The 55,467-nt window shown below is 69.0% G+C and carries 55 protein-coding genes (2 of these 55 running past the window's edge); 20 read left to right on the top strand and 35 right to left on the bottom strand.

From position 1 onward, the window contains the following. From leuB to accD, 8 genes are all read left to right on the top strand, one after another. A protein-coding gene (gene leuB, locus AC07PU_RS35955; RefSeq protein WP_093348729.1) for a 3-isopropylmalate dehydrogenase crosses the window boundary here: on the top strand, window positions 1–968 show its 3' portion. Its footprint begins 133 nt before the window's first position; the window shows 968 of its 1,101 coding nt (coding positions 134–1,101); its start codon lies beyond the left edge, outside the window; the stop codon is at window positions 966–968. A gap of 93 nt (window positions 969–1,061) precedes the next feature. Further along, on the top strand, window positions 1,062–2,204 hold the full coding sequence (gene asd, locus AC07PU_RS35950) for an aspartate-semialdehyde dehydrogenase (protein ID WP_057595813.1): 1,143 nt from the start codon (window positions 1,062–1,064) through the stop codon (window positions 2,202–2,204). Between the two features lie 274 nt (window positions 2,205–2,478). After that, the gene (locus AC07PU_RS35945; protein WP_495322889.1) at window positions 2,479–5,133 is read left to right on the top strand and encodes a FimV/HubP family polar landmark protein; all 2,655 of its coding nucleotides are present in this window, start codon (window positions 2,479–2,481) and stop codon (window positions 5,131–5,133) included. 33 nt (window positions 5,134–5,166) lie between these two features. Further along, a complete protein-coding gene (gene truA, locus AC07PU_RS35940) occupies window positions 5,167–5,979 on the top strand; it encodes a tRNA pseudouridine(38-40) synthase TruA (RefSeq protein ID WP_057592268.1) in 813 nt (270 codons plus the stop codon). After that, window positions 5,976–6,677, top strand: coding sequence for a phosphoribosylanthranilate isomerase (locus AC07PU_RS35935; protein WP_495322879.1), 702 nt, complete (start codon window positions 5,976–5,978; stop codon window positions 6,675–6,677). Before truA ends, AC07PU_RS35935 begins: the two co-directional genes overlap by 4 nt. 48 nt (window positions 6,678–6,725) lie before the next feature. Then, window positions 6,726–8,003 (top strand): tryptophan synthase subunit beta, encoded by a 1,278-nt coding sequence (trpB, locus tag AC07PU_RS35930; protein ID WP_495322878.1) that lies wholly within the window; start codon window positions 6,726–6,728, stop codon window positions 8,001–8,003. Beyond that, entirely contained in the window at window positions 8,003–8,848 is an 846-nt protein-coding gene (gene trpA, locus AC07PU_RS35925; RefSeq protein ID WP_495322877.1) for a tryptophan synthase subunit alpha, read from the top strand. Before trpB ends, trpA begins: the two co-directional genes overlap by 1 nt. A 104-nt stretch (window positions 8,849–8,952) precedes the next feature. Further along, the gene (gene accD, locus AC07PU_RS35920) at window positions 8,953–9,825 is read left to right on the top strand and encodes an acetyl-CoA carboxylase, carboxyltransferase subunit beta (RefSeq protein ID WP_057592272.1); all 873 of its coding nucleotides are present in this window, start codon (window positions 8,953–8,955) and stop codon (window positions 9,823–9,825) included. Window positions 9,826–9,900: 75 nt separating this feature from the next. On the opposite strand, the gene AC07PU_RS35915 is transcribed toward accD, so the two are convergent. Next, a complete protein-coding gene (locus AC07PU_RS35915) occupies window positions 9,901–10,455 on the bottom strand; it encodes a YggT family protein (protein WP_057592332.1) in 555 nt (184 codons plus the stop codon). Between the two features lie 49 nt (window positions 10,456–10,504). Between AC07PU_RS35915 and AC07PU_RS35910 the strand changes: the two genes are divergently transcribed. From AC07PU_RS35910 to AC07PU_RS35890, 5 genes are all read left to right on the top strand, one after another. Continuing rightward, window positions 10,505–11,158, top strand: a complete 654-nt coding sequence (locus AC07PU_RS35910; protein WP_256222764.1) for an LON peptidase substrate-binding domain-containing protein — start codon at window positions 10,505–10,507, stop codon at window positions 11,156–11,158. A gap of 174 nt (window positions 11,159–11,332) precedes the next feature. Then, window positions 11,333–12,883, top strand: coding sequence for a lysine--tRNA ligase (gene lysS, locus AC07PU_RS35905; RefSeq protein ID WP_495322876.1), 1,551 nt, complete (start codon window positions 11,333–11,335; stop codon window positions 12,881–12,883). Then, the gene (locus AC07PU_RS35900; protein WP_495322875.1) at window positions 12,880–14,139 is read left to right on the top strand and encodes an Hsp70 family protein; all 1,260 of its coding nucleotides are present in this window, start codon (window positions 12,880–12,882) and stop codon (window positions 14,137–14,139) included. The genes lysS and AC07PU_RS35900 overlap by 4 nt, the downstream gene beginning before the upstream one ends. A 36-nt stretch (window positions 14,140–14,175) precedes the next feature. Continuing rightward, window positions 14,176–14,706 (top strand): M48 metallopeptidase family protein, encoded by a 531-nt coding sequence (locus AC07PU_RS35895; RefSeq protein ID WP_495322873.1) that lies wholly within the window; start codon window positions 14,176–14,178, stop codon window positions 14,704–14,706. A 99-nt stretch (window positions 14,707–14,805) separates the two neighbouring features. Then, complete coding sequence (locus AC07PU_RS35890) at window positions 14,806–15,681, top strand: CgeB family protein (protein ID WP_495322872.1); 876 nt, start codon at window positions 14,806–14,808, stop codon at window positions 15,679–15,681. Between the two features lie 33 nt (window positions 15,682–15,714). Here AC07PU_RS35890 and AC07PU_RS35885 read toward each other — a convergent pair whose 3' ends face one another. From AC07PU_RS35885 to AC07PU_RS35820, 14 genes are all read right to left on the bottom strand, one after another. Next, window positions 15,715–16,524, bottom strand: coding sequence for a galactosyltransferase-related protein (locus tag AC07PU_RS35885; protein WP_490876858.1), 810 nt, complete (start codon window positions 16,522–16,524; stop codon window positions 15,715–15,717). A gap of 12 nt (window positions 16,525–16,536) precedes the next feature. Further along, window positions 16,537–17,211: a class I SAM-dependent methyltransferase gene (locus AC07PU_RS35880; RefSeq protein ID WP_495322871.1), complete on the bottom strand. Its 675-nt coding sequence runs from the start codon at window positions 17,209–17,211 to the stop codon at window positions 16,537–16,539. Window positions 17,212–17,336: 125 nt separating this feature from the next. Continuing rightward, entirely contained in the window at window positions 17,337–18,686 is a 1,350-nt protein-coding gene (locus AC07PU_RS35875) for a glycosyltransferase family protein (protein WP_495322870.1), read from the bottom strand. 46 nt (window positions 18,687–18,732) lie between these two features. After that, window positions 18,733–19,821: a beta-N-acetylhexosaminidase gene (gene nagZ, locus AC07PU_RS35870; RefSeq protein ID WP_495322869.1), complete on the bottom strand. Its 1,089-nt coding sequence runs from the start codon at window positions 19,819–19,821 to the stop codon at window positions 18,733–18,735. After that, a complete protein-coding gene (acpS, locus tag AC07PU_RS35865) occupies window positions 19,818–20,225 on the bottom strand; it encodes a holo-ACP synthase (protein ID WP_057592281.1) in 408 nt (135 codons plus the stop codon). Before acpS ends, nagZ begins: the two co-directional genes overlap by 4 nt. After that, the gene (locus AC07PU_RS35860) at window positions 20,222–20,998 is read right to left on the bottom strand and encodes a pyridoxine 5'-phosphate synthase (RefSeq protein ID WP_495322868.1); all 777 of its coding nucleotides are present in this window, start codon (window positions 20,996–20,998) and stop codon (window positions 20,222–20,224) included. Before AC07PU_RS35860 ends, acpS begins: the two co-directional genes overlap by 4 nt. Next, the gene (gene recO, locus AC07PU_RS35855; protein ID WP_495322867.1) at window positions 20,995–21,768 is read right to left on the bottom strand and encodes a DNA repair protein RecO; all 774 of its coding nucleotides are present in this window, start codon (window positions 21,766–21,768) and stop codon (window positions 20,995–20,997) included. Before recO ends, AC07PU_RS35860 begins: the two co-directional genes overlap by 4 nt. 1 nt (window position 21,769) lies before the next feature. After that, window positions 21,770–22,744 carry a GTPase Era gene (gene era, locus AC07PU_RS35850; RefSeq protein WP_490876548.1) on the bottom strand — a complete coding sequence of 325 codons (975 nt, stop codon included), beginning with the start codon at window positions 22,742–22,744 and terminating at the stop codon, window positions 21,770–21,772. 7 nt (window positions 22,745–22,751) lie between these two features. Beyond that, complete coding sequence (gene rnc, locus AC07PU_RS35845) at window positions 22,752–23,438, bottom strand: ribonuclease III (RefSeq protein ID WP_203204861.1); 687 nt, start codon at window positions 23,436–23,438, stop codon at window positions 22,752–22,754. A gap of 17 nt (window positions 23,439–23,455) precedes the next feature. Beyond that, window positions 23,456–23,824 carry a DUF4845 domain-containing protein gene (locus AC07PU_RS35840; RefSeq protein WP_495322866.1) on the bottom strand — a complete coding sequence of 123 codons (369 nt, stop codon included), beginning with the start codon at window positions 23,822–23,824 and terminating at the stop codon, window positions 23,456–23,458. A 33-nt stretch (window positions 23,825–23,857) separates the two neighbouring features. Next, window positions 23,858–24,823, bottom strand: a complete 966-nt coding sequence (lepB, locus tag AC07PU_RS35835; protein WP_208513649.1) for a signal peptidase I — start codon at window positions 24,821–24,823, stop codon at window positions 23,858–23,860. 5 nt (window positions 24,824–24,828) lie between these two features. After that, complete coding sequence (lepA, locus tag AC07PU_RS35830; protein ID WP_208513648.1) at window positions 24,829–26,640, bottom strand: translation elongation factor 4; 1,812 nt, start codon at window positions 26,638–26,640, stop codon at window positions 24,829–24,831. A gap of 523 nt (window positions 26,641–27,163) precedes the next feature. Continuing rightward, window positions 27,164–28,651 carry a DegQ family serine endoprotease gene (locus AC07PU_RS35825; RefSeq protein ID WP_495322865.1) on the bottom strand — a complete coding sequence of 496 codons (1,488 nt, stop codon included), beginning with the start codon at window positions 28,649–28,651 and terminating at the stop codon, window positions 27,164–27,166. A gap of 98 nt (window positions 28,652–28,749) precedes the next feature. Beyond that, window positions 28,750–29,676, bottom strand: a complete 927-nt coding sequence (locus tag AC07PU_RS35820; protein WP_495322864.1) for a MucB/RseB C-terminal domain-containing protein — start codon at window positions 29,674–29,676, stop codon at window positions 28,750–28,752. On the opposite strand from AC07PU_RS35820, the gene AC07PU_RS35815 reads away from it, so the two are divergent. Then, window positions 29,666–29,818 carry a hypothetical protein gene (locus tag AC07PU_RS35815; protein ID WP_256222762.1) on the top strand — a complete coding sequence of 51 codons (153 nt, stop codon included), beginning with the start codon at window positions 29,666–29,668 and terminating at the stop codon, window positions 29,816–29,818. The two genes, AC07PU_RS35820 and AC07PU_RS35815, sit on opposite strands and share 11 nt — an antisense overlap. Window positions 29,819–29,854: 36 nt before the next feature. Here AC07PU_RS35815 and AC07PU_RS35810 read toward each other — a convergent pair whose 3' ends face one another. The 11 genes from AC07PU_RS35810 to AC07PU_RS35760 form a co-directional block, all read right to left on the bottom strand. Then, on the bottom strand, window positions 29,855–30,508 hold the full coding sequence (locus AC07PU_RS35810) for a sigma-E factor negative regulatory protein (RefSeq protein WP_495322863.1): 654 nt from the start codon (window positions 30,506–30,508) through the stop codon (window positions 29,855–29,857). 19 nt (window positions 30,509–30,527) lie between these two features. After that, window positions 30,528–31,199: an RNA polymerase sigma factor RpoE gene (gene rpoE, locus AC07PU_RS35805; protein ID WP_093348670.1), complete on the bottom strand. Its 672-nt coding sequence runs from the start codon at window positions 31,197–31,199 to the stop codon at window positions 30,528–30,530. 13 nt (window positions 31,200–31,212) lie between these two features. Beyond that, window positions 31,213–31,644 (bottom strand): hypothetical protein, encoded by a 432-nt coding sequence (locus tag AC07PU_RS35800; RefSeq protein ID WP_495322862.1) that lies wholly within the window; start codon window positions 31,642–31,644, stop codon window positions 31,213–31,215. A gap of 79 nt (window positions 31,645–31,723) precedes the next feature. Then, window positions 31,724–32,968: a beta-ketoacyl-ACP synthase II gene (fabF, locus tag AC07PU_RS35795; RefSeq protein ID WP_495322861.1), complete on the bottom strand. Its 1,245-nt coding sequence runs from the start codon at window positions 32,966–32,968 to the stop codon at window positions 31,724–31,726. A 99-nt stretch (window positions 32,969–33,067) separates the two neighbouring features. Then, entirely contained in the window at window positions 33,068–33,307 is a 240-nt protein-coding gene (gene acpP, locus AC07PU_RS35790; protein WP_007830471.1) for an acyl carrier protein, read from the bottom strand. A 100-nt stretch (window positions 33,308–33,407) separates the two neighbouring features. Next, on the bottom strand, window positions 33,408–34,151 hold the full coding sequence (gene fabG / locus AC07PU_RS35785; RefSeq protein ID WP_057592295.1) for a 3-oxoacyl-ACP reductase FabG: 744 nt from the start codon (window positions 34,149–34,151) through the stop codon (window positions 33,408–33,410). A 32-nt stretch (window positions 34,152–34,183) separates the two neighbouring features. Continuing rightward, window positions 34,184–35,137: an ACP S-malonyltransferase gene (gene fabD, locus AC07PU_RS35780; protein WP_495322860.1), complete on the bottom strand. Its 954-nt coding sequence runs from the start codon at window positions 35,135–35,137 to the stop codon at window positions 34,184–34,186. Window positions 35,138–35,199: 62 nt separating this feature from the next. After that, entirely contained in the window at window positions 35,200–36,177 is a 978-nt protein-coding gene (locus tag AC07PU_RS35775; RefSeq protein ID WP_093348663.1) for a beta-ketoacyl-ACP synthase III, read from the bottom strand. A gap of 12 nt (window positions 36,178–36,189) precedes the next feature. Beyond that, window positions 36,190–37,278, bottom strand: a complete 1,089-nt coding sequence (gene plsX / locus AC07PU_RS35770; RefSeq protein WP_208513645.1) for a phosphate acyltransferase PlsX — start codon at window positions 37,276–37,278, stop codon at window positions 36,190–36,192. A gap of 61 nt (window positions 37,279–37,339) precedes the next feature. Next, on the bottom strand, window positions 37,340–37,522 hold the full coding sequence (rpmF, locus tag AC07PU_RS35765) for a 50S ribosomal protein L32 (RefSeq protein ID WP_057592299.1): 183 nt from the start codon (window positions 37,520–37,522) through the stop codon (window positions 37,340–37,342). 177 nt (window positions 37,523–37,699) lie between these two features. Then, complete coding sequence (locus AC07PU_RS35760; RefSeq protein WP_495322859.1) at window positions 37,700–38,260, bottom strand: YceD family protein; 561 nt, start codon at window positions 38,258–38,260, stop codon at window positions 37,700–37,702. An 83-nt stretch (window positions 38,261–38,343) separates the two neighbouring features. Between AC07PU_RS35760 and AC07PU_RS35755 the strand changes: the two genes are divergently transcribed. From AC07PU_RS35755 to AC07PU_RS35745, 3 genes are read left to right on the top strand one after another with little or no spacing between them, the layout of a single operon-like run. Then, on the top strand, window positions 38,344–38,925 hold the full coding sequence (locus AC07PU_RS35755; RefSeq protein WP_296798591.1) for a Maf family nucleotide pyrophosphatase: 582 nt from the start codon (window positions 38,344–38,346) through the stop codon (window positions 38,923–38,925). After that, window positions 38,922–39,686 carry an SAM-dependent methyltransferase gene (locus AC07PU_RS35750; RefSeq protein WP_208513643.1) on the top strand — a complete coding sequence of 255 codons (765 nt, stop codon included), beginning with the start codon at window positions 38,922–38,924 and terminating at the stop codon, window positions 39,684–39,686. Before AC07PU_RS35755 ends, AC07PU_RS35750 begins: the two co-directional genes overlap by 4 nt. A 2-nt stretch (window positions 39,687–39,688) precedes the next feature. Continuing rightward, a complete protein-coding gene (locus AC07PU_RS35745; protein WP_495322858.1) occupies window positions 39,689–40,843 on the top strand; it encodes an MFS transporter in 1,155 nt (384 codons plus the stop codon). Between the two features lie 7 nt (window positions 40,844–40,850). Here AC07PU_RS35745 and AC07PU_RS35740 read toward each other — a convergent pair whose 3' ends face one another. From AC07PU_RS35740 to AC07PU_RS35725, 4 genes are read right to left on the bottom strand one after another with little or no spacing between them, the layout of a single operon-like run. Beyond that, the gene (locus AC07PU_RS35740) at window positions 40,851–41,894 is read right to left on the bottom strand and encodes a S49 family peptidase (protein ID WP_093348650.1); all 1,044 of its coding nucleotides are present in this window, start codon (window positions 41,892–41,894) and stop codon (window positions 40,851–40,853) included. Between the two features lie 42 nt (window positions 41,895–41,936). After that, on the bottom strand, window positions 41,937–42,305 hold the full coding sequence (locus AC07PU_RS35735; protein WP_093348647.1) for a Rieske (2Fe-2S) protein: 369 nt from the start codon (window positions 42,303–42,305) through the stop codon (window positions 41,937–41,939). A gap of 17 nt (window positions 42,306–42,322) precedes the next feature. Then, window positions 42,323–43,003, bottom strand: coding sequence for an HAD family hydrolase (locus AC07PU_RS35730; RefSeq protein ID WP_495322856.1), 681 nt, complete (start codon window positions 43,001–43,003; stop codon window positions 42,323–42,325). Then, complete coding sequence (locus tag AC07PU_RS35725) at window positions 42,996–44,060, bottom strand: RluA family pseudouridine synthase (RefSeq protein ID WP_495322855.1); 1,065 nt, start codon at window positions 44,058–44,060, stop codon at window positions 42,996–42,998. Before AC07PU_RS35725 ends, AC07PU_RS35730 begins: the two co-directional genes overlap by 8 nt. A 559-nt stretch (window positions 44,061–44,619) precedes the next feature. Between AC07PU_RS35725 and AC07PU_RS35720 the strand changes: the two genes are divergently transcribed. Further along, window positions 44,620–47,874 (top strand): Rne/Rng family ribonuclease, encoded by a 3,255-nt coding sequence (locus AC07PU_RS35720; protein ID WP_495322854.1) that lies wholly within the window; start codon window positions 44,620–44,622, stop codon window positions 47,872–47,874. 46 nt (window positions 47,875–47,920) lie between these two features. Here the strand turns inward: AC07PU_RS35720 and AC07PU_RS35715 are convergent, their stop codons facing one another. Beyond that, a complete protein-coding gene (locus AC07PU_RS35715; RefSeq protein WP_490879733.1) occupies window positions 47,921–48,784 on the bottom strand; it encodes a LysR family transcriptional regulator in 864 nt (287 codons plus the stop codon). Window positions 48,785–48,927: 143 nt separating this feature from the next. On the opposite strand from AC07PU_RS35715, the gene AC07PU_RS35710 reads away from it, so the two are divergent. Further along, window positions 48,928–50,472, top strand: coding sequence for an MFS transporter (locus AC07PU_RS35710; protein ID WP_495322853.1), 1,545 nt, complete (start codon window positions 48,928–48,930; stop codon window positions 50,470–50,472). Between the two features lies 1 nt (window position 50,473). On the opposite strand, the gene AC07PU_RS35705 is transcribed toward AC07PU_RS35710, so the two are convergent. The 4 genes from AC07PU_RS35705 to hemC are packed head-to-tail and all read right to left on the bottom strand — an operon-like array spanning window position 50,474 to window position 54,603. Further along, a complete protein-coding gene (locus AC07PU_RS35705) occupies window positions 50,474–51,772 on the bottom strand; it encodes a heme biosynthesis protein HemY (protein ID WP_208513639.1) in 1,299 nt (432 codons plus the stop codon). 16 nt (window positions 51,773–51,788) lie between these two features. Next, the gene (locus AC07PU_RS35700) at window positions 51,789–52,889 is read right to left on the bottom strand and encodes a uroporphyrinogen-III C-methyltransferase (protein WP_093348629.1); all 1,101 of its coding nucleotides are present in this window, start codon (window positions 52,887–52,889) and stop codon (window positions 51,789–51,791) included. After that, entirely contained in the window at window positions 52,886–53,662 is a 777-nt protein-coding gene (locus tag AC07PU_RS35695; protein WP_495322852.1) for a uroporphyrinogen-III synthase, read from the bottom strand. The genes AC07PU_RS35700 and AC07PU_RS35695 overlap by 4 nt, the downstream gene beginning before the upstream one ends. Before the next feature lie 14 nt (window positions 53,663–53,676). Further along, window positions 53,677–54,603: a hydroxymethylbilane synthase gene (hemC, locus tag AC07PU_RS35690; RefSeq protein ID WP_495322851.1), complete on the bottom strand. Its 927-nt coding sequence runs from the start codon at window positions 54,601–54,603 to the stop codon at window positions 53,677–53,679. Window positions 54,604–54,698: 95 nt separating this feature from the next. On the opposite strand from hemC, the gene ppc reads away from it, so the two are divergent. Next, on the top strand, window positions 54,699–55,467 hold the beginning of the coding sequence (gene ppc, locus AC07PU_RS35685; protein WP_093348623.1) for a phosphoenolpyruvate carboxylase. The gene runs 2,078 nt beyond the window's last position; only the first 769 of its 2,847 coding nucleotides appear in the window; its start codon is at window positions 54,699–54,701; its stop codon lies off the right edge, out of view.

Genomic DNA, 55,467 nt, shown 5'->3' with positions numbered 1-55,467 from the left:
ATGGCCACCCGCTGCCCGATTCGACGCTCAAGCTCGCCAAGGAGGCCGACGCGGTGCTGTTCGGCGCGGTGGGCGACTGGAAGTACGACAAGCTCGACCGGCCGCTGCGCCCCGAGCAGGCCATCCTGGGCCTGCGCAAGAACCTCGGCCTGTTCGCCAACTTCCGCCCAGCCATCTGCTACGAGCAGCTGGTGGGCGCCTCGAGCCTCAAGCCCGAGCTGATCGCGGGCCTGGACATCCTCATCATCCGCGAGCTGACCGGCGACATCTACTTCGGCCAGCCGCGCGGCCGCCGCACCGCGGTCGACGGCCACTTCCCGGGCGCCGAGGAAGCCTTCGACACGATGCGCTACTCGCGCCCCGAGATCGAGCGCATCGCGCGCGTGGCCTTCGAGGCCGCCCGCAAGCGCAGCAAGCGCGTGACCAGCGTCGACAAGGCCAACGTGCTCGAAACCTTCCAGTTCTGGAAGGACGTCGTGACCGAGGTCGGCAAGGACTATCCGGACGTCGAGCTCGACCACATGTACGTCGACAACGCCGCCATGCAGCTCGTGAAGGCGCCCAAGAAGTTCGACGTGGTGGTCACCGGCAACATGTTCGGCGACATCCTCTCGGACGAGGCCGCGATGCTCACGGGCTCGATCGGCATGCTGCCCTCGGCCTCGCTCAATGCCAGCAACCAGGGCCTGTACGAGCCCAGCCACGGCAGCGCGCCCGACATTGCCGGCAAAGGGGTCGCCAATCCCCTGGCTACAATACTGTCCGCTGCCATGATGCTCCGTTTCTCCCTCAACCAAGCCGAAGCTGCCGACCGGATCGAGTCGGCGGTCAAGCATGTGCTGGCCTCCGGCCTGCGCACGGGGGACATCTGGTCGGAGGGCACCCGCAAGGTCGGCACCATCGAGATGGGCGACGCCGTGGTGGCGGCACTCTCGGCCTCGATCACCAAAAAGACGATTACCGGCTAACCGCAGCCCGCTTCGTCACGCCCACCCGGCTCCTGACGAGTCGGGCGCAAAGAGAAACCAGCGACTTTCTTTTTTCTTAAAGGGCACACTCAAATGGCGAACGCATCTCAACCTCTGGTCGGCCTCGTGGGCTGGCGCGGCATGGTCGGCTCGGTCCTGATGGACCGCATGCAGGCCGAAAACGACTTCGGCCTCATCGAGCCGGTCTTCTTCTCGACCTCCAACGCCGGCGGCAAGGCCCCGGCGATGGCCAAGAACGAGACCGCCCTCAAGGACGCGCACGACATCGAGGCCCTGAAGAAGTGCGACATCGTCATCACCTGCCAGGGTGGCGACTACACGACCGAGGTGTTCCCCAAGCTGCGTGCCGCCGGCTGGAACGGCCACTGGATCGACGCCGCTTCCACGCTGCGCATGAAGGACGACGCGATCATCGTGCTCGACCCGGTCAATCTGCCCGTGATCCAGAACGCCCTGACCAATGGCGGCAAGAACTGGATCGGCGGCAACTGCACCGTGAGCTGCATGCTGATGGGCGTGGGCGCGCTCTACAAGGCCGGCCTGGTCGAGTGGATGACCAGCATGACCTACCAGGCCGCCTCGGGCGGCGGCGCGCAGCACATGCGCGAGCTGCTGACGCAGTTCGGCACGCTCAATGCCGAGGTCCGCTCGCTGCTCGACGACCCCAAGTCCGCCATCCTCGAGATCGACCGCAAGGTGCTGCACAAGCAGCAGAACCTGAGCGCGGCCGAGACCGCCAACTTCGGCGCCCCGCTCGGCGGCTCGCTGATCCCCTGGATCGACAAGGACCTGGGCGACGGCATGTCGAAGGAAGAGTGGAAGGGCGGCGCCGAGACCAACAAAATCCTCGGCCAGGGCGCGGGCTTCGGCACCGCGGCCACGCCGGTCGACGGCTTCTGCGTGCGCATCGGCGCCATGCGCTGCCACAGCCAGGCGCTGACCTTCAAGCTCAAGAAGGACGTGCCGGTGGCCGACATCGAAGCCATGATCGCCGCCGACAACGCCTGGGTGAAGGTGGTGCCGAACACCCGCGAAGCGACCCTGCAGGACCTGACGCCCGTGGCCGTGACCGGCACCATGGGCATCCCGGTCGGCCGCATCCGCAAGCTGGCGATGGGCCCGGAGTACGTCGGCGCCTTCACCATCGGCGACCAGCTCCTCTGGGGCGCCGCCGAACCGCTGCGCCGCATGCTGCGCATCCTGCTGGAAGCCTGATGGGGGCAGTTCGCGCCCGTTGCCTACCCCCTTGTTGTCGAAAGGCGACAGAAGATGTGTTCGTAAGTATGCGCGCACTGGGTAGAACGGGCGCACTGCCTTGTCAGTAGGGGGTGATGATGCTAACGTCCTCTTACAATTTCTGGGCCTGAGCCGCCCCCCTATCAGCATGACAAGACATCTGTTGCCCGCGGCCTGCCCATCGGCCGCTCGCTCCTCCCTTCCCCTGAACGGCGTTCGTCTGTCCGTCCTGAGTGCGGCGGTGGCCGTGGCGATGGGTCTGGCCAGCACCGATGCGAGCGCGTTGGCACTGGGTCCGCTGAAGGTGCAGTCGGCGCTGGGCGAACCGCTGCGGGCTGAGATCGACGTGACCGAGATCACGACCGCCGAAGCCGACAGCCTCAAGATCAACGTGGCCACCGCCGACGCCTTCAAGGCGGCCGGCGTGCCCTACAACCCGGCCCTCAGCGACGTGCGCGCGACGCTGCAGCGCCGCGCCGGCGGCCAGTACGTGGTGCGCCTCAACGGCAGTCGTCCGCTCAACGACCCCTTCATCGACCTGCTGCTCGAAGCCAACGGCAGCACCGGCCGCATCGTGCGCGACTACACCGTGCTGCTCGATCCGCCGGCCGCGCGCCCCGCAGCCGATGCCGGCACGCCGATCGCCCCCGTCTCGCCGCGGGTCGCGGCACCCGTCGAGCGCCCGGGCCCGGTCGTCGCGCGCACGCGCCGCGCACCGGCCGAGGCGCCCGCGCCGGTCACCGTGGCACCGGCACCGTCCGCGGCCTCCTCCACCGCACCCGTCGCTCCTTCGCCCCGTCCGGCGGGCAGCGGCGAACAGCTCACGGTGCAGCGCGGCGACACCGCCGGCAAGATCGCCGCGGCCAACAAGCCGGCCGACATCTCGCTCGACCAGATGCTGGTCGCGCTGCTGATGGCCAACCCCGATGCCTTCATCGGCGGCAACGTCAACCGCATCAAGGCCGGCGCCGTGCTCGACCTGCCGAGCGCCGCCGAAGCCGGCGCGGTGCCGGCCGCGGAAGCCCGCCGCACTGTCACGGCTCAGAGCCGCGACTTCGGCGCCTACCGCCAGCGGCTGGCCGAGAACGCCCCGACCTCGAACGTGGCCGGCGCCAGTCGCCGCGCCGGCGGCCGGGTGCAGGCCAATGTCGAGGACCGCAACGCAGCCGCCGCCGCGCCCGACAAGCTCACCATCTCGCAAGGCAGCGCCACCGCGCGTGCGGCCGAGGAAAAGGTCGCGCAGACCCGCCAGGCGCAGGATCGCAGCGCCCGCGCCGCCGAACTGTCGAAGAACATCGAGGAGCTCAACAAGCTCAAGGCCGCGGGTGGCTCGACCGCCGCGGCGCCTTCGGCCACGCCCACGCCCGCCGCTGCGGCCGCCCCAGCCGCCGCGCCCGCCACGACGCCGGGCATCCCGGTGCCGGTCGCCGGCCCGGCCGCCACCGCACCGAGCCCCGCTGCCGCGCCGGCACCGGCACCCGCTGCTGCAGCCACGCCGGCCCCGGCCGCAGCGACGCCCGCGGTCGAAGCTGCACCAGCGGCAGCACCCGCCGTAGCCGCCGCGGCCGCCACCCCCACCGAAGGCGCTGCAGCCACCGGCGCCCCCGCTCCGAGCCCCGCGGCCAGTGCCGCGGCACCCGCCCCCAAGCCCGCGCCCAAGAAGATCGTGGCGCCGCCGCCTCCGCCGCCCGAACGCAGCTTCCTCGACGAACTGCTCGACAACCCGCTGATGCTGGGCGGCATCGCGCTGATCGCGCTGCTGATCGGCTTCCTGCTCTACCGCGTGCTGGGTCGCCGGCGCGAGGAAATGAGCGAGAGCGTGTTCCTCGAGAGCCGCATCCCGAAGGACTCCTTCTTCGGCGCCAGCGGCGGCGAATCGGTCGACACCAAGAATCGCGGCGATTCCACCGTCTCCTCGCTGTCGTACTCGCCGAGCCAGCTCGACGCCGGCGACGTCGACCCGGTGGCCGAGGCCGACGTGTACCTGGCCTACGGCCGCGACCTGCAGGCCGAGGAAATCCTGCGCGAAGCGCTGCGCGTGAATCCCGACCGCACGGCGATCCACCTGAAGCTGCTCGAGATCCATGCCAAGCGCCGCGACCTGCGCGCCTACGAAGGCCTGGCCACCGAAGTGCACAAGCTCACCGGCGGCAACGGCGCCGACTGGACCCGCGTGGTCGACATGGGCAAGGAACTCGATCCGGGCAACCCGCTGTACGAATCGGGCACGCCGCGCAGCGCCACGCCCGCCGAGAGCGCCGCCCTCGCGACCGCGCTGGCCGCCGCATCGGCCCGCCCGCCGGCCGCCGCCAAGCCCGCGCCCGCGCCGGCCCCTGTGGCAGCCGCTCCGGCCTTCGTGCCCTCGGTGGCACCGCTCGACTTCGACCTGGACCTGAGCCAGCCGCCCGCACCGCCGCCGCTGGCACCGGTCGGCGCCAGCCTGCCGAAGTCGGCCTATGCACCCGCCCCGGCCGCGCGCCCGACGACGCCCCCGTCCGCCAGCCTGGCTGCGCAGCCGACGGTCGACCTCGAGAACGATTTCGACACCGCCCCCGGCGCGCTGCCGCTCGACACCCTGCCCGGCTCGCTCAACGACGCCGACAACACTCGCCCGGCCGTGCTGCGCGGCGGTGCCGGCCTGCCGGCCGACTCGGGCTTCATCGAGTTCGACATGAGCGCCCTGGCCGGCCTGCCCGCCCGCTCGGGCAACGGCGCCGACCATCCCGCGCCATCGGCGTCGGCCCATGAGGACGACGAGAGCCCGCATGCCGTCAAGCTGTCGCTGGCGCGCGAGCTGCAGGCCATCGGCGACGTCGAGGGCGCGCGCTCGCTGGTCGAGGAAGTCGAAGCCGAAAGCGCCGGCGAACTCAAGTCGCAGGCGCGGCAGCTGCTCGCCGAGCTGCGCTGAGCGCGCGGCGCCGGCCTCTTTGTTCCTGGTTTCGTGAGGCTGGCGCTCGGCATCCGCTACAACGGCCAGGCCTACGACGGCTGGCAGAGCCAGTCCTCGGGCCGCACGGTGCAGGACAAGCTCGAGAAGGCCCTGTCCCAGTTCGCCGCGCAACGCATCTCCACGCTGTGCGCCGGCCGCACCGACGCCGGCGTGCACGGGCTGATGCAGGTGGTGCACTTCGACACCGAGGTGCAGCGCGAACCCTTCTCCTGGATGCGCGGCACCAACCGCTACCTGCCCGACGACATCGCGGTGCAGTGGGCGCACCCGGTGCCGGCCGAATTCCATTGCCGCGCCAGCGCCCTCGCGCGGCGCTACGTCTACGTGCTCTCGCAGTCGCCGGTGCGCCCCAGCCTCGACGCGGGGCGGGTCGGCTGGTCGATGAACCTGCTCGACGGCGACGCGATGCGCGCCGCGGCCGCGCTGCTGATCGGCGAACACGATTTCAGCTCGTTCCGCGCCTCGGCCTGCCAGGCCCGCTCGCCGGTCAAGAACCTGCGGCGCATCGAGATCACGCGCCACGGCGAGGGCGAGCGCTGCCGCTGGCAGTTCGAGTTCGAGGCCGATGCCTTCCTGCACCACATGATCCGCAACCTGATGGGCTGCCTGGTGCGCGTGGGCCGGGGCGCCGAGTCGCCCGAGTGGATCAGCGAGGTGCTCGCCGCGCGCAGCCGCGACGCGGCGGCACCGACCTTCTCGCCCGACGGGCTGTACTTCCTCGGCCCGTTGTACGACGCCAAGTGGGGTCTGCCGGCCGAGGCCACCTTCCAGGCCGCCCGCGCGGCCTATGATGGCCCGCCATGAGCCTTCTCCCGCCGCGCACCCGCATCAAGATCTGCGGCCTCACGCGCGAGGCCGACCTCGATGCCGCCGTGGAAGCCGGCGCCGATGCCGTCGGCTTCGTGCTCTACCCCAAGAGCCCGCGCGCCATCGCGCCCGAACGCGCGGCCGCGCTGGCCACGCGCCTGCCGCCCTTCGTCACGCCGGTGCTGCTGTTCGTCGATGCGCAACCCGCCGAGGCCATCGCCGCCCTGGCCCGGGTGCCGGGCGCCATGGCCCAGTTCCATGGCGATGAAACGCCCGCCGACTGCCTCGCGGCGAGCGGAAACGGCCGCTTCCGCTTCATGAGGGCGGCCCGCATTCCCCTCGGCGAGGCCGGCGCCCGCTTCGACCTCGTAAAATACGCATCCGATTTCTCAAACGCCCAGGCCATCCTGCTCGACGCCCATGTCGACGGTTATGGTGGTGGCGGCAAGGCATTCGATTGGTCACTTCTTCCACCCGCCGTCGACGCTCACCTCGTCTTGAGTGGTGGACTCACACCTGCAAACGTGGGCGATGGCATTCGCACGCTGCGGACACGCTGCAAGACGCTGTCCGTTGATGTGAGCTCGGGCGTCGAAATCGACGGTCCCGGGAACAAGGGCCTGAAGGACGCCGGCAAGATCCGGCAATTCGTCGCCGCCGTGAGAGCGGCCGACGCCTCGTCCTTCTCCAGTTAGCCGCCGCACCCGGTTGTCGACCGGGCCGCGGCCCAACGATCGAGAACCATGCAAAGCACCTACCAGCAACCCGACGCCACCGGCCATTTCGGCAACTACGGCGGCACCTTCGCGAGCGAGACGCTCACCCACGCGATCAACGAGCTGCGCGACGCGTACGCGAAGTACAAGGAAGACCCGGCCTTCCTGGCCGAATTCCACTACGAGCTCAAGCACTTCGTCGGCCGGCCCTCGCCGATCTACCACGCCGCTCGCACCAGCCGCGAGATGGGCGGCGCGCAGATCTACCTCAAGCGCGAGGACCTCAATCACACCGGCGCCCACAAGATCAACAACGTGATCGGCCAGGCGATGCTCGCGCGCCGCATGGGCAAGCCGCGCGTGATCGCCGAGACCGGCGCCGGCCAGCACGGCGTGGCCACGGCCACCATCTGCGCGCGCTACGGCCTCGAATGCGTGGTCTACATGGGCAGCCAGGACGTGAAGCGCCAGAGCCCCAACGTCTACCGCATGAACCTGCTCGGCGCCACGGTGGTGCCGGTGGAGTCGGGCAGCAAGACGCTGAAGGACGCGCTCAACGAGGCGATGCGCGACTGGGTCACGAACGTGGAGAACACCTTCTACATCATCGGCACGGTCGCCGGCCCGCACCCCTACCCGATGATGGTGCGCGACTTCCAGAGCGTGATCGGCACCGAGTGCATCGAGCAGATGCCCGCGATGCTGGCGGCCGACGGCATCACCGGCGAGGCCGAGGGCAAGCAGCCCGATGCGGTGGTCGCCTGCGTGGGCGGCGGCAGCAATGCGATCGGCATCTTCCATCCCTACATCCCGTTCGCCGGCACACGGCTGATCGGTGTCGAGGCCGCCGGCGAAGGCCTGGACAGCGGCAAGCACGCCGCCTCGATCCTGCGCGGCAGCCCGGGCGTGCTGCACGGCAACCGCACCTACCTGCTGCAGAACGAGGACGGCCAGATCACCGAGACGCACAGCGTCAGCGCCGGCCTCGACTATCCCGGCGTGGGCCCCGAGCATGCGTACCTGGCCGACATCGGCCGCGCCGAGTACGTGGGAGTCACCGACATCGAGGCCCTCGAGGCCTTCCACTACCTGTGCCGCACGGAGGGCATCATTCCCGCGCTCGAATCCAGCCACGCCGTGGCCCACGCGCTGCAGCTCGCGAAGACCATGCGCCCCGACCAGTCGATCCTGGTCAACCTCTCGGGCCGCGGCGACAAGGACATCGGCACCGTCGCCGACCTCGCGGGCGTCGACTTCTACGACCGGCCGTCGATGCGCGGCCTGAGCGTGAAGGGAGGCAAGTGATGAGCCGCATTGCAGCCACCTTCGAAGCGCTGAAGAAGGACGGGCGCCGCGCGCTCATCCCCTACGTCACCGCCGGCTTCCCCTTCGCCGACATCACGCCCGAGCTCATGCACGGCATGGTCTCGGCCGGTGCCGACGTGATCGAGCTCGGCGTGCCCTTCTCCGACCCGATGGCCGACGGCCCGGTGATCCAGCAGGCCGGCGAAGCCGCGCTCGCGCTGGGCATCGGCATGAAGCAGGTGCTGGCGATGGTCGCGGCCTTCCGCGCGAAGGACACGGGCACGCCCGTGGTGCTGATGGGCTATGCCAACCCGGTCGAGCGCTACGACCTCGTGCACGGCAAGCACGCCTTCATCCGCGATGCGGCCGCGGCCGGCGTCGACGGCCTGCTGGTGGTCGATTACCCGCCCGAGGAGTGCGAGCAGTTCGCCGCCGATCTGCGCGAAGCCGGCATCGACCTGATCTTCCTGCTGGCGCCCACCAGCACCGACGAGCGCATGGCGCAGGTCGCGCGCATCGCGAGCGGCTACGTCTACTACGTGTCGCTCAAGGGCGTGACCGGCGCCGGCCACCTCGACACCGAGGCGGTCGGCCGCATGCTCCCGCGCATCCGCCAGCACGTGGGCATCCCGGTCGGCGTGGGCTTCGGCATCCGCGACGCCAGCACCGCGCAGGCGGTGGGCTCGGCGGCCGACGCGGTCGTGATCGGCACCAAGATCATCCAGTTGATCGACGGCCAGCCGCGCGAGAAGGTGGTGCCCGCGGTGCATGAATTCCTCGCGGGCATCCGCGAGGCGCTCGATGCCTTGCCGGCGGCTACCGCGAAGAATGCGGCTGGCCGATAATCGCCGCTGCCCTTGTCAGGCCCCTTTCGTCATGCGAAAAAGCACGGAAGGGGCACTGACGGCCCCGAAGGCTCTCCCGCCTTCGCGCGAACCTAGGAATGCCCATGAGCTGGCTTGAAAAACTGCTACCCGCCAAGATCGCCCAGACCGACCCCGCCGAGCGCCGCCAGGTGCCCGAGGGCCTGTGGATCAAGTGCCCGGCCTGCGAGACGGTGCTCTACAAGACCGACCTCGAGCACAACCAGAACGTCTGCCCGAGCTGCAGCCACCACCACCGCATCGGCGCGCGTCCGCGCCTCGACGCTTTTCTCGATGCCGAGGGCCGCTACGAGATCGGCCAGGAAGTGCTGCCGGTCGACGCGCTCAAGTTCAAGGACAGCCGCAAGTACCCCGAGCGCCTCAAGGAAGCGCTGGAGAACACCGGCGAGACCGACGCGCTGGTCGTGATGGGCGGCTCGGTCCACAGCATCAGCGTGGTGGTCGCCTGCTTCGAGTTCGAATTCATGGGCGGCAGCATGGGCAGCGTGGTCGGCGAGCGCTTCGTGCGCGGCGTCGAGACCGCGATCGAGCAAAAGGTGCCGTTCATCTGCTTCACCGCCACCGGCGGCGCGCGCATGCAGGAAGGCCTGCTGTCGCTGATGCAGATGGCCAAGACCAATGCCGCGCTCACGCGCCTCGCGAAGAAGGGCCTGCCCTACATCAGCGTGCTGACCGACCCGACCATGGGCGGCGTGTCGGCGGGCTTCGCCTTCATGGGCGACGTGGTGATCGCCGAGCCCAAGGCGCTGATCGGCTTCGCCGGCCCGCGCGTGATCGAATCGACCGTGCGCGTGACCTTGCCCGAAGGCTTCCAGCGCGCCGAGTTCCTGCAGACCAAGGGCGCGATCGACTTCATCAGCGACCGCCGCGAACTGCGCAAGACCATTGCCAGCACGCTCGCGATGCTGCTGCGCCAGCCGGCGGATGCGGTGAGCTGATTCGGAGCCTCTCGAAAGACGAAGCGCCCGGAACCTCGCGGTTCCGGGCGCTTTTTTCATGGGGCCTGCAAACGGTCAGAGCCGGTAGGCCAGCACCAGCAGGTTGTTCAGCACGATCGCGATCACCTGCAGCACGACGATCGCGGCCAGCGGCGACAGGTCGACGCCGCCGAGCAGCGGAATGACGCGGCGGAACGGCCGCACCAGCGGCTCGGCCAGGCGCGAGATCAGGTCGAGCAGCATCGGCGAGGCGCCCGGCACCCACGAGAGCACCGCGTACACCACCAGCAGCGCGGTCAGTCCCGACACGGCGAGCTGCAGCAGGCCGATGAACGACACCAGCGGCAGCGCGCCGATGCGCCCGAGGTTGCCGATGAGCAGCCACAGCACGAGGAACTTGGCGATCACCAGCAGCCAGGCGGCCACGGCGCTCGCGAGGTCCCACTTCTTGACGGCCGGCAGCAGCCGCCGCAGCGGCAGCACGATCCAGTCGGTGATGGCGAAGATGAAGCGGCCCAGCGGATTGCCGAAGGGCACGCGGTGGTACTGCATGTAGAGCCGCAGCAGGCAGGCGCCGCCGAGCAGGCCGACGATCACGTCGAGGAGGAACGATGGGATCTGATAGAGCATGGCGCGCGAGGTGAAGCGGAGTGCGATGATAGCCACGCAAGGCTCTTCGATGACGACACAACCCCTTCTGAACTCCCTGCCTTTGTTCCCGCTCGGCACGGTCCTCTTCCCCGGCGGCCTGCTGCCGCTGCGCATCTTCGAGGTGCGCTACCTCGACATGATCGGCAAGTGCCGCAAGGGCGGCGTGCCCTTCGGCGTGGTGAACCTCACGAGCGGCACCGAGGTGCGCAAGGCCGGCGCGCAGGCCGAGCGCTTCGCCGAGGTCGGCACGCTGGCCGTGATCCGCGAATTCGAATCGCCGCAAAGCGGCCTGCTGCAGATCGAGTGCGTGGGCACGCAGCGCTTTCGCGTGCGCCACAGCGAACTGCAGAAGCACGGCCTGTGGATCGCCGACGTCGCGATCCTCCCCGACGACGTCGCGCTCGAGATCCCCGAGGACCTGCAGCACACCGCCACCGCGCTGCGCCGCCTGGTCGACACGCTCGAGGAGCGCAAGCGCGCGCAGGACGCCACCGGCTCGCCGCCGGTGCGCCTGCCGATCGGCGCGCCCTACCGCTACGACGACTGCGGCTGGGTCGCCAACCGCTGGTGCGAGCTGGTGCCGATGCAGCTCGAGCTGCGGCAGCGGCTGATGGAGCTCGAGAGCCCGCTGATGCGGCTCGAACTGGTCGGCGATCTGCTGGCGCGCACCGGCATCGCCTGAGCGCTCGGGTGACACGGCGGAAGCGCCCGCCCCGCTTCGTTTCGCGCTTCGAATTTGATAGCTGATACCGCAAGGCCGGCGACGGGTTCGCCGGAATTCGCGCGCCATCGCCTGGGCTAAAATCCCGCCTTTCGCGCCGAATTTCCCAGCGCGCGCCTCCCCCACCGCCTCCCCATGTCCGAACAACAGCCGCCCACCCCTGCTCCGGCCGCGACCACGCCCGCCGTCGACGACAACCAGCTCATCGCCGAACGCCGCGAGAAGCTCAAGCTGCTGCGCACCGCGCAGACCGAAGGCAAGGGCGTCGCGTTCCCCAACGACTTCAAGCCGGGCCACCGCGCCGCCACGCTCGTCGAGGCGCATGGTGCCGTCGAAGCCGAAGCGCTCGAGGCGCAGAACGTCGCCGTGAGCGTGGGCGGCCGCATGATGCTCAAGCGCGTGATGGGCAAGGCCAGCTTCGCGACCCTGCAGGACGCCACCGGCCGCATCCAGCTCTACGTCACGCGCGACGCGGTCGGCGAAGAGGTCTATGCCGAGTTCAAGCGCTGGGACCTCGGCGACATCCTCGGCGCCGAAGGCACGCTGATGAAGACCAAGACCGGCGAGCTGTCGATCAAGGTCACCACGCTGCGCCTGCTGACCAAGAGCCTGCGCCCGCTGCCCGACAAGTTCCACGGCATGGCCGACCAGGAGCAGAAGTACCGCCAGCGCTACGTCGACCTGATCACCGACGAGTCGGCGCGCGTGCGCTTCACGGCGCGCAGCAAGGCCGTGAGCGCGCTGCGCGAATTCATGGTGGCCAACGACTTCCTCGAGGTCGAGACGCCGATGCTGCATCCGATCCCGGGCGGCGCCAACGCCAAGCCCTTCAAGACGCACCACAACGCGCTCGACCAGGAGATGTTCCTGCGCATCGCGCCCGAGCTCTACCTCAAGCGCCTGATCGTCGGCGGCTTCGAGCGCGTGTTCGAGATCAACCGGAGCTACCGCAACGAGGGCATCTCGGTGCGGCACAACCCCGAGTTCACGATGATGGAGTTCTACGCGGCCTACTGGAACTACCGCGACCTGATGGACTTCACCGAGACGCTGATCCGCACCATCGCCGACAAGGCCGTGGGCACGCAGCAGCTCACCTACCAGGGCAAGCCGGTCGACCTGACGCAGCCCTTCGAGCGCCTGACGATCCGCGAGGCGATCCTCAAGCACACCGATGCGGGCGATGGCGTCGACGACAGCGCCTGGCTCGTCAACGCCCTGCGCAAGATCGGCTTGAGCGAGGAGAAGGACAAGCTCTCGCAGCGCAGCCTGGCCAGCCTGCAAGTGATGTACTTCGAGGAGACCGTCGAAGAGAAGCTCTGGCAGCCGACCTTCATCATGGAACACCCGACCGAGATCTCGCCGCTGGCGCGCGCCAACGACGAGCGCCCCGAGGTCACCGAGCGCTTCGAGCTCTACATCACCGGCCGCGAGTTCGGCAACGGTTTCAGCGAGCTCAACGACGCCGAGGACCAGGCCGCGCGCTTCAACGCGCAGGTGGCGGCCAAGGACGGCGGCGACGACGAGGCCATGTACTACGACCACGATTTCGTGCGCGCGCTCGAGTACGGCATGCCGCCCACCGGCGGCTGCGGCATCGGCATCGACCGGCTGATGATGCTGCTGACCGACTCGCCGAGCATCCGCGACGTGATCCTGTTCCCCGCGCTGCGCAGGGAATCTTGAGCACCGCGACCGCGAACGCCACCGCGATCGGCATCGACTTCGGAACCTCGAATTCGGCCGTCGCCTGCCGCATCGCGGGCGCCACCCGGCTGCTGCCGATCGAAGGCGCGGCCACCACCCTGCCCACCGCGATCTTCTACAACGCCGAGGACCGCAGCACGCACTTCGGCCGCGACGCGATCGCGCTCTACCTGGCCGGCGTCGAAGGCCGGCTGATGCGCTCGCTCAAGAGCCTGCTGGGCAGCCCGCTGATGCAGGAGAAGACCGCGATCTTCGACGGCCTCGTGAGCTTCGAGGACATCATCGCGCGCTTCCTGCGCGAGATGGCCGAGCGTGCCGCGCGCGAGATGGGCCGCCTGCCCGAGCGCGTGGTGATCGGCCGGCCGGTGCACTTCGTCGACGACGACAGCAAGCGCGACGAGCGCGCCGAGCAGAGCCTGCGCGCCGCCGCGCGCGCCGCGGGCTTCCGCGACATCGCCTTCCAGCTCGAGCCGATCGCGGCCGCCTTCGACTACGAGCAGCGCGTGCGCAAGGAATCGCTGGTGCTGATCGTCGACATCGGCGGCGGCACCTCCGACTTCACCGTGGTGCGCCTGGGCCCCGAGCGCGCCGTGCGCGAGGAGCGTGGCGACGACGTGCTGGCCACCACCGGCGTGCACATCGGCGGTACCGACTACGACCAGCGGCTCAATCTCGACCGCGTGATGCCGCTACTGGGCTTCGGTCACCACGGGCCGCAGGGCCGCGAGGTGCCGAGCAAGGTGTTCTTCGACCTCTCGTCGTGGCACCTTATCAACTGGCTGTACCTCGCCAAGGCCACCCGGCAGGCGCGCGAACTGCGCACCAGCTATGCCGACACCCGGCTGCACGACCGGCTCATGGCGGTGCTCGACGAGCGCCACGGCCATCGCGTGCTCGGCGCGGTGGAGCAGGCCAAGATCGACGCCTCGGTCAGCGACGCACCCGCCGTCATCGACCTCGACTGCGCCGAGCCCGGCCTCACGAGCACCCTGTCGCCGGCCGACATGGCGCAGCAGCTCGCGGCGCAGTTCGAGGCGGTGATCGCCTGCGCCCATGCCTGCGTCAAGCGCGCCGGCCTGCGCAGCAACGAGCTCGACGCCATCTACCTCACAGGCGGCTCCTCGGCGCTGCGGCCCTTCCAGCAGGCGCTGCGCAAGAGCTTCGCGGGCGTGCCGCTGGTCGAGGGCGACCTGTTCGGCGGCGTGGCATCGGGACTGGCCTTCGCGGCGCGCTGAGCGGCGGGCTCCGCGTCATCGGTCGCGCCATCGCGCATGAAGTACCTCTCGGCCTATCCGACGACACTGCAGGCGCAGGTGCGCCGGCTGCTCGACGAAGAGCGCCTGGGCACCTGGCTGCGCGAGCGCTACCCCGAGGGCGCGCATGCCGTGCAGACCGACCAGGCGCTCTACCTCTACACGACCGGGCTCAAGAACGAGTTCATGCGCAAGGCCGGACCGCTGTCGAAGGTGATCTTCGACAGCAAGCTGCACGTGATCCGCCATGCGCTGGGCACCCACACCACCGTGTCGCGCGTGCAGGGCAGCAAGCTCAAGACCAAGCAGGAGATCCGCGTCGCGAACCTGTTCAAGGCCGTGCCGGCCCCCTGGCTGCGCATGATCGTCGTGCACGAGCTCGCGCACATGAAGGAGCGCGACCACGACAAGGCCTTCTATGCGCTGTGCACGCACATGGAGCCGGACTACCACCAGCTGGAGTTCGATCTGCGGCTGTACCTGACGCACATCGAGGCGGGCGGGATGCGCCTGTGGGAATCGGCGACCACGCCGCCCGCCGCATCCTGAGCAGGCGCGGCGGCTTGCATGGGGCCGCGGCCGTGCACACAATCGCCCTCGCATGGCGCGCGATTAGGGAGGCGCGCCCCCAAGAGAAAGAGGGAGCCCATGAAACATCCACTGCACCTGACATCGGCGGGCGATCCGCAGTTCATCGGAGAGATCGTCGAGGGCTTCAGGCTCGGGCTCCTCGAACTCGGCTACGACGTCAACTGGCAGCAGGCGCAGGTCGACGCGAGCCGCGTCAACATCGTCATGTTCGCGGCCGGGCTGACCTGGAACCAGCTGGCGCACCTCGGGCCCGACTGCATCGTCGTCAACATCGAGCAGCTGGTCGAAGGCGGCAATGCCTTCACGCCGGCCTATCTGGAGATCCTGCGCAACAGCTACGTGTGGGAATACAGCGCGCTGAACTTCCGGCGCTACGCGGAGCTCGGCATCGCCCGCGCGGACCTGGTGCCCTACGGCTACCAGGCCGGCGCCATCCTGCCGCCGCCGGCGTCCGACCCGCCCGTGGCCGAAGACATCGACGTCCTCTTCTTCGGCAGCCTCAACGATCGGCGCATGCGCCTGCTGGAGACGCTGCGCGCGCGCGGAATGACCGTCGTGGCACACCATTCGATCCCCGTGGCGGAGCGCGCCGCCCTGCTGGCACGCAGCCGCCTGCTGCTCAACGTGAGCTTCCTCGACGCCACGCGCACGGTGGAGATTCCGCGGCTGGCAGTCGGTTTCGTCGCGAAGAAGCCGATCCTGACGGAGATCTACGACGACAGCGAGCTGCGGACCGAGCTGCGCGAGGGGGTCTTCGGCGAGCCCTATGAGCGGCTCGCGGACACGGCCGAGCGGCTGCTGTCGGCACCGGAAGAACGCCGGGCACGCGCCGAGCGGGGCCACCGGCTCTTCACGGCCACGTCGCAAGCGATGTTCATCCAGCCCGCGATCGAGCGCTTCTTCGCGTGGCGCTCGCAACAAGCCGGCGGCTGAGCCGACCGCGAGTGCGCAGGCCGGCGCCCCGGTTCAGCGAAAGAAGGCCGACAGCTCGACGGCCAGCGCCTCGACCTCTTCCTGCGACATGTCGGCAATCGCCTCCGGCGCACGCGCATTCTCGGTATCGCGAATCCGCTCGATGTGCTCGCCGCGCGAGACCGAGTCATGGTGCAGATGGAACATCGGCACGTTCATCGAGTGCCAGCGCACGCCGAGCCGCGAAGCGCGGCGCAGCAGTTCGTCGTCCTCGCCGCCCCAGCCCTCGAGCCGCGCGTTGTAGCCGCCCACGCGGATGTACTCGCTGCGCTTGAACAGCACGATGCCGCCGTTGGCATTGGGGTACAGCACGATCGCGTCCTCGGGCAATCGCTGCGGATCGATGGTGGCCAGGCGGCCATAGTCCGGGTCGGCCATGAAGCCCTGCTTGAGCGCGCCGGCGACGTTGATCACCGACCAGTAGGGGCACAGCGCATCGCTGTCCTGCCCTTCCATCAGGGCGTCGATGCAGGCCCGCAGCGACTGCGGCTGGGCGATCGAGTCGGCATCGTGGAAGCAGATCACCGGGCTGCGCGCGAGCCGCACGCCGGTGTTGTAGAGCATCGACTTGGGGAACGGACCGTCGTGCGGCACGAAGACATGCCGGATGTGCGGATCATCAAGCCGGCGCCAGTCAAAGCTCGGCGTGGCCGCGGCCTCGAGCAGCCACAGCCGGTAGTCGGTGTAGGTGCGCCCGAGGTGCGCGAGCACGGTGTAGAGGTTCTCGCGCCGCTCCTCGTTGGCCTCGCGATACGACACGATGATGTCGATGTCGCGCAGGGAGGTCTTGTTCGCTTCGGCCATGGCACTGCGGCTCTAGAAAGGCCGGTAGAGGATGAAGTTGTCGTCGCCCGCGGGCTGCTTGAAGCGGGTGTCCCGGATCTCGAGCTGCACTGGCTGGGTCTTCTCGTCCTGGTAGCGGTTGAAGATGCCCGCGCCGTTCACCTTCTCGACCACTTCCGCCAGGCCGGGGCCGGCCCAGTTGTCGTGGCCGCGCAGCAGGTAGAAATGCATCACGCCGCACTGCTGGTGCGCCCAGTAGTCGTGCCACGAGAAGGAATCGGGCCGCCAGAGCGAGTTGTGGCCCTCGAAGAAGACGGGGCGGCTCATCGGCATGCACTCGGGCGTGGAGATGAGGATGTAGCGCGAGCGGTAGTTGAGGAACTCCAGCAGGTCCCGGCCCTGCGAATGCAGCATGTGCTCGATCACGTCGCCGAGGATGACGACGTCGTAGAGGTCGCTGCTCTGCTTGTACAGCCCGTCGGCGGTGATCGGCAGGATGTGGTGGTAGCCCGTTTCGCGCAGGCCCGGAAAGGCCGCTTCGTCGCATTCGAGCGCGGTGAGCTCGCAGCGCGGAACGATGCCCTTGAGCAGCGCGCCGTACTTGCCGCCCCCGGCGCCGATGTCGAGGATGCGCTGCGGGTCGATCGCACGGACGATCTCCTGCGTCAGGACGTCGAAGGTGGGCCAGGAATAGCCTATGTGTGCCATGGGAATCCCTCTGCTCTCGCTGCTGTTCTGGGGCGTACGACTGTACAGGAGCGCCCTGGCGCGGCGGGCGCCGCGGTGTCAGGTTCTGCACGGTTGCGCGGGCTTTGATCGCCCACGGCCCGCGGCTAGCGGCTCTTCTGCGAGGCCGCGTCCATGGCGGCCATGTACACCGACCGGTAGGGCTCGGACAGGCTCACGAAATGGACCAGCAGCGTGTCCGCGTCGGCCAGCAGCGGCGGCGTGTTGAGGCTGAGGTTGTCCAGCACGCTGTGCTCGCCGAGCAGCCCCTCCTCCTTCAGCACCTCGTTGGTGTAGTGCTGGTCGCCCAGGCTGCTGTAGACCTGGGACTTGTCGGCCACCTCGCCGATGCGCGCCCAGATGCGTTCCAGCAGCGCGAGGTTGGCCGGCGTGTTGCGAAAACCCATGACGCCCGAATTGAAGCGCCAGGCACCGACGTCCTTGGCGAGCAGCAGGTCGCGGCCCTGCAGCAGCGGCTCGAAGGAGCGCGCCTGGTTGCGGAAGACCACGTCGGCGTCGACCCAGATCACCCAGTCGTGCTGCGCCAGGTGCTGCTGCAGCAGCCAGGTGCGCACCCACGAGCCGTTGATGCCGGGCCCGATCGCCTCGGGCAGCGCCCGGTACACGTGGTACGCGTGGCCATGGCGCTCGCAGTAGCGGCGCACGTTGTGTTCCGACACGCGCGCATAGGTGGCGATGTGGTGGGTGTAGAGCGTGAGGAAGGCGATGCGCGCCTGCGGATTGACGCTGGTGCACGCCTCCTCGGACAGCGCCGGATAGTCGGGCGGCTGCAGCACCGGGCGGCCCTGCATCAGGGCACCGTTGACCTCGCGCACCAGCAGCGCCTGCAGGTTCAGGTCGTGCAGGATCTCGTCGCGCCAGCCACCGTCGGGCAACGGCACCGGCAGCGCGGCGAGGTTCACCACGAAGACCCGCGCGTCGTGCCACTGCGAGACGCGCCACGAGACGTTGACGTAGGCTTCGGCCAGCACGCTGTTGCAGGGCAGGAGACCCGCCGGTGCCAGTCGCGCGGTCTCGTCGAGACGCGGCGATTCGAGCGCGACCACGTGGCCCGCATCGATGATCAGCTGATGCAGCAGCGCACGGTTGCCGGGCGTGTTGCGCAGCACCAGCATGTTGGTCATGGCGGGACCGGCGCGGTCGCCGGTCGATGGCCCCTCGAGCGCGACGAGGTCGCGCCCCTGCATCAGCGCCTCGACCGCGACCGGGTGGAACACCACCGAGTCGCCGTCGAGGAACAGCAGCCAGTCACCCTCGGCCAGCGTGCGCAGGTGGCGCAGGATCTGGCTGTACTTGGCGCTCGCGCACAGCGCCGGATGGGCGATGCGCTCGGTGTCGGCCCACTGGTGCGGATAGCCGAACAGGCGGCAGTAGTGCGCATGGTTGCGCAGCACCGCCTCGTCCGCGCGCTGAAGAAGGCTGAGGCACAGGGGCATGGGTCACTCCAGGCAGCGGACCGCCGCGGGCGACGATGGCATCGCGCTAGATGTCGAGCAAGCGGCGCGCATCGAGGTACCCGCGCGAACGCGTGAGCGCCTGCCAGTCGACGGGCTCGCCATGCGGCAGCAGGCCGCGGCGCCGTGCCTCGCTGGCGCGCGCCTCGGCACCGGGCTGCCAGCGACCGGCGCGTTCGGCGGCTTCGAAGCCGTCGAGGAACTCGTCGAGCGGCCGGCCTTCGCCGATGCTCTGGTTGCACAGCAGCGCCAGGTCGCAGCCGGCGCCCAGCGCAGCCAGCGCCGCATCGGCGAAGCTCAGCAGTTCGCCGTCGATGTAGCGGCCGGCCTCCATGCTGAGGTCGTCGCTGAAGATGGCGCCGTCGAAGCCGAAGCGGCCGCGCAGGATCTCGCGCAGCCAGCGCGGCGAGAAGCCCGCGGGCCGGCTGTCGACCTTCGGATAGATCACGTGCGCCGGCATGACCGCCGCCAGCGCGCCGCCGAGCCATTCGTAGGGCCGCGCGTCGTCGGCCAGGATGGCCTTGAGGCTGCGCTTGTCGACGGGGATCTCGACATGCGAATCGGCATTGACCCAGCCGTGTCCCGGAAAGTGCTTGCCGCAGTTGCGCATGCCCGCGAGCAGCATGCCGTGCATCAGGCTCTTGGCCAGCAGCGCGACCACGCGCGGATCGCGGTGGAAGCTGCGCGTGCCGATCACGGTGCTGCGGCCATGGTCGAGGTCGAGCACCGGCGCGAAGCTGAAGTCGACGCCGCAGGCACGCAGCTCGCCGGCCAGCACCTGGCCCGCCGCAGTGGCGACCTGGGTGGCCTGCATCGCGTCGCGCATCCAGAGCTCGCCCAGCGACTGCATCGTCGGCAGGTGAGTGAAGCCGTCGCTGCGAAAGCGCTGCACCCGCCCGCCCTCGTGGTCGACGCAGATCAGCAGCTCGGGCCGGATCGCCTTGATCTCGGCATTGAGCGCCGTCATCTGCGCGCGGCTTTCCCAGTTGCGCGCGAAATGGATCACGCCGCCCACGCGCGGATGCGCCAGCCGGCGGCGGTCGGCATCGGTCAGCGCCGTGCCGGCCACGTCGACCACCAGCGGCGAAAGAAGCAGTTCCTCGGTCTTCGCACTCATGGCGCAGGCCCATCCTTGCGTTCGACCACCACGAAGCTCGCGGCGTATTCGGTTTCGTCGGTGACGGTGACGTGGGCCGTGAGGTTCTGCGCCTCGAACCAGGTCTTGAGCTCGCCGTGCAGCACGATCACCGGCTTGCCGCTGCGCAGGTTGGCGATCTCGCACAGCCGCCAGCTCATCGGCATGCGCATGCCCATGCCGATGGCCTTGCTGAAGGCCTCCTTGGCCGAGAAGCGGGTGGCGAGGTAGCTGAGGCCGCGCTTGGGCCAGCGCTCGCTGCGGGCCTTCCAGACCGCGAATTCGGCGTCGCTGAGCACCCGGCGCGCGAAGCGCTCGCCCTGGCGCTCGAAGGTCGCGGCGATGCGGCGAACGTCGCAGATGTCGGTGCCGATGCCGTAGATCATGCGGCGGCGTGGGCCTCGGCGATGCAGCGCAGGTAGTCGCGCGTGGTCGCCGCATAGCCCAGCTCGAGCGCGTCGGCCACGAAGGCATGGCCGATCGAGACCTCCTGCACGCCGGGCACCGCCTTCAGGAAGGGCGTGAGGTTGTCGCGGCTCAGGTCGTGGCCGGCGTTCAGGCCCAGGCCGGCGGCGAGCGCGGCGCGCGCCGTGGCCGCGTAGCGCTCGAGCACGGCCTGCTCGTCGGGCGTGCCGCGCGAGGCCGCGAAGGATTCGGTGTAGAGCTCGACGCGGTCGGCGCCGACGGCCTTGGCCGCGGCCATCATCTCGGGAATCGGGTCCATGAACAGGCTGACGCGCACGCCCAGCGCCCGGGCTTCCGCGATCAGCGGGCGCAGGCGCTCGGCGTCGTCGGGGAAGGTCCAGCCATGGTCGCTGGTGGACTGGGTCTCGCTGTCGGGCACGAAGGTGGCCTGATGGGGACGCAGCTCGCGCACGAAGTCCATCAGGTTCTGGAACGGATTGCCCTCGATGTTGAACTCGATGCCGGGCCAGTCTTTCGCCAGCAGCGCCGACAGGTCGTGCACGTCGTGCGTGCGGATGTGGCGCGCGTCGGGCCGCGGGTGCACGGTGATGCCCTGGGCGCCGGCCTGCAGACACAGGGTGGCGGCCTTCACCACGCTCGGAATGCCCAGGTGGCGGGTGTTGCGCACCAGCGCGACCTTGTTGAGATTGACCGACAGCGCGGTGGTGCCGGCCGAGGCAGAGGAAGTGCTCATAGTGCTTGGATATCTCTCATCAACTGCCGCGTACGCAGCGTGGACACGCCGCAATGGTAGTTGAGCAGCGCGCGCAGCTGGTTGCGCAGCGCGCTGTTGCTGCCGTTGCTCAGGGTCGCGACCAGCCGCAGCGTGGCCGTGAACGGCGCGCGGTCGTCGAGCGCCGCCTGCAACCGTTGCCAGTCGGCGCCGGCCAGCGCGGCCTCGTCGTCGGCCGCGGCGCGCAGGCCGGCCTCGGCGACCAGGGCGTAGCGGGTGGCGGCTTCGAGCGACTCGAGCGTCAGGGTCTGCACGTCGAGCTGCGGCAGCAGGCCGACCCCGCGCAGCAGCAGCAGCTCGAAGGCGCGCAGCGCGGCCGCCTGGGTGGCGGCCTGGGCGCCGCCGTGATCGCCGGCCAGCACCTGCACCACGCCGCCATAGGCGTCGAACAGGGCCTCGTGCGCGTCGTCGCGCGCCAGCAGGCGCAGCAGCAACTCGTTGAGGTAGTAGCCCGACAGCAGCGCATCGCCGGTGGGCATGACGTGGCCGCCCATCCATTCCGCGCCCTTGAGGGTGCGGATCTCGGCATCGCCGCCATAGTTGATCTCCAGCGGCTGCAGCGGCAGCAGCACCGGGCGGAAGTTGGAGCTCGGCCGCTTCGCCCCCTTGGCCACGAGCGCGATGCGCCCGTGGTGGCGGGTGAAGACCTCGAGGATCAGGCTCGACTCGCTCCAGTCGTAGCGATGGAGCACATAGGCCGGTTCGTGCGAAACGCGGTGGGCGGCGGCCACTTCATTCGTAGCCGAACGAGCGCACGCGGGCCTCGTCGTCGGCCCAGCCCGAACGCACCTTGACCCAGAGTTCGAGGAACACCTTGGCGTCGGCCAGCTTCTCGAGCTCGACGCGGGTTTCCATGCCGATGCGCTTGATGCGCTCGCCCTTGTCGCCGATCACCATCGCCTTGTGGCTGTCGCGCTCCACCACGATGGTGGCGGCGATGCGCAGCAGGCGCTTGTGGCCCTTCTTCTGCGGCGCTTCCTCGTCGAACTTGTCGATGACGACGGTCGAGGTGTAGGGCAGCTCGTCGCCGGTGAGGCGGAACAGCTTCTCGCGCACCAGCTCGCTGGCGAGGAACTTCTCGCTGCGGTCGGTGAGCTCGTCCTCGTCGTAGAACCAGGGCTGCTCGGGCAGGTACTTCTCGCAGATGCCGAACAGACGCTCGACGTCCTTCGCGTTCTTGGCCGACATCGGCACGAACTCGGCGAACTCGTGCTTGGTCTGCATCTGCTGCAGCCAGGGCGCGATGTCGCCGCGGCGCCCGACGTTGTCGAGCTTGTTGGCCAGCAGGATCGTCGGGATGCCCTTGCCGAGCAGCTTGAGCACGCGCTCGTCGGCCGGCGTGAAGCTGCCGGCCTCGACCACGAACAGGATCAGGTCGACGTCGCCGACCGCGCCCTGCACGGTCTTGTTGAGCGACTTGTTCAGCGCGTTGGCATGCAGGGTCTGGAAACCCGGCGTGTCGACGAACACGAACTGCGTGGCGCCGAGCGTGCGCATGCCGGTGATGCGGTGGCGCGTGGTCTGCGCCTTGCGCGAGGTGATGCTGATCTTCTGGCCGACCAGCGCGTTGAGCAGCGTCGACTTGCCCACGTTGGGCTTGCCGACGATGGCGACCAGACCGCAGTGCTGCGGGCCCGTGGCTTCCGATGGTTTGGATTCGCCCGTCGGGTCCTGGGGCTGTGCTGCTGATTTGATAGCGTCGTTCATTTCGTTTTCACGCGCCGCCGCGTGCCTTGAGGCGGATCAACATGGCGGCGGCTGCCGCCTGCTCGCCGGCGCGGCGCGAACCGCCGATGCCGCGTTCGCGAAGGCCCAGTTCGGGCACTTCGCACTCGACGTCGAAGGTCTGCTTGTGCGCTGCCCCCAGTGTCCCCGCGACGCGGTAGACGGGCAGCTTCATTTTGTGACCCTGCAGCCATTCCTGCAATTCGGTCTTCGGGTCCTTGCCCACCGCTTCCATGCGCGGATTGATCTCGACCGCCTCGTAGAGCCGGTGCACCAGCGCCTGCGCGGCCGTGAAGCCGGCATCGAGGTAGACCGCACCGATCAGCGCCTCGAGCGCGTCGGCCAGGATCGAGGGCCGGTTCGGACCGCCCGAGCGGGCTTCGCCCTCGCCCAGCCGCAGCAGCGGCGAGAGCGCGAGGCCCACGGCCAGCCGGTGCAGGGTGTCCTGCTTCACGAGGTTGGCGCGCACGCGCGACAGATCGCCTTCGGGCAGCGCCGCGAGGCGGGTGTAGAGCAGGTGCGAGACCGCCAGGTTCAGCACCGAGTCGCCGAGGAACTCGAGGCGCTCGTTGTGGTCGGCGGAGAAACTGCGGTGCGTGAGCGCGAGCTGCAGCAGCCGCGGGTCGGCGAACGTGTACTTCAGGCGCGACTGGAGCGCCGTGAGGCCGCCATCCACCTTGCTTCCCTGGGCGTTCAGTTGGTCTCGCCCTTGTACTTGAGCACGAGGTAGGCGGGGCCGAACAGCGGGATCTCGCGCTCGTAGGCGAAGGAGATCACGACCTTGTCGTTGACCTTCTTGATGTCGAGGTCCTTGCCGGTGACCGACTGGAAGTCGTCGATGGCCTGGGCGCGGTCGAAGATGGCGCGGATCTCGGGCACGGTGCTGCCTTCCTTGGCCTTGTTGGCGGCCTTGTAGATCGCCTGGTACTCGATCAGCGTCGGGATGACCTGGGCGACGACGACGCCCACGCAGGCCAGCACGACAGCCACGAACACGAGCCCGATGAACGAGATGCCGCGCTGGCGCGCCGCACTGTTCCGGCTGGACCGAACAGTTCTCATACCCTCATACCCCTCGAACGAATTGCTTGATGCTTATTGAAACGGACCGATGCGTCCCAGGTCGCCGAAGTTCATCCAGACGAAGAAGGCCCTGCCCACGATGTTCTTGTCCGGCACGAAGCCCCAGAAACGGGAGTCGGCCGAATTATCGCGGTTGTCGCCCATCATGAAGTAGTTGCCGGCCGGCACCTTGCAGGTGACGCCTTCGACCGAGTAGCGGCAGTTCTCGCGGAAGGGGAAGTCGCTGGCGCCGGGCACGAAGGCGGGGCCGGCGTCGTCGTTGAGGATCTTGTGCTGCTTGCCCGCGAGGTTCTCGTCGAACTGCTTGAGCAGGCGCATCGACTCGCCATCGAGGTAGTCGGGCGCGGCCTCCTTCGAGACCGGCTGGCCGTTGATGGTCAGCTTCTTGTTCAGGTAGGCCACCTCGTCGCCGGGAATGCCGACCACGCGCTTGATGTAGTCCTGGCTCGGCTTGGGCGGGTAGCGGAACACCACCACGTCGCCGCGCGCCAGCGGCGTGCCGTCGGTGATCTTGGTGTTGATCACCGGCAGCCGCAGGCCGTAGGTGAACTTGTTGACCAGGATCAGGTCGCCGGTGAGCAGCGTGGGCATCATCGAACCCGAGGGAATCTTGAACGGCTCGTAGAGGAACGAGCGCAGCAGGAACACGACCAGGATCACGGGGAACAGCCCCGCGGTCCAGTCGAGCCACCAGGGCTGCATCAGCAGCCGCTCGCTGGCCTTGGCGTCGGCGGTATCGACTTGCTTGATGCCCTGGCCGGCGAGCCGCGCATTGCGCTCGGCCAGCGAGCTCTCGAGCGCGGCGGCCGCGCGCTCGCGCCGCGGCAGGAAGTAGAAGCGCTCGGCCAGCCAGTAAAGGCCGGTGACCACCGTGGCCAGGAACAACAGCAAGGCGAAGTTGCCCTCGATCGCTCCGAAGTACCAGGCGCCGATGTAGCCGGCGAATGCCGCGAGGATGAGGGAGGTGATGAATGCCATGTTGATCAGTCTTCGACTTGCAGGATCGCGAGGAAGGCCTCTTGCGGGACCTCGACCGAGCCGATCTGCTTCATTCTTTTCTTGCCCGCCTTCTGCTTCTCGAGCAGCTTCTTCTTGCGGGTGATGTCGCCGCCGTAGCACTTGGCCAGCACGTTCTTGCGCAGCGCCTTGATTGTCTCACGCGCAATGATGTTGACCCCGATGGCGGCCTGGATGGCCACGTCGAACATCTGGCGCGAGATGATCTCGCGCATCTTCGACACCACCGCGCGGCCGCGGTACTGCGACTGGGTGCGGTGCACGATGATCGAGAGCGCATCGACCTTCTCGCCGTTGAGCAGGATGTCGACCTTGACCACGTCGGAGGCGCGGTACTCCTTGAACTCGTAGTCCATGGAGGCATAGCCGCGGCTGACCGACTTCAGCTTGTCGAAGAAGTCGAGCACGATCTCGCCGAGCGGCATCTCATAGGTCAACATGACCTGGCGGCCGTGGTAGGCCATGTTCATCTGCACGCCGCGCTTCTGGTTGGCGAGCGTCATGACGGCGCCGACGTATTCCTGCGGCATGTACAGATGCACGGTCACGATCGGCTCGCGAATCTCGCTCATCTTGCCGACCTCGGGCATCTTGGACGGGTTCTCGACCATGATGACCTCGCCGTCGCTGCGCACCACCTGGTAGACCACGCTCGGCGCGGTCGTGATCAGGTCCTGGTCGAACTCGCGCTCCAGGCGCTCCTGCACGATCTCCATGTGCAGCAGGCCGAGGAAGCCGCAGCGGAAACCGAAGCCCAGCGCCTGGCTCACCTCGGGCTCGTAGCGCAGCGAGGAGTCGTTGAGCTTGAGCTTCTCGAGCGCGTCGCGCAGCGAGTCGTACTCGCTGGCCTCGGTCGGATAGAGACCGGCGAACACCTGCGGCTGGATTTCCTTGAAGCCCGGCAGCGCCTCGGTCGCGGTGGCGGCCGCGCCGCCAGTGCCCGGCTTGATCAGCGTGACGGTGTCGCCGACCTTCGCGGCCTGCAGCTCCTTGATGCCCGCGATGATGTAGCCCACCTCGCCCGCCTCGAGCGAAGCGCGCGGCTCGTTGGCCGGCGTGAAGACACCGACGTTGTCGGCGTTGTAGCTGGCGCCCGAGGCCATCATCTTGATGCGATCGCCCTTCGCGAGCCGGCCGTCGACCACGCGCACCAGCATCACGACGCCGACGTACGGATCGAACCAGCTGTCGACGATCATCGCGCGCAGCGCGGCGTCGGGATTGCCGCGCGGCGCCGGCATCTTGTGCACGATCGCTTCGAGGATGTCGTCGATGCCCAGGCCGGTCTTCGCCGAACAGGGAATCGCATCGGTCGCGTCGATGCCGATCACGTCTTCGATCTCGGTGCGTGCGTTGTCGGGATCGGCGTTCGGCAGATCCATCTTGTTGAGCACGGGCACCACTTCCACACCGAGGTCGAGCGCGGTGTAGCAGTTGGCCACCGTCTGCGCTTCCACGCCTTGCGATGCATCGACGACGAGCAGTGCGCCTTCGCATGCCGACAGCGAGCGACTCACTTCATAAGAGAAGTCGACGTGACCCGGCGTGTCGATCAGATTGAGGTTGTAGACCTGTCCATCGCGTGCCTTGTAGTGCAGTGCCGCGGTCTGTGCCTTGATGGTTATCCCACGCTCTTTCTCGATGTCCATCGAGTCGAGCACCTGCGCTTCCATCTCGCGTTCCGCGAGGCCGCCGCAGCGCTGGATCAAACGGTCTGCGAGCGTCGACTTGCCATGATCGATGTGCGCAATGATCGAAAAATTTCTGATGTGATTCATCAACGGGAACGCTTAAGTACTTGAATTGGCTCGTGCACAGAGGGCAACAGGCAAGAAAAAAGGGCGCGTCTCCTGGAGACGCGCCCTGAACCAACAAGCAATGGCAACTGCAGTAGTTGGAACTTCATTGTAGGCAAAAAGGGAAGCACGTACATCCGGGAACAGGGTCCAAACAGGTCGTTGCGGGTCAACAACAAGCAACTTATAAACAACTTATCAACAGGCTTGGTGGAGCACTCTCTGAACAACTTGTGGGCGATCTGTGGAGCGTCGGTGGACTGTCACCTAACATCTCGCATCGTGAAGGAGACCGCTCGGCTTATGCGCCGACTCGCCGCCGAGAGGCCGCTATTCTACCGAAAACGGTCCTTAGCCCTTCCTTAAGTCAGCAAACACTAACAAATCGCTGGCTTGGGGCCGATGCAGATTTTTTTAGAGCGGCGCGCCGAAGCGTCGCAAACAGCTCAAAAAAATGGCCCCAAACCCGACTGACGGGTGGGGCCACTTGACGGCACAGCCGGGATCAGCGTGCGGGCCGGATGAGCGCGTACTGCGCCCACTCGCCACGCCGGAACAGCACGCTGAGCGGCTTGCTCTTGTCGGCCTTGCCCACGGCCGACTCGAATTCGCGGGCGTTCAAGACCTCGATGTTGCCCACGGCCAGGATGATGTCGCCCTCGCGCAGGCCGGCACGCGCCGCGGCCTCGTTCGAAGCGTCGACCTTCACGCCGCCCTTGAGCTTGAGCTCCTTCTTCTGCGCATCGCTCAGGTCACTGACCGCGAGGCCCAGCGACTTGGCGGCGGCGGAAGCCTGCGGCTTGGGCGCCGGCTCCTCGCGGTCGGTGGCGCGCTTAGCCGGCTTGTCGGGCTCGATCTCGGCGATGGTCACGCTCAGGTCACGCGAGCTGCCGCGGCGGAACACCGTCAGCGTGCTCTTGGTGCCGGGCTTGGTGTTGCCCACCAGGCGCGGCAGATCGCTCGGCTTCTCGATCGCCTTGCCGTCGAACTTGGTGATGATGTCGCCCGGCTCCACGCCGGCCTTCTCGCCCGGCGAACCGGCCTCGACGCTGCGCACCAGCGCGCCCTGCGCCTTGCCCAGGCCGATCGATTCGGCGACGTCCTTGGTGACCTGATCGATCTGCACGCCGATGCGTCCGCGCGAGACGCGGCCCGAGGTGCGCAGCTGCTCGCTCACGCGGATCGCTTCGTCGATCGGGATCGAGAAAGAGATGCCCATGAAGCCGCCCGAGCGCGAATAGATCTGGCTGTTGATGCCGACGACCTCGCCACGCATGTTGATCAGCGGACCGCCCGAGTTGCCGGGGTTGATCGCCACGTCGGTCTGGATGAACGGCAGGTACTCGCCGGTGTCGCGCTGCTTGGCGCTCACGATGCCCGCGGTGACGGTGTTCTCGAGACCGAAAGGCGAACCGATGGCCATCACCCATTCGCCCACGCGCAGCTTGGAGATGTCGCCGACCTTCACGGCCGGCAGGCCGGTGGCCTCGATCTTCACCACCGCCACGTCGGTGCGCTTGTCGGCGCCGACGATGCGGGCCTTGAACTCGCGCTTGTCGGGCAGCGTGACCATCACCTCCGAGGCGTCCTCGACCACGTGCGCATTGGTCATCACGTAGCCGTCGGCCGTCAGGATGAAACCGGAGCCCACGCCGCGCGGGCGTTCTTCTTCCTGCGGCTGCGGGCGGTTGGGGCGCGGCCCCTGGCGCGGAGCGCCGGGAATCGGCTGGCCGAAGAAGCGGCGGAAGAACTCCTGCATCTCCTCGTCCATCTCGCCGCCATTGCCGCTGCGCTGCGCCACCTTCTCGACGGTGCGGATGTTGACCACCGACGGGCCGACCTGGTCGACCAGGTCGGTGAAGTCGGGCAGCGTGCGGGTGGCGGTCTGCGCCTGCACCGGCTCGGCCGGCACGAACGCCAACCCGGCCGTGAGCGCCAGCATGGACGCGAACACGCCGGAACGGAGCTTGTGTCCCTCGATCTTGAACATCATCGATTGTCTTTCAAAGAGAACGGCTGCGACTCGAAACAGGTACTGAGAGTTTCCGCTTCTCGCCGGATCGGGCGAGAAAGGTGTCGGACATGTTCTTTTCAACGCGTGCGTGCGAGGCTCTGCGCGAAGGCGTCCAGGGTTTGTTGCGGCACTTCGCCCACCGCCGTGAGCCACCAGTCGTTGGCCGGCTCGGGCAGGCGCCTGCGGATCGCATTGGTCGCGCCGATGGTCAGCACGCCGTCGCGCGGTGCGCGCTTGGCGTCGTAACGCTCGATGAAGAGCGACACCGAGGCGAGGCCATCGGAGAAGATCCATTGCACGGTGCGGTCCTGCGTCGCGGCGTTCTTGTCGCCGCTCGCGGCGGGCCGCCGGAAGAAGCTGCGCGGCTTGAAGCCGGCCACCGGTGCGCTCAGGGTCCAGCCCTCGTCCTGCGCGCTGGTGCGTTCGAGCTCGAGCTTCTCGATGCGATAGCCGGCGGTGTTGGCCATCATCTGCGCCAAGGCCTGGGCTTTCACGGGCACGTCGAGCTGCAGCTCGGAGAAGGCCGATTGCTCGACCACGCGCGACTGGTCGTCGAGCGTCTGCAGCTTGACGACCAGCCCGGTGCGGCGCTCGCTCCAGATGCGATAGCCGAAGCGCAGGCCGTCGTGCGGCGTCAGTTGCACCACGTCGGCGTCGAAGCCGGCCACGCGGTCCTTGCCAATGGGCCGCACGTCGTAGAACTCGCCGATCGACGAATCCTGCTTGTCGGGCAGATTGGGGAAGAGATCGAGGTTCTCGCGCTTCTCGACCTTCACCACCTTGGCTTCGGGCAGGAAGGTCATGACGCTCTGGTTGCGGCGGAAGGTCGAACGCTGCGGACCGCTCAGCGCCTCGATGCGCTCGATCTGCTGCTCGCCGTCGCGCACATGCCAGATGCGCGCACTCGACAGATCGCCGCCGGGCGCGGACACCACGAAGGTGCCGACGTAGTTGCGCTGGCGCGCACCCGCGTGCATGCGCTGCAGCCACTCGGTGACGCTCATGGCGGGCGGCTCGCCCGCCGCCTGGGCCGATGCCGCGCCCCGGGTGTTCGCCGCGCTGGAACGGGTCTGCGCGGAGGCGATCTGCGCGATGCAAAAAGCGGCAAGCACGAGCACGAACGCGCGTGCGGAGATCGGCATCTGAACAGTCATTGGCAGGGAAGGAGGCAGAGGCGCGCGCTCAGCGCGTGGGTCCTTCGAAGGTCGCGTTGCGCAGGAAACCGGAAGGCATTTGCGAGGCGCCGCCCGCCTGCTGGTGGGCCTCGAGCAACTGGTCCAGGCGCGGATCGCGCAGCATCACCTGCGGCTTGCCGTTGCCCACGATCACGCGCGTGGGCGTGAGCGTCGAACCCTGCGTGCCGTTGGTGGCGGCCGATGCGAGCACCGGGCCCGACACGGGTTGTTGCTGCGCCAGTTGGGCACCGGCCGGACCGTTGACGACACCGCTGCCGACCCAGCTCCAGCTGATGGCGGCCACGGCCACCAGCGAAGCGGCACCGGCCACCAGCTTCCAGCGGAAGACCGGCTCGTTGGCCGCGTCAGCGCGACGCTGAAGCGGCACCACCTGGGCCTCGGGAACAGCCGCCACGGGCCGGATCGACACCGGCTCGGCCGCCAGCCGCTGCTGGAAGCGGGCCAGGAAAGCGCTGCTGTCGCTGCACGCCACGTTGGCGCTCGAACGCAGCACGTCGCCCACCACATGGTAGGCCTGCCACGCCGCGCGGTATTCCTCGTCGCCGCAGACCTTGTCGATGGCCTGCGCGAACTCGTCGCCCTGCAAATGACCATCCGCGAGCGCCGACACCTGTTCTCGAACCGTCATCGTCTGATTCATTTCGTTCACCTGATTTTGCTTACCAACGCTTGCCCGACTGGTTGTCGAGCAGCGGTTTGACCCTGGCCGAAATGGCCTCGCGCGCACGGAAGATCCGCGAACGCACGGTGCCGATAGGGCAATCCATGACTTCGGCAATCTCTTCGTAACTCATGCCCTCGATCTCGCGCAGCGTGACTGCCTGGCGCAACTCCGCGGGGAGCGCTTCCATGGCGGACTCGACCGCGGCCGCGATTTCGTTGGCCGCCATGACCGATTCGGGGGTTTCGTCGGTGGTTGGTTCGTTTCCCGGACGGTAAGTTTCATCGTCGTCCTCGGAAGAAGGCCGCAGGGCGCTTTCCGAGATGGTCGGGTCGCGCTTCATGTCGACCAGCGCCTTCTTCGCGGTGTTCACCGCGATCCGGTAGAGCCAGGTGTAGAACTGCGCCTCGCCGCGGAATTGGTGCAGTGCACGATAGGCGCGGATGAAGGTTTCCTGCGCGATGTCCTCGACCAGGTCGACATCGCGCACCATGCGCCCGATCAGGCGCTCGATGCGGCGCTGGTACTTGATGACCAGCAGCTCGAAGGCCTTCTGGTCGCCCGCCACCGTGCGCTGCACGAGCTGGAAGTCGATCTCGCCCGGACGCGGCGCCGCAGCGGCGTCGGTCAAGCCGGAATCCGGCGGCACGGGCGGCGGGGACGTGGTCATCGAGAGGGGGATTTCAGGGTGCGTCGGCGGGTGCGGTCGCGCGCCAGACATCGCCGCCGGTGTCGGCAGCGGGGGGGCGCGAATATACCGCACGGCGCAGATCGCGCCAGCGCTCGGGCATCGTCTGCCGCTCGACCCAGAGCCAGCGATGCGGCCGGCCCGGCTCGCTCAGGCGCAGCAGCAGCAGCGATTGCAGGTCGAGCGCGACGACGGCGCGCGCGGCCAGGACCGAGCGCGCCGGATCCGCGGCATCGGAAGCCGCGGGCGCCAGCGACCAGAACTGGCCGTCGAAATGAAGCAGGCCCGCGCCGTCGCGGCGCAGGCCGATGCCGGCGGCCGCCCCCGCGAACAGCACGCTGAGCAGCAGCAGCGCATGGCGCCAGCCAACGCTATCGAAAAAGTAGCAGGACGCACCCGCGCAGAGCGCGCCGAGTGCCCAGACCACGGTCAGGAGGCGGGCTGCGCCACGCGAGCGCCCCACCGGGTAGGTCACCGACGGTGCGCCGTGCATGGGAGATGAAGACTCAAGCGCGCTTGAACACCAGCGTGCCGTTGGTGCCGCCGAAGCCGAAGTTGTTCTTGACCGCGACATCGATCTTCAGATCGCGCGCCTCGTTGGCGCAGTAGTCGAGATCGCACTCCGGATCCTGGTTGAAGATGTTGATCGTCGGCGGGCTCTTCTGGTGATGCAGGGCCAGCACCGTGAACACCGATTCGATGCCGCCCGCGCCGCCCAGCAGGTGGCCGGTCATGGACTTGGTCGAATTCACGAGCAGCTTCTTCGCATGGTCGCCGAAGGCGTTCTTGATCGCATTCGTCTCGTTGAGGTCGCCGAGCTGCGTCGAGGTGCCGTGCGCATTGAGGTACTGCACCTGGTCGGGGTTGACGCCCGCATTGGCGAGCGCCATGACCATCGAACGACGCGGGCCGTCGACGTCGGGCGCCGTCATGTGGTACGCATCGCCCGTCAGGCCGAAGCCCGCGACTTCGGCGTAGATCTTGGCGCCGCGTGCCTTGGCATGTTCGTACTCCTCGAGCACGACCACGCCCGCACCCTCGCCGAGCACGAAACCGTCGCGATCCTTGTCCCACGGGCGCGAGGCCGTGGCGGGATCGTCGTTGCGCGTGCTGAGCGCGCGCGGCGCGGTGAAGCCACCGATGCCGAGCGGAGAGATGGTCGACTCGGCGCCGCCCGCGATCATCACGTCGGCGTCGCCGTACTCGATCATGCGCGCCGAGGTGCCGATGGCATGCAGGCCGGTGGTGCAGGCGGTGACCACGGCGATGTTCGGGCCCTTGAAGCCGTACTTGATCGACACGTGGCCCGAGATCATGTTGATGATCGACGCCGGCACGAAGAACGGCGACACGCGGCGCGGGCCGCGGTTCACCAGCTCGCCGTGCGTGGCTTCGATCATCGGCAGGCCGCCGATGCCCGAACCGATGTTGCAGCCGATGCGGACCGCTTCCTCGTACGGGAGTTCCTCACCGGTCTTGAGCCCGCTGTCCTGCACCGCCTGGATCGCGGCGGCCATCCCGAGATGGATGAAGCGGTCCATGTGGCGCGCTTCCTTCTCGGAGATGTATTGGGCAATGTCGAAACCCTTCACCTCGCCCGCGAATTTGCAGGCGAAGGCGCTCGCATCGAACGCGGTGATGTTCGCGATGCCCGAATTTCCCGCCAACAGGTTGGCCCAGGAATCGGCCACCGTGTTTCCGACGGGAGCGATGCAACCGAGTCCGGTCACGACGACGCGGCGTTTGGTCATGCCGGCAAACCTTTCTGGAAGCGCTGGACGACGGCCGCTCGGCGCATGCGGTTCCGAAAGAAAGCCGCCGGCCGCCGCAGTGTCGTCAGTTGGGGCCGATCAGGCCTTTTGATTCTTGGTGGCGTAGTCGACGGCGTTTTGCACCGTGGTGATCTTTTCGGCGTCTTCGTCGGGGATCTCGATGCCGAATTCGTCTTCGAGTGCCATCACGAGTTCGACCGTGTCGAGCGAGTCAGCGCCGAGGTCGGCCACGAAAGCCTTTTCGTTCGTCACTTGGGACTCTTCCACGCCGAGCTGCTCGGCGATGATTTTCTTGACACGTGCTTCGATATCGCTCATTTGATTCCCTCTGAGGGTTGTAGGTAACCGGTGGATTTTAGCCGGGCGGATTGCGAGCTTCCCCGCAGGCCCGGCACGACGAAAAGCTTGCGCCTTGCGGCTACATGTGCATGCCGCCGTTGACGTGCAGTTCCTGCCCCGTCACGTAGGCGGCCTGGGGAGATGCGAGGTACGCCACCGCATGCGCGATGTCGGCGGGCTTGCCCAGATGGCCCAGCGGGATTTGTTGCAGCAGCGCCTGCTGCTGCGCTTCGGGCAGGCTGGCCGTCATGTCGGTCTCGATGAAACCGGGGGCGACGCAGTTGACCGTGATGTTGCGGCTGCCGAGCTCGCGCGCCAGTGCGCGCGTCATGCCGGCCACGCCGGCCTTGGCGGCCGCGTAGTTGGCCTGGCCTGCATTGCCGGAGGCGCCGACCACGCTGGTGATGCTGATGATGCGGCCGTAGCGCTGCTTCATCATCGGGCGGATCACGGCGCGCGACAGGCCGAAGACGGCCTTCAGGTTGGTGTCGAGGACCGCATCCCAGTCGTCGTCCTTCATGCGCATCGCGAGCGTGTCGCGCGTGATGCCGGCGTTGTTGACCAGCACGTGGATCGCGCCGTAGGCCTTCACGATCTCGTCGATCAGCGCCTCGACGGCCGCGCCGTCGTTCACGTTCAGCGCACGGCCGCGGCCGTCGTAGGCGCTGAGCATGGCGGTGATCTTGGACGCGCCCTCTTCCGTGGTGCCGGTGCCGACCACCTTGAGGCCGCGCTGCGCGAGCTCCAGGGCGATGGCCGCGCCGATGCCGCGCGATGCGCCGGTGACCAGGGCGACTTGCCCTTCGAATTTGGGAATGCTCATAAGAAGAAAGAGGTCTCTGGGCCTGGCACCGGTCAGCCGGCGAGCGATTGTCGAACGTCGGCGAGCGTGGCCGGGTCGTACACCGACGCGGCTTCGAGCTCGGGGGCGATGCGCTTGGCCATGCCGGCCAGCACCTTGCCCGGACCGCACTCGATGATGGCGGCTACACCGCGCAGTTTCAAGGCCTGCACGCTTTCGACCCAGCGAACCGGGCCGGCGGCCTGGCGCACGAGTGCGTCGCGGATGCGGTCGGCATCGGTCTCGACCGCCACGTCGATGTTGTTGAGCACCGGAATCTGCGGCGCGGCCAGCGGCACCGAGGCCAGCTTCTCGCGCAGCGCCTCGGCCGCGGGCTTCATCAGACTCGAGTGGAACGGCGCCGACACCGGCAGCGGCAGCGCGCGCTTGGCGCCGTTGGCCTTCAGCGTCTCGCAGGCCTTCTCGACCGCCGCCTTGCTGCCCGCGATCACGGTCTGCATCGGGTCGTTGAAATTCACGGCCTCCACCACTTCGGCACTGCCGGCGCCGAACGAGGCAGTGACTTCCTGGCAGTTGGCGATGACCTTGGCAGCCTCCATCCCGAGGATGGCGGCCATGGCGCCGGTGCCGACCGGCACGGCCTGTTGCATCGCCTGGGCACGGAAGCGCACCAGCGGCGCCGCCTGCGCGAGCGTCAACACGCCCGATGCCACCAGTGCCGAATATTCGCCGAGCGAATGGCCGGCCACCACCGACGGCGTGGCGCCGCCTTCGGCCAGCCAGGCGCGCCAGGCGGCCACACCGGCCACCAGCATCACGGGCTGGGTGTTGGTGGTGAGCGCCAGCGTTTCCTTTGGGCCGGTCTTGATCAGCGCGCCGAGATCTTCGCCGAGCGCTTCGGAAGCTTCGCGCAGCGTTTCGGCCACGGCCGGGTGATCGCCCCAGGCATCGAGCATGCCGACCGCCTGCGAACCCTGACCCGGAAAGACAAAAGCAAAGGATTTCATTGTTGTATGCGTCACGTCGCGCGGCCCGCCTAGGCAGGACCGGCTGTCTCGCCCACTAATTACTACAGATTCAGCAGCACCGCGCCCCAGGTGAAACCGCCACCCACGCCTTCTAGCATGAGGGTTTCACCCTTCTTCACCTTGCCGGAACGCACCGCTTCGTCGAGCGCCAGCGGAATCGAGGCCGCGGACGTGTTGCCGTGCTCGTTGACGGTGACGACCAACCGCTCGCGCGGCAGCTTCAGCTTCTTGGCCGTGCCTTCCATGATGCGGATGTTGGCCTGGTGCGGAATCAGCCAGTCGATGTCGGCCTCGGTCTTGCCGGCCTTGGCCAGCGTGGCGCGCGCGGCTTCCTCGAGCACGCGCACCGCGAGCTTGAAGACCGCCTGGCCGTCCATGTGCAGCAGCGGCGTGCCGAGCACGTTACCGCCTGACACGTGGCCGGGCACGCAAAGAATCCCGACGTGCTTGCCGTCCGCATGCAGGTCGGTCGCCAGGATGCCGGGCTCGTCGCTGGCTTCCAGCACCACCGCGCCGGCGCCGTCGCCGAACAGCACGCAGGTGGTGCGGTCGTTGAAATCGAGGATGCGCGAGAACACCTCGGCGCCGATCACCAGCGCGCAGCGTGCGCTGCCGGTGCGGATCATGGCGTCGGCCACGGTCAGCGCATAGACGAAGCCGCTGCACACGGCCTGCACGTCGAAAGCCGGGCAGCCGGCGATGCCGAGCTTGTTCTGGAGGATGGCCGCCGACGAGGGGAACACCATGTCGGGGGTCGAGGTGGCCACGATGATCAGGTCGACATCGCTGGCCTTGCGCCCCGCCGCCTCGAGGGCGTGGCGGGCGGCATGCAGGCCCAGGTCGCTGCTGCCCACGTCGGGCGCCGCGAAATGGCGCGCATGGATGCCGGTGCGCTCGACGATCCACTGATCGGAGGTCTCGATGCCGCGCGCCGCCAGTTCCTTGGCGAGATCGTCGTTGGTCACCCGGCGCGGCGGCAGATAGCTGCCGGTGCCGGTGATGCGTGAATATGGGCTCATCAAAACGTGAAGCTAGACCGCGTCGGCCGTCGCCGCCGATTCCTGCCGCGCAAGCAAAGGCGCGGCGTGGGCGATACGGGCCCGAACGCGGTCGAGCAGGTTGTTGCGAGCGGCATCATAAGCGCGATCCAGCGCATGGCCGAAAGCCGTCTCGTCGGCCGAACCGTGGCTCTTGAAAACCAGTCCACGCAGGCCCAGCAGCGCAGCGCCGTTGTAGCGGCGATGATCCAACCTATTCTTGAACGCTTTTAGGACCGGATAAGCCACGATGGCAGCAATCTTCGTGAAGATGCTTCGCGAGAACTCGACGCGAATGAACTCGCCGATCATCGAAGCCACGCCCTCGCTGGCCTTCAACGCCACATTGCCGACGAAACCGTCGCAGACCACGATGTCGGTCGTGCCCTTGAAGATGTCGTTGCCTTCCACGTTGCCGTAGAAGTTCAAGTCTTTGGAATTGGCGGCCGTACGCAGCAGTTGGCTGGCCTTTTTGATCGTTTCGCTGCCCTTGATCGCTTCCTCGCCCACGTTGAGCAAACCGACCGAAGGCGATTCGTTGCCGGTCAGCGCCGACACCAGTGCCGAGCCGAGCACGGCGAACTGGAGCAGGTCCTCGGCGTCGCAATCCACGTTGGCGCCAAGGTCAAGCACCGTCGTGGCGCCACCCTTCGCGTTCGGTAGCTGGGGCGCAATGGCGGGCCGGTCGATGCCGTCGAGCGTCTTGAGCAGGTAGCGCGCAATGGCCATCAGCGCGCCGGTGTTGCCGGCGGAAATCGCGGCCTGCGCCGCGCCATCCTTCACCTGCTGGATCGCGACCCGCATCGACGAGTCTTTCTTCTTGCGCAGCGCGATCTCGATCGGATCGTCCATGCCGACCACTTCGCTGGCCGGAACGATCCGGGCGCGAGGATGCGCGGCAAAGCCAGCCAGCGCATCGGGCGCGCCGACCAGCAACAGCGAGGCCTCGGGATGGCGCTCGAGAAAAGCACGGCAGGCCGCGAGCGTGACGCGCGGGCCATGGTCGCCCCCCATGCAATCGACGGCGAGCGTGATTGCCGAAGGCGCAGCAGTGGAAGCCGGGGAAGAAGAAGGCGTAGCCATCAAAACAAAGGCCCGATGCTACAAAAAAAGTAGCTTCGGGCCTTGGCCTTGGAGTGCGAAATCAGGCTTCGGACTTGTTCTTGAGCACCTGACGGCCGCGGTAGAAACCGTTGGGGCTGATGTGGTGACGCAGATGCGTTTCGCCGGTGGTCGGCTCGACGGCGATGCCGGGCACGCCCAGGGCATTGTGGGAACGGTGCATGCCGCGCTTGGAAGGCGACTTCTTGTTTTGCTGGACGGCCATGATGGCTCCTGGACGGTAAGGTGGGTGAGAGGATGCGGGCTCAGGCTGTAGCAGTGAGGCGGCATGAAGGACATGCCCAGATTCCGAAAGCCTCGAAAGTCTTTTCCAAAATCTGCACTGCTGCGTACGGCGGCGCGCGCGAAGCCCATGATTATAGCCCAGACTGCCCGGATGGGGCTAGTCGGCCTGTCCGGGCTTGCGCGAACGCAACGCACCCAGCACGGCGAAGGGGTTCTCGCGCTCCTTGTCGGGCGACTCGAAATCCGGATCGACGGCCGAGAGCTGGACCGGCGCCGGGCACACGTCGTGGACCGGCATGACCGGGATTTCCATCAGCAGCTCGTCCTCGATCAGCGCGTGCAGGTCGAAATCGCGGCTCGCGACCAGCAGGTCCTCCTCGGACTCCTCGTCCTGAACCGCCGCGGTTTCTTCATCGGCCACGAAGCGGAACCAGCGGTCGACCTGCACCGGTGTGTCGACCGGCGACAGGCAGCGCTGGCAGACCAGTGGCACGGTGGCCTCGGCCGTCAGGTGCAGCCAGGGTTCTTCGCGGCCGTCCGCGCCGACGCGCTGCTCGCCATCGGCCTCCCAATGCACCACGGCATCGGAGGGAGCCTCGGCCGCCATCTCGTCGACCAGCCGGGTGTAGTTGCGCACCGGATCGTCGGCGGACAGGGTGGCCGCCGCGGCGGCAAAACCGGCGACATCGAGTCGGCCGGGGGCAAATTCTCTCTTCATCCGTCCCAGTCTAGCGCGCCGACGCCGGCTTTCCCGTCGGGCCGACCCCGAAGGGGTTGTTGGGCCTCCCTCACAATCGCCGCATGCAACGCACCGTGATCCTCGCCTCCACCTCGCGCTACCGCCGCGAGCTGCTCACCCGCCTGCGCCTGCCCTTCGAGGTGCATGCGCCCGAAGTCGATGAAACGCCGCTGGCCGGCGAAACACCGCAGGCCCTGGCCCACCGGCTCGCGCTCGAGAAAGCCAACGCCGTGGCCGCCCGCTTCCCCGACGCCGTGGTGATCGGCTCCGACCAGGTGGCCGACCTGGCCGGCGAAGCGCTCGGCAAGCCCGGCGACCATGCGCGCGCCACCGCCCAGCTGCGGCGCATGCGCGGCCAGACGCTGATCTTCCAGACCGCGGTGGCGGTCGTCTGCCAGGCGACCGGCTTCGTCCAGCGCGACCTGGCCCCTGTGCGCGTGGTGTTCCGCGAGCTCAGCGACGCCGCGATCGAGCAGTACCTGCTGGCCGAGCAGCCCTACGACTGCGCGGGCAGCGCCAAGAGCGAAGGCCTGGGCATCGCGCTGCTCGAGGCCATCGACAGCGACGATCCCAGCGCCCTGGTGGGCCTGCCGCTGATCCGCACCGCCCGCATGCTGCGCGCCGCCGGGATCGACCTGCTGTGAGCCGCGGCAAGCTCTACCTCGTGCCGGCGCCGCTCGATTTCGGCTGCGACACCCAGGCCCCGCTGCAGGACGCGCTGCCGCTCGGCACGCTGCAGACCGCCGCCGGCATCACGCACTGGATCTGCGAGAACGCCAAGTCCGCGCGCGCCTACCTCAAGCGCATCGACGCCGTGGCACCGCTGGCGGCGCCGCTGCAGGCGCAGGCGATCCAGGAACTGCCGCGCGAAGTGCACAAGAAAGGCGACCACGCCGGCCAGTTCGACGCCCGCCCGCTGCTGGCCGCCGCGCTCGAAGGCCACGACATCGGCCTGCTCAGCGAAGCCGGCATGCCGGCCGTGGCCGATCCGGGCTCGTCGGTGGCCCGCGCGGCGCACGACCTGGGCATCACGGTGGTGCCGCTGATCGGCCCGGTCTCGCTGCTGCTGGCGCTGGCCGCCAGCGGCCTCAATGGCCAGAACTTCGCCTTCGTCGGCTACCTGCCGCAGGACGCCGACGAGCGCCAGCGCCGCATCCGCGAACTCGAGGCGCTGGCCCTCAAGACGGGGCAGACCCAGTTGTTCATCGAAACGCCCTACCGCAACGCCGCCCTCCTGCAGGCGCTGGTGCAGACGCTGCAGCACAACACGCGGCTGGCGGTCGCTCGCGGCCTCACGCTGGCCGAGGCGAACCTGCGCAGCGAGACGATCAAGGGCTGGCGCGCCAACAAGCCGCCGGCCGGCGTCGACGAACGCCTGCCCGCCGTGTTCGCGATCGGGCGCTGACGATGGTCGTGACTGCGGCCACGCGCTGGGCCTCGCGCGCGCAATTCTTCGCCTCGGGCTTCATCTTCGCGACCTGGGGCGTGCACGTGCCCACGGTCAAGGGGCACTACGGCATCGACGAGGCCCAGCTCGGCCTCGCCATGCTCGCGGCCGGCGCCGGCGCGATGTACGGCCTGACCAGCGCCGGCCGCTGGATCGGCCGCCACGGACCACGGCGCATGGCCGCGCTGTGCGGCTGCGTCTACGCGCTGCTGCTCTGCGGCCTGATCGCGATGCCCGGCTATGCCGCCCTGCTGGGCCTGCTGGCGGTGTTCGGCCTCGTCACCAGCGTGTTCGACGTGGCGATCAACACCGAGGCCGCGCAGCTCGAGCTGCACGGCGGCAAGCCGCTGATGAGCGGCATGCACGGCATGTTCAGCCTCGGCGGCATGGCCGGCGCGGCCAGCGGCAGCGCGGCGCTCGCGGCCGGGCTCGCCCCGCAGGCGCACCTGCTGCTGGTGTCGGCGGCGATGGTGGCGCTGGTCGCGCTGTCGGCCACGCGCATGCTGCCGAAGCCGCCCGCGGCCGCCGGCGCCACCGAGGCCGATCACGGCTTTCGCCTGCCGCGCGGCGCGCTGGCGGTGCTGGGCGTGCTCGCGGCGCTGGGGCTGATCGCCGAAGGCGCCATCTACGACTGGAGCGTGCTCTATCTGCAGCAGGAACTGGGCAGTCCGCAGCAACAGGCCGCCCTCGCCTACGCGAGCTTCTCGGCCGCCATGGCGGCGGCGCGCTTCGGTGGCGATGCGCTGCGCGCCCGGTTCGCGCCCGCGGTGCTGCTGCGCGGCAGCGGCCTGCTGGCGGCGGCGGCGATGGCGCTGGTGCTGCTCACCGACTGGCCCTGGCTCGCGCTGGTGGGTTTCGCGGGCGTGGGCATCGGCTTCGCGAACGTGGTGCCGATCCTGTTCGCGGCCTCGGCCAAAGTGCCGGGCGTGGAGCCGGCGCGCGGCATCGCGGCCGTCTCGGCGATCGCCTATCTGGGGTTCATGGCGGGCCCGGCGGTCATCGGGCTGATCGCGCGCGCCACCTCGCTGACGGCGGCGCTCTACGTGGTGGTGGTGTTCGCGGTCGCGCTGGCGGCCTCGGCGCGTTACGCCGCGGCCGGCATGCGCGGCGACTGACCGCGCCTCAGCGCAGCGCGGGCACCGACTTCAGCGAACGGATCGTGGCGTCGCCCATGGCGGCGCCGAACTTCTTGGCCAGCTTCTCGGCCACGTTGTCGCGGCGGGTGTAGTCGATGACTTCCTCGGCCTTGATCACCTCGCGCGCCACGTAGTCGACGTTGCCGAGCTGGTCGGCCAGGCCGTAGCTCACGGCCTGCTCGCCGCTCCAGAACAGGCCGCTGAACAGGCCCGGGGTGTCGAGCTTGAGGCGGTCGCCGCGGCCGGTCTTCACCACGTTGATGAACTGCTCGTGGATCTGGTCGAGCATCTTCTGCGCGTGTTCGCGCTGCGCGTCGTTCATCGGGCTGAAGGGATCGAGGAAGCCCTTGTTCTCGCCCGAGGTCAGCAGGCGGCGTTCGACGCCGACCTTCTCCATCGCGCCGGTGAAGCCGAAGCCGTCCATCAGCACGCCGATGCTGCCCACGATGCTGGCCTTGTCGACGTAGATCTTGTCGGCGCCGGCCGCGATGTAGTAGGCCGCCGAGGCGCAGGTTTCCTCGACCACGGCATAGACCGGCTTCTTGTGCTTGGCCTTCAGGCGCTTGATCTCGTCGTTGATGATGCCGGCCTGCACCGGGCTGCCGCCCGGCGAGTTGATCAGCAGCACCACGCCCTTGGCGCCGTCGTCCTCGAAGGCGGACTTCATGGCCGCCACGACGAACTCGGCGCTGGCGTCGCCGCCATTGGCGATCTCGCCCTTGATCTCGACCACCGCGGTGTGGGCCGTGGTCTTGGCGGTGCTCGGCGCGCCGCGCGACAGCGCGAACCAGGCCAGGAAGATGAAGAAGGCCAGCCAGGCCAGCCGCGTGAAGGTCTTCCAGCGCCGCGTGGACTTCTGCTCGTTGAGGGCCGCGAAAGCCAGCTTCTCGAGCGTGGCGCGCTCCCAGCCGGGACGCTGAGTGGGATCGTTGGACATGGTGCGTTGGGGATCGGGCGAAGACGAAAGAGAAGGCGGGGCCGGCTCGAAAGGCTCGAAACCGTGGGGATCGGTGCGGTTCTGGTCGTTCATGGAAGCGGCAGGCGAACAGGCAGTCGCAAAGCGCGGCGCTTGCTAGAAGTTGAGGGGTTGAAGGTTCCAGGCAGTATGCCAGTGCACCACGCCGTCGCGCTCGCTCAGCGCGATCTTCACGAGGCCGCCGCGGCACGGCCCGCCCGCGCATTCGCCGGTGTCGGGCCGGTACACGGCGCCGTGGGTGGCGCACAGCAGCCACTGGCCGGTGTCGTCGAAGAAGCGGTCGGGCTGGAAGTCCATTTCCATCGCCACGTGGCTGCAGCGGTTGAGGTAGGCGTGCGGCTGGCCCTCGAAGCGCACCGCGAAGGCGCGGCAGGTCTCGCCACCGTAGACCACGTCGAAAGGCACGGCCTGGCTGCCCTCCACCAGGTCGGCGCCATTGCACAGGGGAATGCTGTCTTCGCTCATGGCAGGCGATTGTCGTGTCAGGCGTTGCCCAGCAGCCAGGCCTCGAGGTCGGCGATCGAATGCGCGATGTGCAGCGGCTTGAACTCGGCGAAGCTGTCGGGCTCGTGCGCGCCGTAGCTCACGCCGACGCTGGCGCAGCCCGCGTTCACCGCCAGCTGCAGGTCGTGCGTGGTGTCGCCGATCATCAGCGTGCGCTCGGGGGCCACCTCGAGCTCCTCCATCAGTTCGAGCAGCATGCGCGGATGCGGCTTGCCGAAGGTCTCGTCGGCGGTGCGCGAGGCGTCGAAGCGGTCGCGCAGCGCCACCGTCTTGAGCGCCTCGTTGAGCCCGCGGCGCGACTTGCCCGTGGCCACGGCCAGCTTGTGGCCGCGCGCGCGCAGCGCGTCGAGCATCGGCAGCACGCCGCCGAACAGCACGATGTCGTCCTGGTGCTGCAGGTAGTGATAGCGGTAGCGGGCGCCGAGCTCGGGGTACTTCTCCTTCGGCACGTCGGGCGCGGCGCGCGCCAGCGCCTCGGCCAGCCCCAGGCCGATGACCCAGGCGGCATCGTCCTCGCTGGGCTTGGCGCCGCCGACGTCGACCACCGCTGCCTGGATGCAGCGCACGATCAGCCGCGTGGAGTCGTAGAGGGTGCCGTCCCAGTCGAAGGCGATCAGGTCGAAGCGCAGGGGACGGGCGTTGTCTGCAGAGTCAGTCATGGGTCGTGGGCGTGGGGTGTAGCGTCATCGCGTCGAGCGCGGCGGGCGGCATCAGCGAGCGCAATTCGGGCGGCAGCTCGGCCTGCAGCGCGACACGCTCGCCGGTGGCGGGATGGTTGAACTGCAGTCGCCAGGCGTGGAGGAACATGCGCTTGAGGCCCAGCTTCTGCAGCGCGCGCCGGCGCTCGGATTCGCCGTACTTGTCGTCGCCGGCGATCGGATGGCCGGCCGACGCCAGGTGAACGCGGATCTGGTGCGTGCGGCCGGTCTTGATGGTGACGGCGAGCAATGACATCGGCGTGGCATCGCCGGGCAGCGACAGCGTGGCCAACGGGCGCACCAGCGTCACGGCGCGCATCGCGTCGGGATGGTCCTTGGCCACCACGCGCACGCGGCGCTCGCCGGCACCGGCCCCGCCGTCGGGCAGCAGGTACTTGGCGAGCGGCGCGTCGAGCACCTTCTTGTTGGCGGGCCAGGCGCCCTCGACCAGCGCCAGGTAGGTCTTGCCGGTCTCGCGCTCGCGGAACTGCTCCTGCAGCGCCACCAGCGCGCTGCGCTTCTTGGCGACCAGCAGGATGCCCGAGGTCTCGCGGTCGAGCCGGTGCACCAGCTCGAGGAATTTCGCGCCCGGGCGCGCGGTACGCAGTTGCTCGATCACGCCGAAGCTCACGCCGCTGCCGCCATGCACCGCCACGCCGGCGGGCTTGTCGACGGCCAGCACGGCCTCGTCCTCGAGCAGCAGCGGGAATTCGCGCGCTGGCGCGGCGCTCGCGGCCTCCTCGGCGCGTTCGGCCACGCGGATCGGCGGCAGCCGCACCACGTCGCCGGTCTCGACGCGGGTCTCGGCCTGCACCCGTCCCTTGTTGATGCGCACCTCGCCCGACCGGATGATCCGGTAGACGTGGGTCTTCGGCACGCCTTTCAGATGGCGGAAGAGGAAGTTGTCGAGGCGCTGCCCGGCCGACTCGGCGTCGATCGTGAGGAAGCGGATGGCCGCCGGCTCTCCGGCAAACTCCTTAGCCGCGGGGGCTTGCTTCGCACCTATAATGTTTTTCACCAGCGCGGTCGTGTAAGTGCTTGATTAGACAGAAGTTTAGAGCACTGCTGTCAAACACCCCGGCGGCGCTGCGAGGTCGATGCCGCTTTGGCGACGAGCCTGCAAACCCCGCGCAACTGCGCAAAGTGGCAGGCCAGACGCCCAAGTCAAGCCGACACCCACGAAACACCGATACGGAATACCAGCCTGCAGCCTCCAGCTGCCGGCGGATCGAAGCGAGTCCCTTTGTGCTGATGCTGCTGATTCAAATATGCCTGCGCTGGCTGACCTGGTCCCGACCAGCGGCCTCGGGCATCGAATCGCCAGAACCGCGCGCCACCCCTGCGCAACGGGCTGTCAAAAAGACAGCCTCTCAGCACCACGAAGGGCTCGCCCCCATCCACGCGCCCCCACTCCGGCTGTCGTCACCGAGCTGACGCTCGAGACGGCCGCTCGCGCTCGCGCGCCGCGGCACCCAGCATCCGGAGCCAAGCGGCAATTCCCCAAGTTTCGCGGGCGTCGTCCGTGCATCGTTGGCCCTCCAGGGCCGGTAGAACGATACATATAAGGACAACGCATCATGAAGCGGATGCTGATCAATGCCACGCAGGCCGAAGAACGCCGCCTGGCCATCGTCGACGGGCAGAAGCTCCTCGACTACGAAATCGAGATCGAGGGACGCGAACAGCGCAAAGGCAACATCTACAAGGCCGTCGTGACCCGCGTCGAGCCCAGCCTCGAAGCCTGTTTCGTCGACTACGGCGAGGACCGCCACGGCTTCCTGCCGTTCAAGGAAATCTCCAAGCAATACTTCGCCGAAGGCGTCTCGGCCAGCCAGGCCCGAATCCAGGACGTCATCAAGGAGGGCCAGGAACTGGTCGTCCAGGTCGAGAAGGAAGAGCGCGGCAACAAGGGCGCGGCCCTCACCACCTTCATCTCGCTGGCCGGCCGCTACGTCGTGCTGATGCCGAACAACCCGCGTGGCGGTGGCGTTTCGCGCCGCATCGAGGGCGACGACCGCGCCGAGCTCAAGGAGGCGATGGACCAGCTCGAGTACCCGAAGGGCATGAGCATCATCGCGCGCACCGCCGGCATCGGCCGCTCGGCGCCCGAACTCCAGTGGGACCTGAACTACCTGCTCAAGCTCTGGACCGCCATCGACGGCGCGGCCAAGGGCGGCAAGGGCGCCTTCCTGATCTACCAGGAATCCTCGCTCGTGATCCGCGCGATCCGTGACTACTTCAATCACGACATCGGCGACATCCTGATCGACACCGACGACATCTACGACCAGGCGCAGCAGTTCATGGCGCACGTCATGCCCGAGCATGCCGCCCGCGTGAAGCGCTACCGCGACGATGCCGCCCTGTTCAGCCGCTTCCAGATCGAGCACCAGATCGAGTCGGCCTACGCCCGCACCGTGCAGCTGCCCTCGGGCGGCGCCATCGTGATCGACCACACCGAGGCGCTGGTCTCGGTCGACGTGAACTCGGCCCGCGCCATCAAGGGCGGCGACATCGAGGAAACCGCGACCCGCACCAACCTCGAAGCCGCCGACGAAGTGGCGCGCCAGATGCGCCTGCGCGACCTCGGCGGCCTGATCGTCATCGACTTCATCGACATGGACGAGTCGAAGAACCGCCGCGAGGTCGAAAGCCGCCTGCGCGACGCGCTGCGCCAGGACCGCGCGCGCGTGCAGTTCGGCTCGATCAGCAAGTTCGGCCTGATGGAAATGAGCCGCCAGCGCCTGAAGCCGGCGCTGTCCGAAGGCTCGTCGATCCCCTGCCCCCGTTGCGGCGGCTCGGGCCACATCCGCGACACCGAATCGAGCGCGCTGCAGATCCTGCGCATCATTCAGGAAGAGTCGATGAAAGACAACACCGCCGCCGTGCACGTGCAGGTGCCGGTGGAAGTCGCTTCCTTCCTGCTCAACGAGAAGCGCACCGAGATCGCCAAGATCGAACTCAAGCAGCGCGTGAGCGTGCTGATGGTGCCGAACAAGACGCTCGAGACGCCCAACTACAAGCTCGAACGCCTGAAGCACGACGACCCGCGCCTCGACCACATCGAGGCCAGCTACAAGATGGCCGACGAGATCGAGGACCCGACCTCGGTCACGCGCCGCTCGCAGGAGCCCACCAACAAGCAGACGCCGGTCATCAAGGGCGTGCTGCCCGACGCGCCGGCCCCCGTGGTGCCGGTCAAGCCCGAGCCGGTGCGCGCGCCCGTCGCCGCACCCACGCCGGTCGCGCCGCCCGTGGCGGTGGCGCCCGCGCCGGCCGAGCTGGGCTTCTTCGCCCGCATCAAGAGCTGGTTCGGCGGCGGCACGCCGGCGGCCGCGCCGGCACCCACGCCCTCGGCGATTCCGGTCGAGCCGCCGAAGCCGACGCGCCGCGAAGGCCGTGACGGCCGTCCGGGCCGCGATGGCGAATCGCGCGGTGCACGCGACGGCGAACAGCGCCGTGGCGGCCGCGGCGGCGAAGGCCGCAATGCCGAAGGCCGTGGCGAGAACGGCGCCCGTTCGGGCAACCGCGACGGCGAACGCCGTGGCGGCGGCCGCAATGGCGAGCGCCGCGAAGGCGGTCGCGAGGGCCGTGAAGGTCGCGAAGGCCGCGACAACCGCAGCGCCGAGCTGCGCGCCGATGGCCAGCCGCGCGAGAACAACCGCGAAGGCCGTCCGCCGCGCGAAGGCGATCAGCGCCGCGGTCGTGGCGAACGCCGCGAGGGCGAAGGCCGCAACGTGCCGGCCGAAGCGCTCGAAGGCGTCAGCCTCGAAGCCCAGCAGCTCGCACCGAACGCGGTGCCGGGCGAGGAAGGCACGGCTGGCGGCGAACGCGCACCGCGCGCCCGCCGCGAACGGGGTGAACGCGGCGAGCGCGGTGAGCGTGGCGAGCGCAACAGCGAACGCGGCGAACGCAACCTGAACGGCGATGCGCCGCGCAGCGAAGCAGCCGCCGGCGAAGACGGCAACGCCGCGCAAGGCGAACGCACCGAGCGTGCGCCGCGCAACGGCCGCGAGGAACGTGGCCCGCGTGGCGAACGCAACGACGGCCGCCGCGAGCGCCGCAACGACGGCCAGCCGCGCTTCAACGAGGAAGGCGAAACCGCCGCCACCGCATCGGCCGACGCCGAAGCCGGCCGCGAAGCCGCACCGCAGGACGGCGCCGAGCAGGCACCGCGCCGCGACGGCGAAGAGCGCCGCGGCCGTTCGCGCGACCGCTACGGCCGTGACCGCCGCGAACGCGCACCGCGCGAAGAAGGCGAAGCGCAACCCGTGGCCGCCTTCGACGGCGCGCCCGCCGAGGCGCAGAACCTGCAGGACGCACCCGTCGCACGCCAGCCGCAGCCGTTCGCTGAGCAAGCGGTGGCCCAAGTCGCCGAGACTGCCGACAGCGTCGCGGTCGTCGCCGAAGCCCCGGCCGCCGCACCGCAGGTGCGCGAGCCCGCGCCGCAAGCGCGCTTCGAGCCGCCGCAGCAACCCGCAGCGCCCGCGGCACCCATCGTGGTCGAACGCGCGAGCGCGCCGCAGCCGGCCGCCAACGGCCGCGCGCTACCGAAGGTCCAGTCCTTCGAGCTGCCGCTCGACGAGCTCGCGCAGATCGCGCAAAGCTCGGGCCTGCAGTGGGTCAACTCCGACGCCGAACGCATCGCGCAGGCGCGCGCCGCGATCGCCGCCGAGCCGAAGCCGGTCCACGTGCCGCGCGAGCGCCCGCCGGTGATCGTGCTCGACGAAGGCCCGCTGGTGCTGGTCGAAACCCGCCGCGAACTGGCCGCGATGACGCTGCCGTTCGAGCAACCGGCTGGCGAGGCGCAGCCGGAGCAGCGCACGCTCTGAGCATCCGCTCGAGTGCAATGAAGACGGCGCCCTCGGGCGCCGTTTTTCATGGGGCCGGCGCCACCAGCCCCGGCATCTCGAGGATCAGCTGCCCGAAGCGGCAGGCGCAGGGCGTGTGGCCGTTCTCGCTCCAGATCAGCGAGAAGTCCACGCTCGGCAAGGGCCGCAGCCCATAGCGGCCGTCGACGATCTTCATGCCCGGCTCCACGTCCTCGCGCGTGATCACCGTCGCCGCGAGCCCCGCGAGCACCGCCGCGCGAATGCCCTGCGGGCTGGCCGAGGTGAACACCACGTGCCAGTCGATCGGCGCGAGGTCGAGCGCCGCGCCTGCCACCTGCCGGTAGACGCAGGGCTTCGGAAAGAAGGCCAGCGGCAGCGAGCCTCCCTTGGGCGGCTCGAAGGTCTCGGCCGCGGCCCAGACCAGCTGCGTGCGCCGCAGCCGCGTGCCCTCCTCCACCTCGGGCGGCGACATCACGACCGCGAGGTCGAGCTCGCCGGCCTTGATCGCCGCGCGCAGGTCGACGTGCATGCTCACGCAGACCTCCATGCGCACCGACGGAAAGGCGCGCGCGAACTGCGACAGCAGCGGCGCCAGGCGCTCGCCCAGGAAGTTGTCGGGTGCGCCGAAGCGCACCACGCCCGAGATCGGCGAGGGCTGGAAGCGCTGGGTCATGGCATCGAGCGTCGTCAGGATCTGCTCGGCATAGCGCAGGAAATCCTCGCCGTCCTCCGTCACCGTGAGGCGGCGCGTCGTGCGATGCAGCAGCGCGCGGCCCACCTGCTCCTCGAGCCGGCGGATCTGGTGGCTGATGGCCGACTGCGTCAGATGCAGGCGCTGCGCGGCGCGCGTGAAGCTGCCGGTCTCCTTCACGGCCACGAAGGCGCGCAGCAGGGTGGGATCGAAGTCCATGGCGAGGTGGGCAGGTCGTTTGAGTAGTGACGGAGATTAATGAATCTCACGAAATTAAATCATTTCCCTCATGAAGACCCTTTGCCCAGAATCGCGCTCCTCACGGCCGGCCTCCTCGCCGCGCCGCGCCAACCGGACGCCCCATGACCCTCTCACCCACCGCACGCAACCGCCTCGCGCTGGTCGCCCTCTGCCTCGTCGCCGCGATGTTCGGCCTCGAGATCTCCAGCATTCCCGTGATCCTGCCCACGCTCGAGAAGACGCTGCACGCGGACTTCGAGGCCATGCAATGGATCATGAATGCCTACACCATCGCCTGCACCACGGTGCTGATGGCGGCTGGCACGCTGGCCGACCGCTATGGCCGCAAGCGGGTGCTGGCGATCAGCCTGCTGCTGTTCGGCCTCACCTCGCTGGCCTGCGGCCTGGCGCAGAGCGCACCGCTGCTGATCGGCGCGCGCTTCCTGCAGGGCCTGAGCGGCGGCACCATGCTGATCTGCCAGATCGCCATCCTCTCGCATCAATTCCAGGAAGGCCGCGAACGCAGCCGGGCCTTCGCGATCTGGGGCGTGGTGTTCGGCGTCGGCCTGGGCTTCGGGCCGATCGTCGGCGGCGCGATCGCCGCGTTGTGGCGCTGGGAATGGGTGTTCCTGGTCCATGCGCCGCTGGCCGCCATCGCCTGGCTGCTGGCGGCCGCGAGCATCGGCGAGTCGCGCGACCCCGAGGCGAAGCGGCTCGACCTCGCGGGCATCGTCACGCTGTCGCTCGCGGTGCTCGGCCTCACGGGCTACATCACGCAGGGGCCCGGGCTCGGCTTCGCGAGCGCGGCGGGCCTGGCCCTGCTCGGCGCCTCGGCCGCGAGCTTTGCAGCCTTCGTCGCGGTCGAGCGAAGCCGCGCCCATCCGATGTTCGACTTCTCAGTGTTCCGCATCCGCGCGTTCTCGGGCGCGATCCTCGGCTCGGTCGGCATGAACTTCAGCTTCTGGCCTTTCATGATCTACCTGCCGATCTACTTCCAGGCCGGCCTGGGCTATGACGCGGTGCAGGCCGGCACGGCGCTGCTGGCCTACACGCTGCCGACCCTGGTCGCGCCGCCGCTGGGCGAGCGGCTCGCGGCGCGCTTTCGCGCCGGTGTCGTGATCCCGGCCGGCCTGTTCGCCATCGGCGCGGGCTTCCTGCTGATGCGCTGGGGCAGCGGCGTCGCCGAGGCGAGCTGGCTCACGCTGCTGCCGGGCTGCCTGCTGGCGGGCCTCGGCCTGGGCGTGATCAACACGCCGGTGACCAACACCACCACCGGCTCGGTGCCCGCGAGCCGCGCCGGCATGGCCTCGGGCATCGACATGAGCGCGCGGCTCATCACGCTGGCGATCAACATCGCGCTGATGGGCTTCCTGCTGCTCGCGGGCATCGGGGCCGCGCTGCGCCGCGCGCTGCCGGAACTGGCGCCGTCGCTGCCCGCGCTCGCCGAACGGACCGCGGCCGGCCACCTCGCAACGCTGCACCAGGAGTTCCCGGCGCTGGCCGCGCTCGATCCCTCGGGCGCGATCGCCCACGGCGCGTTGCTGCAGGGCTTCGGCGGGGTGATGCTCTACGGTGCGCTCGGCGTGTGGGTGCTCGCGGCGCTGAGCGCGCTGGCCTTCCACGGCGGGAGCAGGCAGCCCACGGTCGCCTGCGCCTCGCGGCCCTGAGCTAGCGCAGCGAAACCGGGTGGTTCTCGATCTGCGCCGCGTTGCGCCAGGCCAGCGCGGCCTGCTCGGCATCGCCGCGGTCCTCGGCCAGTTGCGCGAGCGCAAGCCACGCGCGGCGGTAGAGCTCGGGGTCCTGCAGCCCCATGCCGGCCTGTGACAGCAGCTGCTGCGCCTTGCCCCAGAGCTGGCGCTTCATGCAGGCCATGCCCGCGAGGTACTGCAGGTTCGCATCGCGCGGGTTGTTGCGCTGCGCGCTCTCGATGCGCGCGAGCCAGTCGGCATCGACCGAGTCGAGCCCCGCCTCGAGCGCCAGCGCGAGCTTGACGCGCAGCGCGTCGCCGAGGCCGCGCGGCAGCGACACCATGCGCTCCCAGGCCGGCAGCAGCCAGTTGCGCGCCACCGGCAGGTCGCCCTTGAGCAGCACCATGCGCTGCGCGGCGTGGATGGCCACCTCGGGCATCTCGCGCTCGACCGTCTCGAGTTCGGACCAGGCGCGCAGCAGCTGCGCCGGATCGTGCGCGCCCGACAGCAGCTCGGTCGCGAGCCCGCGCACGATGCTCTGCGCGGCGGCCTCCGAGAAGGCGCGGTGCTTGGCCAGCAGCCGCGCGGTCTCGAGCGCCTCGAGCGTGCGGCGGTCCTGGCGCGCGGCCTTCAGCCGCAGCCGCAGGGCCAGCGTGCGGCGCTGCGCGCCCTGCGGCAGTTCCTCGAGGCGCGCCAGCGCGGCGGCCGGATCGCGGTCTTCGAGCGCCCAGCGCGCGGCGCGCAGCTGCACGCCCTCGCGGGTCTCGGGACTGGCCAGCAGGTTGCGGTCGGCGCTCTCGTTGAGCGCCTGCTGCAGATGGGCGTCGCGCGCCGGGCGGTCCTGCAGCGCCTGCGCGCTCTCGGCCGCGAGCAGATGCGACAGCACGCGCACCTGCTGCGCCTGCGGCAGGCTGGCGCCGAGCGCGGCCAGGGTCTTCTCCTGCGTGAGCGCGGCCTGCGCGGCCTTGCGCGCGCGCGAGAAGCGGCCCGAGATCAGCTGCACCATCGCATCGAGCAGCGCCGAATGCAGCATGCGTTCCTTCTGCTGCATGCGCCACTGGCGTGCCTGGGTCGGCAGCGAGAACAGCGCGGCCAGCGCGCGCAGCGCCGCGTGCAGCAGCACGAACAGCGTCAGCAGGATCACCAGCACGAGGTTGAGCGAGAGGTCGACCCGCCAGGGCGGCCAGAACACGGTGATCGTGCCCTGGTTGTTGCCGGCGAACAGCGCGACCGCCGCGGCGACGGCGAACAGCGCGAGGAGCCAGAGTGCGGCGCGCATGGAAAGCCCTGCCCTCTCAGCGGCCGGCCGCGGCGGTGGCCAGGGCGGCGAGCGTGTCGTCGATGCGCGGCGGCTCGGTGGTCTTCACCAGCGCCTGCAGCTGCTGCAACTGCGTTGCGGCCGTCTGCGTGCGGCGCGACGCGGGATCGAAATAGCGGTTGAGCGAGGCCGCCACGTTGGCGAGCTCGGTGCGGGTGACGTCGACCTGGCGCGACAGCAGCGACAGGCGCGCGTTGAGCAGCTTGAGCTTGAGGTTCTCGCGCAGGAAGTAGGTCTGGTCGGGCGCCAGCAGGATCGCTTCGGGCCGCTCGATGCGGCCCACGCGCACCAGCGAGCGCGCCTCGTTGCGCACCGTGAGCAGCGCGCGCTCCCACCAGGGCGCGTCGGCCGGCACCGGATCGGACTGCCAGGCATTGAGGCCGGTGCCGCGCATCGCGACCGCGTTGAGCGGCGGCAGGTCGTCCACGCCGCGCATCAGTTCGTCGAGCTTCTGCAGCGCCTCGCCGCCGTCGGCGCTGGCGGTGCTGCGCAGCCGGTCGGCGTCGCGCTGCATCGCACGCTGCAGCGGCGCCAGCCGCGGCTGGGCGGCGCGCGCGATGCGCAGGTCGCCGGCCTTCAGCGCGGCCAGCAGCGGCTCGACGCTGCCCGTGACCTGCGCCTGCTGCAGCGCGAGCCGCAGCGTGGATTCGATGTCGACTACCAGGTTCTCGTCGCGCGAACGCGAGAGGCTCTGCATCAGTTCCTCGAGCTGCGAGCGCTGCAGCGCGACCTCGGCGACGCGGGTCTCGGTGAGCGCCACGCGCGCGGCGGTGTCGCGCACCGTGTCCTTGGCCTCGCGCGCCAACGTGCGCGCCTCGAGCGACTGCATCAGCGCCTCGCTGCTCTGGCGCGCGAGCTGTTCCTTCATGTTGCCGACCTTCTGCCACAGCGCGATCGACGTCAGCAGCGCGCCCAGCGAGACCAGCGCCAGCAGGCCGAGGCCGATGCGCGTCAGGGTTGTGGCGGCCGCGGCAAGGGCGGCGGGAGATTGGGAAGAAGTCGTCAGCGGAGCCGGCACGGGTGCCTGGGGTGCGGCGGAGGCGGAAGAAGACTCGTCGGACGGAGGCACGGCGCTCATGCGAGGGATTCTATCGACGCGACCAGCGCTTCCAGCAGCGGCGCGCTCTCGCGCACCGTGCCGAAACCCGCGCCACGCGCGGCTTGCGCGATGCGCGGGTGGGTGGCGATGGCGCGCGCGGCCCGCCAATCGATGGCCGGCAGCGCGGTGCGCAGGTTGGCGATCGCCTCCGAACTGCTGAAGAGCCAGAGCGCGCGGCCTGCGGCGCCCTGCTCGGCCAGCCGGCGCTGCGCGCCGTCGAGCACGGGCGCGAGCCGGCGATAGGCGACCACCGTGTCGCGCCGCGCGCCCGCTTCGTCGAGCGCCTGCGCGAGCCAGTCGCGGCCCGCGGGCCGGCCGTCCGCATCGCCGCCGCGCACGATCAGCACGCGCGTGCCGGGCACGACCCGTGGCCCCACGATCGCCCACAGGGCTTCGGAATCGAAGCGGCCTTCATCGGCCGCGGGTGTGTCGATGGCCTCGGGCGGAACACCGTTTCGTTGCAGCGCGCGCGCGGTGCCGGGGCCGGTGGCCCAGAAGCGGCAGCCGGCCTGCAGTGCGGTGCCGGTGTTGGCTTCGAAGAAGTGATCGACCGCCGCGGCGCTCACGAACATCCGCGCCGCATGGCGCTCGTTCCAGGCCGCGCGCAGCGGCGCGGCATCGGCCACCGGCGCGATCTCGATCAAGGGCAGCGCGCGTGCGTCGAAGCCCGCGTCACGCAGTGCATCGATCCAAGGCGGCGCCTCGCGCGCCGGTCGCGTCACGAGGACGGTCGGCGCTGCGGTCGTCGCCACGGTCCCCACGCGTTTCAGTGGGCGCCCGCGTCGCGCAGCAGCGAGGCCGCGTGCAACCCGAGCGCATCGGCCTGCGCGTGATCGCCGGCCTCGGCGCGCGCGCTCACCTGCAGCATCGGCTCGGCGCCTTCGGGGTCGCCCCAGGCGGCGTCGATGCGCAGGCTGCCGTCGGGCTGCCAGCGCGCATGCGCGGCCAGCGGCATCGAGCAGCTGCCGCCCATCGCGCGGCTCACGGCGCGCTCGGCGGCGGTGGCGAGCCAGTCGCCGCGGTGCGACAGCGGCGCCAGCAGTTCGATCAGGTCGGCACGGTCGGCGCGCACCTCGATGCCCAGCGCGCCCTGGCCCGCGGCCGGCAGCATGGTCTCGGGTTCGAAGGCGACGCGGATGCGATCCTCGAGACCCAGGCGCTTGAGGCCCGCGGCGGCGAGCACGATGGCGTCGTACTGGCCCTCGTCGAGCTTGCGCAGCCGGGTGTCGAGGTTGCCGCGCAGCGGTTCGATGCGCAGGTCGGGCCGGCGCGCGCGCAACAGCATCACGCGGCGCAGGCTCGAGGTGCCGACCACGGCGCCCTGCGGCAGTTCGTCGAGCGAGGCATAGCGCGGCGACACCAGCGCGTCGCGTGGGTCCTCGCGCTCGAGCACGCAGGCCAGCACGAAGCCCTCGGGCAGCTCCATCGGCACGTCCTTGAGCGAATGGACCGCGATGTCGGCGCGCCCTTCCTCGAGCGCGAGCTCGAGCTCCTTCACGAACAGGCCCTTGCCGCCGACCTTGCTCAAGGTGCGGTCGAGGATCTGGTCGCCGCGCGTGGTCATACCCAGCAGGCGGACCGAATGGCCTTTTTCTTGCAACAGCGTTTGCACGTGCTCGGCTTGCCACAAGGCCAGCCGGCTTTCGCGCGTGGCAATCACGATATTGCTCAAAACCGCCCCCGAAAAGTACATGAACAGAAACCGGCGGGATGCTAGCATGTTGCGCCGCAGCAACGGCGGCGACGCTCCATTCCAACAGCACTCCAAGTCTCCAGGAACACCATCGAATGAAAGCCAGCAAGACCCCTGCCGCCCCACCGAAGCGCAGGCAAGCCGAAGACCAGCCGCTGATCGACGACATCCGCCTGCTGGGCCGCATCCTCGGCGACGTGATCCGGGAGCAGGAGGGCAAGGAGAGCTATGAACTGGTGGAGAAGATCCGCACGCTGTCGGTGGCCTTCCGCCGCGATGCCGACCAGGCCGCCGACCGCGCGCTCAAGAACCTGCTCAAGAGCCTGACCGCGGCCGAGACGGTGCGCGTGATCCGCGCCTTCAGCTACTTCAGCCACCTGGCCAACCTGGCCGAAGACCGCCACCTGATCCGCCGCCGCACCGAGGCCGAACGCGCCGGCGAGAGCGCCGACGGCGACCTGCAGACCGCGCTGGCGCGCATCCGCAAGGCCGGCGTGAAGCCCGACGAGATCGTCGCCACGCTGGCCCACAGCTACCTGTCGCCCGTGCTCACCGCGCACCCGACCGAAGTGCAGCGCAAGAGCATCCTCGACGCCGAGCGCGCCATCGCGCAGCTGCTGACCACGCGCGACGAGATCCGCCTGCGCCAGCAGGCCTATGCCGGCGGCACCGACGCGCTGTCGCCGCTCGAATTCGCCGACAACGAGGCCCAGATCCGCATCCGCGTCACGCAGCTGTGGCAAACGCGCCTGCTGCGCTTCTCCAAGCTCACGGTGGCCGACGAGATCGAGAACGCGCTGAGCTACTACGAAGCCACCTTCCTGCGCGAGATCCCGCGCGTCTATGCCGACCTCGAGAAGGCGC

The sequence above is a fragment of the Variovorax sp. GW821-FHT10D07 genome (genome assembly GCF_059415325.1).
The sequence above is the reverse complement of the archived record's forward strand: the minus strand, read 5'-3'. Positions and strand labels throughout refer to the sequence as shown.

Bases quoted from the DNA above. Each gene is read 5' to 3' on its own strand.
- fabF (WP_495322861.1), bottom strand. From the start codon at position 32,968: ATGACCAAACGCCGCGTCGTCGTGACCGGACTCGGTTGCATCGCTCCC.
- rpoE (WP_093348670.1), bottom strand. From the start codon at position 31,199: ATGACCACGTCCCCGCCGCCCGTGCCGCCGGATTCCGGCTTGACCGAC.
- AC07PU_RS35825 (WP_495322865.1), bottom strand. From the start codon at position 28,651: ATGATGTTCAAGATCGAGGGACACAAGCTCCGTTCCGGCGTGTTCGCG.
- acpP (WP_007830471.1), bottom strand. From the start codon at position 33,307: ATGAGCGATATCGAAGCACGTGTCAAGAAAATCATCGCCGAGCAGCTC.
- AC07PU_RS35935 (WP_495322879.1), top strand. From the start codon at position 5,976: ATGAGCCTTCTCCCGCCGCGCACCCGCATCAAGATCTGCGGCCTCACG.
- AC07PU_RS35895 (WP_495322873.1), top strand. From the start codon at position 14,176: ATGAAGTACCTCTCGGCCTATCCGACGACACTGCAGGCGCAGGTGCGC.
- AC07PU_RS35915 (WP_057592332.1), bottom strand. From the start codon at position 10,455: ATGCTCTATCAGATCCCATCGTTCCTCCTCGACGTGATCGTCGGCCTG.
- AC07PU_RS35735 (WP_093348647.1), bottom strand. From the start codon at position 42,305: ATGAGCGAAGACAGCATTCCCCTGTGCAATGGCGCCGACCTGGTGGAG.
- trpA (WP_495322877.1), top strand. From the start codon at position 8,003: ATGAGCCGCATTGCAGCCACCTTCGAAGCGCTGAAGAAGGACGGGCGC.
- AC07PU_RS35945 (WP_495322889.1), top strand. From the start codon at position 2,479: ATGGGTCTGGCCAGCACCGATGCGAGCGCGTTGGCACTGGGTCCGCTG.
- rpmF (WP_057592299.1), bottom strand. From the start codon at position 37,522: ATGGCCGTCCAGCAAAACAAGAAGTCGCCTTCCAAGCGCGGCATGCAC.
- lepA (WP_208513648.1), bottom strand. From the start codon at position 26,640: ATGAATCACATCAGAAATTTTTCGATCATTGCGCACATCGATCATGGC.
- AC07PU_RS35700 (WP_093348629.1), bottom strand. From the start codon at position 52,889: ATGAGCGCCGTGCCTCCGTCCGACGAGTCTTCTTCCGCCTCCGCCGCA.
- accD (WP_057592272.1), top strand. From the start codon at position 8,953: ATGAGCTGGCTTGAAAAACTGCTACCCGCCAAGATCGCCCAGACCGAC.
- fabD (WP_495322860.1), bottom strand. From the start codon at position 35,137: ATGAAATCCTTTGCTTTTGTCTTTCCGGGTCAGGGTTCGCAGGCGGTC.
- AC07PU_RS35840 (WP_495322866.1), bottom strand. From the start codon at position 23,824: ATGAGAACTGTTCGGTCCAGCCGGAACAGTGCGGCGCGCCAGCGCGGC.
- AC07PU_RS35820 (WP_495322864.1), bottom strand. From the start codon at position 29,676: ATGAGCGTCACCGAGTGGCTGCAGCGCATGCACGCGGGTGCGCGCCAG.
- nagZ (WP_495322869.1), bottom strand. From the start codon at position 19,821: ATGAGTGCGAAGACCGAGGAACTGCTTCTTTCGCCGCTGGTGGTCGAC.
- asd (WP_057595813.1), top strand. From the start codon at position 1,062: ATGGCGAACGCATCTCAACCTCTGGTCGGCCTCGTGGGCTGGCGCGGC.
- era (WP_490876548.1), bottom strand. From the start codon at position 22,744: ATGAACGACGCTATCAAATCAGCAGCACAGCCCCAGGACCCGACGGGC.
- AC07PU_RS35730 (WP_495322856.1), bottom strand. From the start codon at position 43,003: ATGACTGACTCTGCAGACAACGCCCGTCCCCTGCGCTTCGACCTGATC.
- AC07PU_RS35760 (WP_495322859.1), bottom strand. From the start codon at position 38,260: ATGAAGAGAGAATTTGCCCCCGGCCGACTCGATGTCGCCGGTTTTGCC.
- AC07PU_RS35740 (WP_093348650.1), bottom strand. From the start codon at position 41,894: ATGAACGACCAGAACCGCACCGATCCCCACGGTTTCGAGCCTTTCGAG.
- trpB (WP_495322878.1), top strand. From the start codon at position 6,726: ATGCAAAGCACCTACCAGCAACCCGACGCCACCGGCCATTTCGGCAAC.
- fabG (WP_057592295.1), bottom strand. From the start codon at position 34,151: ATGAGCATTCCCAAATTCGAAGGGCAAGTCGCCCTGGTCACCGGCGCA.
- hemC (WP_495322851.1), bottom strand. From the start codon at position 54,603: ATGTACTTTTCGGGGGCGGTTTTGAGCAATATCGTGATTGCCACGCGC.
- AC07PU_RS35755 (WP_296798591.1), top strand. From the start codon at position 38,344: ATGCAACGCACCGTGATCCTCGCCTCCACCTCGCGCTACCGCCGCGAG.
- AC07PU_RS35890 (WP_495322872.1), top strand. From the start codon at position 14,806: ATGAAACATCCACTGCACCTGACATCGGCGGGCGATCCGCAGTTCATC.
- AC07PU_RS35720 (WP_495322854.1), top strand. From the start codon at position 44,620: ATGAAGCGGATGCTGATCAATGCCACGCAGGCCGAAGAACGCCGCCTG.
- AC07PU_RS35880 (WP_495322871.1), bottom strand. From the start codon at position 17,211: ATGGCACACATAGGCTATTCCTGGCCCACCTTCGACGTCCTGACGCAG.
- AC07PU_RS35875 (WP_495322870.1), bottom strand. From the start codon at position 18,686: ATGCCCCTGTGCCTCAGCCTTCTTCAGCGCGCGGACGAGGCGGTGCTG.
- acpS (WP_057592281.1), bottom strand. From the start codon at position 20,225: ATGATCTACGGCATCGGCACCGACATCTGCGACGTTCGCCGCATCGCC.
- AC07PU_RS35710 (WP_495322853.1), top strand. From the start codon at position 48,928: ATGACCCTCTCACCCACCGCACGCAACCGCCTCGCGCTGGTCGCCCTC.
- AC07PU_RS35885 (WP_490876858.1), bottom strand. From the start codon at position 16,524: ATGGCCGAAGCGAACAAGACCTCCCTGCGCGACATCGACATCATCGTG.
- AC07PU_RS35745 (WP_495322858.1), top strand. From the start codon at position 39,689: ATGGTCGTGACTGCGGCCACGCGCTGGGCCTCGCGCGCGCAATTCTTC.
- AC07PU_RS35910 (WP_256222764.1), top strand. From the start codon at position 10,505: ATGACGACACAACCCCTTCTGAACTCCCTGCCTTTGTTCCCGCTCGGC.
- plsX (WP_208513645.1), bottom strand. From the start codon at position 37,278: ATGGCTACGCCTTCTTCTTCCCCGGCTTCCACTGCTGCGCCTTCGGCA.
- AC07PU_RS35860 (WP_495322868.1), bottom strand. From the start codon at position 20,998: ATGAGCACTTCCTCTGCCTCGGCCGGCACCACCGCGCTGTCGGTCAAT.
- AC07PU_RS35715 (WP_490879733.1), bottom strand. From the start codon at position 48,784: ATGGACTTCGATCCCACCCTGCTGCGCGCCTTCGTGGCCGTGAAGGAG.
- AC07PU_RS35775 (WP_093348663.1), bottom strand. From the start codon at position 36,177: ATGAGCCCATATTCACGCATCACCGGCACCGGCAGCTATCTGCCGCCG.
- AC07PU_RS35705 (WP_208513639.1), bottom strand. From the start codon at position 51,772: ATGCGCGCCGCACTCTGGCTCCTCGCGCTGTTCGCCGTCGCCGCGGCG.
- lepB (WP_208513649.1), bottom strand. From the start codon at position 24,823: ATGGCATTCATCACCTCCCTCATCCTCGCGGCATTCGCCGGCTACATC.
- lysS (WP_495322876.1), top strand. From the start codon at position 11,333: ATGTCCGAACAACAGCCGCCCACCCCTGCTCCGGCCGCGACCACGCCC.
- AC07PU_RS35810 (WP_495322863.1), bottom strand. From the start codon at position 30,508: ATGAATCAGACGATGACGGTTCGAGAACAGGTGTCGGCGCTCGCGGAT.